The organism is Corallococcus exercitus (assembly GCF_042231735.1).
Lineage (GTDB): Bacteria > Myxococcota > Myxococcia > Myxococcales > Myxococcaceae > Corallococcus > Corallococcus exercitus_B.
In genome coordinates, this window is record NZ_CP102577.1 from 4,976,052 (window position 1) to 5,033,722 (window position 57,671).

Consider the following 57,671-nt stretch of genomic DNA (forward strand, 5'->3'; position numbering starts at 1 on the left):
CAGCGACACGAACGCGTAGACGAACAGCCCCACGCCGGACAGCACGTTCACCGCGCGCCACGGCAGGAAGCGCTGCGTGGACACCAGGAACTGCGCGTCCGCGGGCTTGAGCAGCACGAAGTCCAGCGTGCCCTTGCGGATGTGCTCCACCATGCCCGTGAGGCTGGGGCTGATGGCGCCCTCCAGCACGCCCTGCAAGAGCGTGAACCAGCCCACCACCAGCAGCGACTCCTGGAACGTCCACCCCTCGATGCTGGGCCGCGCGTTGAAGACGACGAACAGCGGCGCCAGCGCGGTGAACGTCCACGCCAGCGACGTGAGCCCTTCCGCCAGGAAGTCCGCGCGGTACTGCAAGGCCAGCAGCCCGGAAGCCTTCAGCTGCACGCCCAGCAGGCGCAGGTAGCGCTTCACGTTCACCGCCCTACCCTCCGAACGCCGCGAAGCGCGCCAGGCCCCGCCGCCAGACGGCCATGGACACCACGCCCAGGCCCGCCACCCACGCCCACTGCGCCCCGAGCAACGCCCACGCCTCCTTCGCCGCGTGCGCCCCCGTCATCAGCTCCACCGGCAGCCCCATCTGGTAGCGGAACGGCAGCCACTCGATGACCGTGCGCACGCCGGCGGGGAAGAACTCCACCGGGAACATGTACCCGGAGCAGACGAAGAACAGCACCATGTAGACTTCCATCAGCTTCTGGCTGCTCTCCAGGTACAGGCTCAGCGTGCCCAAGAGCACGTTCAGATAGAACGTGATGAGCCACGCGCCCGTGATGCCCAGCGCGAACAGCCCCCAGCCCCCCAGCGACGTGGGAATCGCCCGCTCGGCGCCCGCCGCCCACAGGCTGATGCCCAGGACGGGCAGGACGATGGCGACGCGCAGCGGGATGCCCGCCAGCACCTCCGTCGCGTACGCGAGCAGCGGGGAGATGGGCCGCAGGAGCCGCATCGCCAGCGTGCCCTGCTTCACCTCGTAGCTGAGCAGCCACGCCACCCAGGAGCTGGTCATCTGCCGCACGCAGAAGGCCGCGAGGAAGTAGCCCGTGAACTCCGCCTGGCCAAAGCGCCCCACCGCCCCGCCGCGCGCCACCGCCGACCACAGGGCCAGCATGATGAGCGGCATGGTGGTGGCCAGCACCCAGATGATCATCTCCGCGCGGTAGGCCACCGCCTCGGAGAAGCCGATGCGCAGCATCGTGGGCAGCGCCTTGAGGGACGTGCGCAGGCTCATGCGGGCACCGCCGCCTCCCGGGCGGCCTCCGCCCGGCGCGCCTTGCCCTCCTGGAACAGCTCGCTCATCACCTCTTCCAAAGGCGCGTTCTCCACCGTCAGGTCCGTCACCGGCAGCGTGGAAAGCGCCCGGCCCACCGTGGCGTTCACCGCGTCCTGCTGGACCTGGAGCACCGCCGAGCCCGGCTCGTGCGACACCACCTTGCCCAGCGGCGTCAGCAGGGACTCGTCCACCGGCTGGCCCAGCCGCAGCACCACGCGCTTCTCCGGGCGCACGCGCTGCACCAGCGCGTCCAGGCTGCCGTCGTAGGACAGCTGCCCCTTGTCGATGACGATGACGCGCGGGCAGAGCGCCGCCACGTCGTCCATGTAGTGGCTGGTCAGGATGAGCGTGGCGCCCGTCTGCTCGTTGTAGGCCTTGATGAACGCGCGCATCGTCACCTGCATGGACACGTCCAGGCCGATGGTGGGCTCGTCCAGGAAGAGCACCCGGGGGCGGTGGATGAGGGCCGCGGCCAGCTCGCACTTCATCCGCTCCCCCAGGCTGAGCTGCCGGGTGGGCTTGCCGATGAGGTCCTCCAGCTCCAGGAGCGACACCAGCTCCTCCAGCGTCTGCTTGTACTGGAGGCGGGGCACGTCGTAGATGGCGCGGTTGAGTTCGAACGTCTCCGACGGGGGCAGGTCCCACAGGAGCTGCTGCTTCTGCCCCATCACCAGCATGATCTTCTTGAGGAACGCTTCCTCACGCAGCCGGGGCACGTGGCCGTCCACGGTGACTTCACCCTCGGACGGGTGGAGCAGGCCGGCGAGCACCTTGAGCGTCGTCGTCTTGCCCGCGCCGTTGGGGCCCAGGAAGCCCACGCGCTCCCCGGGCTGGATGTCGAAGGTGATGCCGTCCACGGCCTTGACGGCCGTGTAGTCACGGTGGACGAGCGAGCGCAGGGCCGCCTTCAGGCCAGGCGGGCGTTTGTGGACCTGATAGTGCTTGCGCAGTCCGCGGACGGAAATCATGGCGGGATGGGTTTAACGCGGTCGCCTCCGGGTGGCGACCCCTGATGTGAAGGCAACGATGAGCAACGCATACAGCAAGGACCTGGAGCGATGGCTGCCCCGGCTCATCTCCGTGTGGCGCGCGTCCCGGGGCCGGGAGGGCCCGGAAGGCCGCCTCACGCCGCAGGAGGTCAAGGAGGTGGGCGCGGGCGTGAAGCAGCTGTCGCTCGGCCTCACGCGGGAGCGGCAGCTGGCCGGCGCCCGCTACATGGACGACCCGCGCCTCCTGGGCGCGTACCTCCTCTTCTACTGGCCGGTGTCCTACGCCCAGGCGCGCCAGGTGCTGGGCGAGCTGCCGAACCGCCCGCGCCACGTGCTGGACCTGGGCAGCGGTCCCGGCCCGGTGGCCTTCGCGGCCATGGACGCGGGCGCCAGCGAGGTGACGGCCGCGGACCGCAGCAAGCCCGCGCTGAACCTGGCGCGCGAGCTGGCCACGGAGGCCGGCGAGGCCCTGGCCACGCGCGAGTGGGATCCGCTGAAGAAGAACGCCACCCTGCCGGAAGGCCAGTACGACCTCATCACGATGGGGCACGTGGTCAATGAACTCTACGGCGCGACGGATGAGGCGCTGAAGCCGCGCGCGGCGCTCCTGGAGTCGGTGCTCACGAAGGTGAAGAAGGGCGGCAGCCTGCTGGTGATGGAGCCCGCGCTGCGCGAGACGAGCCGCAACCTGCTCAAGGTGCGCGACCTCTTGGTGGAGCGCGGCTACGCCATCCGCGCGCCGTGCATGTACCGGGGCGCGTGCCCCGCGCTGGTGAAGGAGACGGACTGGTGCCACGCGGAGCGCGCGTGGCCCATGCCCAAGGTGGTGGAGGAGCTGGCGCGCGTGGCGGGCTTCCACAAGGAGTCGCTCAAGATGAGCTACCTGGTGGTGGCGCCCAAGGGCGAGGCCTGGCCGGAGCCGCCGCCGGGCCGGCTGTTCCGCATCGTCAGCGAGTCGCTGGAGGGCAAGGGCCGCCAGCGCTACATCGGCTGCGGGCCGGAGGGGCGCGTGGGCCTGGCGATGCAGGAGCGCCACCGCTCGGAGAAGAACGAGAAGTTCTTCCACCTCCAGCGCGGCGACGTCATCGAGGCGACGGACCTGGAGACGAAGGGCGACGGCTACGCGCTCGGGGAGAACGCCGAGGTGCGCATGGTGGCCCAGGCCGGACGCGGCGTGCCGCCCGCGCCGAAGCCGCCGGAACCTCCGCGCGAGCCCGCGGCGCCCGTCCCGCCCGCGAAGCCCTGAGCGGACACGACCAGGGCGAGGTGCCCGCTCCGTAGGAAGGGCAGTCCTTCCCCCGGAGGCACCGTGCCCCGCAGTCCCCTCGCGTTTCCCACCGCCCTCTTCCTCTTCGCCCTCGCCTCCACCGTCGCCCGCGCGGAGGAAACGCCGTCGCTCCAGGGGCCCTGGGTGGGCGTGACGCTGTCCACCAGCTCCGCCTTCGACGCGGGCATCCGCGAGCCCGGGCTCAACCAGTCCACGGTGGAGTACGGCGGCAGCGTGGGCCTGGGCGTGCGCGCGGGCTACGACTTCCTGTCGTTCGCGGGCGCGTACGCGGAGCTCCAGGCGGACATCCACTACACGTCCTTCGGTGGCGGCCTGCGGCTGATGACGCCCACGCGCACCCTGCGCGCGGGCCTGACCGCGGGCCTGCGCTTCCTCCCCGAAAATCCGACGTTGCCCTTCTTCACCGCCGGGCTCCTGGCCGAGGTCCGCCCCTGGGAACACCTGGGCTTCGGCCTGGAGGTGGGCAGGGCCTGGCCGCTGAAGGACGAGGTGACGCGCGACCAGCAGGGGTCCACGCCCCAGCGGACCCTCACGCTGGATGAAGGACCGCTGCGCGTCCTCGCCGGGCTGACCTGGTACTTCTGACCCTCTGCGCCAAGGCCTTCACCGTGTCCCGCCCTTCGCTGCCCGCCGCCCTCCTGCTCTTCCTCCTCGCCTCCACCGTCGCCCGCGCGGACGACGCGGCGCCCCTGCATGGGCCGTGGTTCGGCGTGTCGCTCATGCGCAGCTCCGGGTTCGACACCACGGTGCGCGACCCCGCGCCCATCTATCTCCAGACGGTCCGCTACGACGACGGCGTGGGCCTGGGCGTGCGCGCGGGCTATGACTTCCAGGCGCTCGTGGGCGCGTACCTCGCCGCGGAGCTGCTCACCGGCCGCGAGGACATCTTCTTCACGTCCCTGGGCGGCGGCCTGCGGGTGCTCACGCCCACCGCGCCGTTCCGCGTGGGCTTCAGCGCGGGCGTGCGCTTCATCGACTCGGATCCCTCCCTGCCCTTCTTCACCACGGGGCTGATGGGCGAGGCACGGCCCTGGCGGCACGTGGGCATCGGGCTGGAGGTGGACAAGGCCTGGCCGCTCCGGCGCGAAATCATCCAGGAGCGCAATGGCGGCACGCACCAGCGCAGCACCACCGTCGAGGGAGGACCGTGGCGACTCGTTCTCGGGCTGACGTGGTACTTCTGAACGGCTCGCCCCGGGGGCGCCACCTGTTGTTAGGTTGCGCCGCACCTCATTCCCAAGGAAGGAATCCCGTGCCCGCACCCACGCCGCTGCGTACGCTCTATCCCCCGCTCGAGCCCTACCGCACCGGCCAGTTGAAGGTCACCGGCGGCCACTCGCTGTACTTCGAGGAGAGCGGCAACCCGAAGGGCAAGCCCGTGGTGTTCGTGCACGGCGGCCCGGGCGGCGGCACCGACCCGAAGCAGCGCCGCTTCTTCGACCCCGGCGTGTACCGCATCATCCTGTTTGATCAGCGCGGCTGTGGCCGCAGCACCCCGCACGCCAGCCTGGAACAGAACACCACCTGGGACCTGGTGGCGGACATGGAGCGGCTGCGCGAGCACCTGGGCCTGGAGCGCTGGATGCTCTTCGGCGGCTCCTGGGGCAGCACCCTGTCGCTCGCGTACGCGGAGGCGCACCCGGAGCGCGTCACGGAGCTGGTGCTGCGCGGCATCTTCCTGTTGCGCAAGCAGGAGATCGACTGGTTCTACCAGCGCGGCGCGAGCGCCATGTTCCCGGACGCGTGGGAGCACTACCTCGCGCCCATTCCGGAGGAGGAGCGCGGCGACCTGCTCCACGCGTACGCCAGGCGGCTGATGGGCGACGACAAGCACACGCAGCAGGAGGCCGCGAGGGCGTGGAGCGTGTGGGAGGGCCGCACGAGCTGCCTGTACCCCAACGCGGAGCTCGTCGCGCGCAACGCGGGGGACGACTTCGCCATCGCCTTCGCGCGCATTGAGTGCCACTACTTCGTCAACAAGGGCTTCCTGCGCAGCGACACCCAGCTCCTGGACGACGTGCACCGCATCCGCCACATCCCCGCCGTCATCGTGCAGGGCCGCTACGACGTCGTCTGCCCGCCGGAGAGCGCGTGGGCCCTGCACCGCGCGTGGCCGGAGGCGCAGTTCGTGCTGGTGCCGGACGCGGGCCACTCCGCCAACGAGCCCGGCAACACGTCCGCCCTCATCGAGGCCACGGACCGCTTCCGCGGCCTGTAGCCCCCGCGAGCCCCTCCGCGCTCAGCCGCGAGGGGTCAGCGACTTCGCCAGCTCCTCGTACAGGTGGATGGCGGAGCGGATGGCCTTCTCCCAGTCGCCCAGGTGCAGGCTCTCGTTCTCCGAGTGGGCGTACGTGTACGGATCCTCCACGCCGATGAGCAGCGCGGGCACGCCGCCCAGCTCCTTGGCGAACGGCTCCACGAACGGGATGGAGCCACCGCAGCCGATGGTGACGGGCTTCTTCGCGTAGCCCTTCTCCAGCGCACGGAACGCCGCCTGGAAGGCCGGGTGCGACGAGTCCGTGTACCACCAGCCGGACGCCTGGTCCTCGCGGATCTCCAGCTCCAGGCCCCACGGGCACACCTTCTTCAGGTGCGCCACCAGCCGGCGCTGCACGTCCTCCGGATCCATGTCCGGCACCACGCGGATGCCCACGCGCGCCCACGCGGACTCCACGATGATGTTGCGCGCGTCCTTGCGGCTGCTGGCCTGGATGGCGTTGATGGCCAGGCTCGGCTGGCGCCAGTTCGTCTCCCAGGGGTGACGGCCGCCGCCCAACAGCTGCACGCCCTCGCGGATGCCCGCCTGCTCGCGGAAGGTGGCCTCGTCCCCGGGCAGCGCCTGGATGCTCTGGCGCTCCGCGGGCGTCAGCGGCTTCACCTGCTCCATCACGCCCTCAATCGCGATGGAGCCGTCCGCGTGCGTCAGCGACGCCAGCATCCGGCACAGCGCCATCGCCGGATCCGGAATGGGCCCGCCCCACATGCCCGAGTGCACCGCCTGCTGCAGCCCCCGCACCTCCACGTCCACCGTCACCAGCCCGCGCAGCGCCGTGGTGATGGACGGCAGCCCCGTGTCGAAGTTCGTCGTGTCCGTCAACACGATGGCGTCCGCCGCCACCAGCTTCGCGTGCTTCTGGAGAAATGCACCCAGGTGGTCACTGCCGGCCTCCTCCTCCCCCTCGATGATGACCTTCACGTTGAGTGGGAGTTGGCCGGTGCTCTTCAGCCACGCGTCCACGGCGGAGGTGTGCACGACGATGCCCGCCTTGTCGTCCGCCGCGCCGCGGCCGTACAGGCGGCCGTCGCGCTCTTCCGGCTCGAAGGGCGGGCTCTTCCACGCGGCCTCGTCTCCCGCGGGCTGCACGTCGTGGTGCGCGTAGAGGAGGAGCGTGGGACGGCCCGGCGCCTTGAGCACCTCGCCATAGACATACGGATGCGCGCCCTCGATTTCGAGCAGCTGCACGTTTTCAAAACCACGGTCCTTCAACAGGGCCGCGGTGGCCTCCGCGCTCTTGCGCACGAGGGCGGCGTCGAACCCGGGAAAGGACACACTGGGTATGCGTACGAGGGCCTTGAGGTCCTCCAGGTACGCGGCCTTGTGGGACTCGAAATGGGACAGCGCGGGGTCGGTGGACATGCCCACCCCTTAACCCAAAAGCCGAGCAGGCACGTGGGATGCGCGCGCCCAAACGTCGCGCGTCTTATGTATCCTGCCGCCCATGCCTGGACTACCTACCCTGCTGTTGGTGGATGACGACAGCTTCGTGCGTCGCATCCTCAAGGACGTCATCGCGGACACGGGCATCGACCTGCGGCTGTTGGAAGCAGCGGACGGGGAGGAAGGACTGGCGCTGGCGGAGAAGGAGCAGCCGGCGGTGATGTTCCTGGACCTCTTCATGCCGAAGAAGAGCGGGCTGGAGGTGCTGGGCGCCATCAAGAGCGTGTCGCCGGAAACGCGCGTGCTGGTCATCAGCAGCATGGACGCGGAGCCGGTGGTGGAGCAGGCCATCGCCGCGGGGGCCATGGGCTTCGTGGGCAAGCCCTTCCATCCGCTGGAGATCGCCGCCGCCGTGCGCCAGGCACTGGCGTCCTGATTCCTCGAGGTCCCCGTGTCGTCATCCGCTGTCGGTTACTGGGTGGGAGATTCGCTCGGCCGAGTGCTGGGCCCCCTCCAGCTGCAAGCATTCCGAGACCTCATCGCCTCCGGCCGCCTGAAGACGGCCGTGCGCGCGTCGCGCGACGGAACGAACTGGATCGCGCTCCAGGACCTCCCGGAGGTGCGCGACCTGTTCACCACCGCGGCGCCCACGGCCTCCATCGAGACCCAGCAGGCCGAGCGCCTGCGCAACCAGCTGCGCGGCCTCCTGCACCTGCCGCCGCACGAGGTGTTCGGGCTCAAGCCGCAGGCGTCGCTCGACGAGTTCCGCCTCGCCTTCTTCCGCATGGCGAAGCGCTTCTCACCGGAGCACCTGTCGCCGGACCTGCACCCGGAGCTGCGCAAGGTCTCCGTGGAGATCTTCGACTTCCTCTCGCGGCGGATCCGCGAGGCGGAGACGCTCTTCCTGCAGGGCGCGATGCATCCGCCCGCGCCCCCGCCGCCCCGGCTGGACATGGGCGGCACGCCGCCGGCCTCGCCGCTGCCGTTGAGTGGATCCGCGCCCCACGCGCGCCCGCCGCCGGTCGTCCCCCCGCAGGCCGCGCGTCCGCCGCCCGTCGTCATTCCGCCGACGCCGGTGCCGGGCACGATGACGCGCCCCGCGGCCGCCTCCATTCCACCGACGCCGGTGCCGGGCTCCCTCACGCGTCCGGCCGCCGCCTCCCTTCCGCCAACGCCCGTGCCGGGTTCAATGACACGGCCCGTGCCGCCGCCCGCGCCGCCCCGGCCTCCGCCGGTGATGACGCCCACGACGCGGCCGGTGACGCCGCCTCCGCCGGCGCCTGCTCCCACGCCGCCTCCGCCCGCGCCCGTCCGGCGCCCCGTGGCCGCCCCCGCGCCCTCGTATTCGAGCGCCGAGTTCGTGGGCCTGGAGCGCCGCTCGGACGACCGGCTGCACGCGGACGTGCGGGTGACGATGAAGAACACGGGCATCTTCACCGACCACCGCATCATCAACCTGTCGTCGGGCGGCCTGTTCATCGGCACGGACCGGCCGCTGCGGCTGGGCACGCAGGTGGAGCTGACGCTGCGCTTCGATGATCCGGAGCGGGTGATGACCCTGCGCAGCTCCGTCATCTGGGAGAACTCCCTGGATGACGGCAAGAACCCCCGGGGCTACGGCTTGCGCCTGAGCGCGTTGCGCGCGGAGGAGCGGGACTTCATCCAGCAGTACGTCCGCCGCACCAAGAAGCCCTGATGGGTTCCAGCCTTCCCGGGCGCGGCGGTGCTTCCCTTCCGCCCGGGGGCCTAGAGCAACTGGCCCAGGAAGACCGCGCCCATCGCCACGAAGGCCACCCACACGGCCAAGACGGACTTCAACTCCAGGTCCCTGCGGTCCAACTCGTTCGCGAAGTTCATGGTGCCTCTCCAGTGATCAACGCCTTCCCCCTTCCTTACGGCGCACCCGCCCGGCGATTGCCTCCGGGCCCCGGCCCCGCTGACGGCACCGGGCCTCCGGCCGGAGGAGCGGACGTCCCCGGGCCGGTGCGGCGATGAGCGACCGCGACCCGCCGGGCACGCTGGACGGCCTGCTGCCCGCGCTGCCGGTGCCCCTGTTCGTCGTCCGGGGTGACCGGCTGGTGTTCGCCAACACCGCGCTGCGCACGCTGCTGGGCCTGAGCGAGGACGTGCTGCCGTCGCTGCTGGAGCTCACCGCCCGCTTCGGGCCGGAGGAGCACGCGTGGGTGGAGCCCCTGCGCCAGGCGCTGACACGTGGCGAGCAGCCCGCGCCGGTGCAGCTCGCGTTCGTGCGCATGCGGGGCGCGGACGGACGCCAGCACCTGCTCTCCCCGCTCACCGCGCCGGGCCGCGTGCCGGAGGAGCAGCTCGTGATGCTGCTGGACGCGGAGGGCGGGGACGCGGTGCGCAAGCTGTCCACCGTGCTGGTGTCCACCGCGGCGGAGCTGCTGCGCTGCCGTGACGAGGCGCAGGTGCTGGAGCTGGCGGTGGAGGCCGTGCACCGGCAGGGCTTCTACGTCTCCGTGATGCTGCTGGAGGGCGACTTCCTGCGCCACGGGCCCCTGCGCCAGGAGCCGGAGAGCCTGGCCGCCGCGGAGCAGCTCTACGGGCAGAGCGTGCACGCGGTGCGCTTTCCCCGCTCCGGGATGCCGCACCTGGCGGAGGTGCTCACGAGCCGCCGGGCGGCGTTCCATCCGGACGCGTTCAGCATGGCGCGGCGGCTGCACACGAAGGAGGTGGCGGACCACATCCAGCGCATCTACCCGCCGGGCTCGCGCGCGCTGGACGCGCCCATCTTCGTGGGGGACGAGCCCTTCGGCGTGCTGGCGGTGCAGTCCACCACGCTGACGCCCGCGAACGCGGGGGCGCTGGAGCTGTTCGCGCAGCTCATTGGCGGTGCGCTGGAGAACGTGCGGCACCACCGGGCGGCGGAGGCGCGGCTCGCGGAGGTGTCCCGCCTGCAGAACGAGCTCATCGCCAGCGAGCGGCTGACGGTGCTGGGTGAAGCCGCCGGCGTCGTGGCCCACGAGGTGCGCAATCCCCTGGGCGCCATCCTCAACACGGTGGCGGTGCTCAAGCGCGAATCGCGCCTGGGCCCCGCGGGCGCCTCCGCGGTGGAGATGCTGGAGGAGGAGGCCATCCGGCTGGAGGACATCGTGCGCGACCTGCTGGACACGGTGCGCCCGCTGGAGCCCCGGCCGCGCCCCGTCTCGCTGGGCGAATTGGTGCACCGCGCGTTGGGGCAGCTGGTCCACGGCCGCGAGGAGCTGCCCGCGCCGCGCGTGCTGTTCGACGAGGCGCCGGACGTGCCGGACCTCCCCGGCGACGAGACGCTGCTCCAGCTGGCCATCACGCACCTGATGCGCAACGCCATCCAGGCCTCGCCGCGCGGGGGCACGGTGCGCGTGGCGGTGCGCCGCGTGCCGGAGGGCGTGTCGCTGGGCGTGGAGGACGAGGGCCCGGGCATCGCGGGGTTGGATCCGCAGCGCGTCTTCGAGCCCTTCTTCCTCACGCGCGCCAACGGCCGCGGCCTGGGGCTGGCCATCGTGCGGCGCGTGGTGCTGGCGCACGGGGGCAAGGTGAGCGCGGGCGCCAGGCCCGAGGGCGGCGCCCGCTTCGAGCTGGTGCTGCCGCTCTAACCTGCCTGCTGCCACCCAGGGCATTCCCTGGCGGCGTCAGCGCTGTGTGCGGCGAGAGCCTGGCGGGCCTGGGCGGCGAATTTCTCAGGCTCTGCTGCCCGTACATCGTTCGCTGCCGATAGGATGACCCAGGCTCCAAAATACCGTGGAAGGGCGGCGCAGAGCAGGGCTGCGTCGTGGGTCTTGAGTCCCAGCGTCGTGAGCGCGACGCCCAGGTTGTTCTGCGTTATGGCCCAGTCCAGCGGCACCCGCTCGCGCGTTCCCTCCTCCAGCGCCGCCCGGAAGGCCACCACCGCCTCCTCGAGGCGCTCCGTCCCCAACTTCCGCTTCCCGAGACTCATGAGCGCGACGCCCAGGTTGTTCTGCGTCGCGGCCCAGTCCAGCGGCACCCGCTCGCGCGTTCTCTCCTCCAGCGCCGCCCGGTAGGCCACCACCGCCTCCTCAAGGCGCTCCGTCCCCGGCTCCCGCTCCCCGAGCTTCGTGAGCGCGGTGCCCAGGTTGTTCTGCGTCAGGGCCCACTCCAGCGGCACCCGCCCGCGCGTTCCCTCCTCCAGCGCCGCCCGGAAGGCCACCACCGCCTCCTCAAGGCGTTCCGTCCCCGGTTCCCGCTCCCCGAGACTCATGAGCGCGATGCCCAGGTTGTTCTGCATCGCGGCCCAGCCCAGCGGCACCCGCTCACGCGTTGTCTCCTCCAGCGCCGCCCGGTAGGCCACCACCGCCTCCTCAAGGCGCTCCGTCCCCGGCTCCCTCTCCCCGAGACTGGTGAGCGCGTTGCCCAGGTTGTTCTGCGTCGCGGCCCAGTCCCGCGGCACCCGCTCGCGCGTTTTCTCCTCCAGCGCCGCCCGGAAGGCCACCACCGCCTCCTCAAGGCGCTCCGTCCCCGACTCCCGCTTCCCGAGCCTCGTGAGCACGATGCCCAGGTTGTTCTGGGTCCCAGCCCACTCCAGCGGCACCCGCTCGCGCGTTCTCTCCTTCAGCGCCGCCCGGAAGGCCACCACCGCCTCCTCAAGGCGCTCCGTCCCCGACTCCCGCTCCCCGAGCACCGTGAGCGTTTTGCCCAGGTTGTTCTGCGTCAGGGCCCATTGCACGGGCGAGTCGCGTCGCGTCCACGTCTTCAGGCATTCCTCGTAGAGGGCGATGGATTCTCGGAGGGGTTCATCCTGCCCATTCTGCAAGCCCAGGACATAGAGAGCCTCGGCGAGGACACCTTCCGTGGAGGCCCGATCCCGCGCATCCCAGGAGGCGCCGCGCGTACGAAGGAGATACCGGACCTTGTCGGTAAAGCCCGGGAGCTTGTCGGCGAGGTAGCGCCCCTCGTCTGAGAATTCGCTCGAGGCCTGCGTGAGGACAGCCAGACGCAGCACGGTCGACAGGTCGTTCCAGAACAACTCCGGAAGACGCTGCGCCCGCTCCCGCTCGTAGCTCTTGGGAACAGCCGCCTCCCGCTTCATCTCCCGCGGACTGTCCGCCCATGTCAGGTAGAGCTGCGGGACTGCCTCCGGGCCGCTCCCCATGACGCTGCCCCAGATGAGGACATCCGCGTGCATTCTGCGGAGGTACCTCCGTGCGGCCTCGTGGCCAGCCGCCTCGCTGCCTTCGGCGATGGTGAAGCCCACGGGCGTCACCTCGAGATACGGCTCCTCCTTCAGGTTGCCCTGAATGACGTGCCAGAGTTCGTTGTCGGCATCCCGCTCCAACCTGGCCACCGCGACCCTGAAGGCCCTGGGAGCCGGAGGAGCCGGAGGAGCCTCGTCGACTCGCACCTTCGCGACGAGCTCCATCCCCCACTGCACCGCGGGCAGCTTGACGATGTCCTCCCACTGCCACACCACGAGCGAGGCGAGGCCCACCACCACGAGCAGGAGGCGGAGGGCCTTGAGGCGCGGGGGGCGCCGCCTGCCCCACCGCGGCGACCAAAGGGCTCTCCATAGAGCGTCCCACGGGCCCGAGGGGACGTGTTCTTCGTCAGACGAGGTTGCGTCAGGGGAGACGCGGGGCGCCCGGTCGTCCGGCTTCTGTGATTTCGGCGGGGTGCGAGACATGACAGCTCACGGTGCCCTCCTCTCCTCCCCACCACAGCCCTGGGTTGTGTCGGGAGGGCTCAATGAACGGTAGTCACGGCGCCCCTCCTGGAACCTGTTCGTGGCAGGGCGGCGCGGTGGAGGGCACCATGCGGTGCTCGACGTCACTTGGGCCCAGGCTGCCCACGGTGCGTTCCATCAGCGGGTGGCACTCCTCGCCGCCGAGCAGGTGCTCCACGGTGAGGATGAGCGGGTTGCCGGTGTCCGGCTCCTCGTCGGGGTTCGGGAGGATGCGCATCGCGGAGGCCTCCTGAAGGCGCACGCTAGGACGGGCCGGCCAGCAACAACAGACAACGCAGGCCGCCGTTCTTCACGTTGAGCTGCCGCGCGCCCTTCAGCCCCAGCGCCGCCACCAGCTTGGGCTCCTCGGGGACGATGAGCGCCTTGCGCCACTCGCGGAACGCGCCGTTCAGCGTCGCGCCCAGCGCGCGGTAGAGCTCCGGCAGGTCTTCCGTCTCGCCCACGCGCTTGCCGTAGGGCGGGTTGGCCACCACCAGCCCGGGGGCGTCCGGAGGCGCCTTCAGCGTGCGCAGGTCGTGCCGCTCCAGCGCCAGCGTCACGCCCGCGCGCTTCGCGTTGCGCCGCGCCGTGCCCAGCGCGCCCGCGTTGAGGTCATACCCGCGCATGGGCGCGCGAGGCTCCGCCAGCGAGTCCGCTTCCGCTTCCGCGCGCAGGCGCGCCCAGGCCTGCGAATCGAAGGAGGGGAAGGACTGGAACGCGAACGTGCGCAGCATGCCCGGCGCGCGGCGCTGGGACAGCCACGCGCCCTCCACCAGGAACGTGCCCGAGCCGCACATCGGATCCACCAGCGGCACGTCGCCCGCGTAGCCCGCGAGCTTGAGGATGCCCGCGGCCAGCGTCTCGCGCAGGGGCGCGCGCCCCACCTCCTGCCGGTAGCCGCGCTGGTACAGGGGCGCTCCGGACGTGTCCGCGCTCACCGTCCAGCGCTCCCCGTCACCGCGCACCAGCAGCGTGAGCCCCGGCCCTCCGTCCTCGTCGTCCAGGTGGCCCGCGGCCGCCACCTCGCGCTGGTTCCAGGCCACGGCCGCGGACTCCAGCACCACGGCCGGCCCCGGGGCCACGGAGCGGTGCAGCGTCACCGACATCCGCAGCGGCACCTTCCCGTCCCAGACGTCCGCCATGGGCAGCGCTTCCAGCCCGTGCACCAGCGCGTCCGCGGTGGGCGCCGTGAAGGTGCCCAGGCGCAGGAGCACGCGGCTGGCGGTGCGCAGGTGCAGGTTCGCCGTCTGGTGCAGGCCGGGCGGGCCCTCGCACTCGATGCCGCCCTCCGCGCGCCGGAACGGCAGGCCGCGCTCGCGCGCCTCCGCCTCCAGCGCGGGCTCCAGCCCGGGCAGCGTGGACACATAGACCGTTTCGCCCGTCCGGGCCCGCGCGTCCGTCACGCGGGCCTCGTCCTCGCGACCGGGGCGGCGCCCAGGGCGATCTGCTCCAGCGCGCGCTCCATCTGGTTCAGGTCATACGGCTTGGGCAGCAGCACCACGTGCGCCAGCGCCTTGCTGTCCTCACCCGACACCGCGCGCGAGTCCCCGGACGCGATGATGATGCGCAGGGCCGGATACCGCCGCACGGCCTCGCGCGCCAGCGCCACGCCGGACATGCCCGGCAGCGTCACGTCCGTGAAGAGCAGGTCGAAGGGCTCCTTCGCCAGCGCCTCGCTCGCCGCCTCCGCGCTCGCCACCGCGCGCACGGTGTGCCCGATGTCCGTCATCAGCTCGCACGCGGACTCGCGGATGTCCGCGTCGTCCTCCACCAGGAGGATGCGCAGCGTCCCCTTGCCTCCCGGCTCCGGCGCGGCGGGCACGGGCTCGCGGTACTGCTTCGCCGTCAGCCGCTGTTCGCGGCCCTTCAGCATCGCGCGGATCTTCCGCGCCAGGTCCTCGCGCCGGTACGGCTTGGACAGCAGGCTCACGCCGGGGTCCAGCCGGCCGCCGTGCACGATGGCGTTCTCCGTGTAGCCGGACGTGAAGAGCACCTCCAGGTCCGGCAGGAGCGCCTTCGCCTGCCGCGCCAGCTCCGGGCTGCGCACCGGCCCCGGCATCACCACGTCCGTGAAGAGCAGGTCCACCGGCAGGCCGCTCTGGATGACCGCGAGCGCGCTCTGGCCGTCGTGCGCCTTGAGCACGCGGTAGCCCAGCTCCGTGAGCACCTCCACCACCGTGGCCCGCACCGCCGCGTCGTCCTCCACCACGAGGATGGTCTCCGTGCCGCCCTCCACCTGCCCCGTGCCGGTGTCCGCCGGCTGCACCGCCGCCTGGAAGGTGCGCGGCAGGTAGATCTTGATGGACGTGCCGTGCCCGACCTCGCTGTAGATCTTCACGTGGCCGCCGGACTGCTTCACGAAGCCGTACACCATGCTCAGCCCCAGGCCCGTGCCGCGCCCCTCCGGCTTCGTGGTGAAGAACGGCTCGAACGCGCGCTCCAGCACCTCCGGCGTCATGCCGGAGCCCGTGTCGGAGATGGCCAGGAGCACGTACTGCCCCGCCGTCACCTCCGGGTGCAGCATCGCGTAGTGGTCATCCAGCATCGCGTTGCCCGCCTCGATGGTCAGCTTGCCCCGGCCGTCCATGGCGTCGCGCGCGTTGATGGCCAGGTTGAGGATGACGTTCTCCAGCTGGTTGCGGTCCACGGACGTGTTCCACAGCCCGCCCGCGATGACCGTCTCCACCTCCACGTCCTCGCCCAGCGCGCGGCGCAAGAGGTCGTCCATGTCGCGCACCAGCCGGCCCAGGTTGAGCGCCGTGGGCGCCAGCGGCTGCCGGCGGGCGAACGCGAGCAGCTGCGAGGCCAGCCGCGCCCCGCGCTCCACCGCGCCCAGCGCCGTCTCCAGGCGCCGCTGCGTGCGCGTGTCACCCACCGCGTCACGCTGGAGCAATTGGAGATTCCCGCTCACCACCTGGAGCAGGTTGTTGAAGTCATGCGCCACGCCGCCCGTGAGCTTGCCCACGGCCTCCATCTTCTGCGCCTGGAGCAGCGCGGCCTCCGCCTGGCGGCGCTCCGCCTCGCTCGCCTCCAGCGCCCGCGTGCGCTCGCGGACCAGCTCCTCCAGGTGGTCGCGGTGGCGCGCCAGCTCGTCCTCCGCCAGCTTCTGCGCCGTCATGTCGTGGCCCTGGACGAAGATGCCGGAGACGCGCCCGTCCGCCTCCACCACGGGCTGGTAGACGAAGTCCACGAAGACATCCGCCAGCGGCGCTCCGGGCTCGCGCTGAAGCTGCAGCGCCACGTTGTGCCCGACGAAGGGCTCGCCCGTCTTGAACACCCGGTCCAGCAGGTCGATGAAGCCCTGTCCGGCCACCTCCGGCAGCGCCTCCCGGACGGACTTGCCCAGCAGGTCCCGGCGGCCCACGAGCTGGAGGTAGGAGCGGTTGGCCAGCTCGAACACGTGCTCCGGCCCCTTCAGCGAGCACATGAAGCCCGGGGCCTGCTCGAAGATGCGCCGCAGGTGGCGGCGCTCGTCGTCCAGCGTGCGGTTGACCTCCTGTACCGCCTGCGCGCGCGCGAACACCCCGCCCATCAGCTGGGTCCGCTGCGGGCCCTCCTCCAGTGACGCCTCCGCGTCGCGCACGGCCTGCTTGAGCTGCTGCAGCTCCGTCACGTCCATCGTGTGCTGGAGGATGAAGGCCACCTCGCCCCGCGCATCCAGCAGGGGCGTGTGCGTGGCGCTCCAGTAGCGCTCCTCCACCACGGCGCCCGCCTCCGTCTGGCGGGGCACCCGGTAGGGGATGAGCGCCAGCGTGTCCAGCGTCCGCTCCGTCAGCACGCGGGAGAACGAGTCGCGCAGCATCCGCGTGCTGGCATTGGCCGGATCGTCCGGGTCATTGGGGAACGCCTCGAAGACGGTGCGCCCGACCAGGTCCTCCAGCCGGCTGGCGGTCACCCGCAGGTAGGCCGCGTTCGCGGTCACGTACCGCAGCTCCCGGTCCAGCAGCATGTAGGGATTGGGCGACAGCTCGAAGAGCGTGCGGAAGTCGAAGGGTGCCTGCATCCATTCACCGGGGAGGTCTGGAACCTCGCCGCCTTTCCTGGGGGGCCGCCGCGAGACGCGGGAAAGGAAGTACCCGTCCAGTGTACGGAGAACACCCCCAACGCACCGGCCAAAAGGCCCGGGCGCCCTGTCTTCCCGTGCGCCAGCCCCCCTGGAAGGTCGCCTTCTGGGCACCACTCAACACCTGCCTGGCCCCGGTCCCCAGGGGCCTTCCCTATCCGTCCTGGCTGTAAGACTGGGCGGGCATTCCAGACCTACTGATTCCCATGATATGAGATTATTACCGCCAAGGCGGTGTAATCCCACATGAACCGGGGTGTGCGGCAGGGGGTTCGCCTTGGATGGGAGAGGAAGCCACCTCCCGGCCCTCCGCCAGAGCGCTCGTGCCCGGCAGGAGGTCTGTCCCCAGATGCTCGCCGTTCCAGAACCGTTGTCGCTGGATGACTCGGAAGCGGTCACCTCCCGCGCGTTCGACCGCCGGTCGTTGAACGCGGTGGTGAGGGAGCTGTCGGTGGTGGCCAACGCGCGCGGCCTGTGGGCGGTGACGCGCCAATGGCTCATGATCGCGCTGTCGGTGGCGTTCGTGGTGCAGGTGGACCGGTGGTGGGCGTGGGTGCTGGCCGCGGTGGTCATCTCCACGCGGCAGCACGCGCTCCTGAGCCTGGTGCACGAGGCCGCGCACTACCACCTGTTCACGAACCGGAAGCTCAACGACGCGGTGGCGGACCTGCTGTGCGCGTTCCCCACGAACATCACCACGGCGGGCTACCGCAAGGAGCACGCGGAGCACCACCGCTACGTCAACACGGACAAGGACCCGTACTGGCGCACGGCGCAGCGCGACCACGCCTGGATGTTCCCGCGCACGCGCCGGGGCGCGGTGCTGGTGCTGCTGGGGGACCTGGTGGGCTTCTTCTCCCTCTCCCACCTGCGCATCGTCATCCCCTGGTCCTATACGGGCCGCTCCATGGGCAAGGGCGGCCCGCCCATCTCCCGCGCCGAGCACATCCGCTACGCGCTCTGGCTGACGGGCCTCATCACCTTCCTCACACTCACGGGCGGCTGGCTCTACTACCTGCTGCTGTGGTCGCTGCCGTCACTGACGCTGATGATGATGGCGTTCCGCATCCGCGCGGTGGTGGAGCACCCCTTCACCCCCGCCACCCCGGACGAGACGCACGAGACGCGGGACGTGGAGGCCGCCACATGGTTCGAGCGCTTCTTCATTGCGCCCTTCAACGCGAGCTACCACCTGTCCCATCACCTCTTCCCGTCCGTGCCCTACTACCACCTGCCCGCGCTGCACGAGCGGCTCAAGCAGACGGAGCTGTACCGCCCCGGGGAGAACCATTTCCAGACGTACCTGGGCGGTGAGAAGAGCGCGTGGAACTTCCTCACGTCCGCTGGCCGGAAGTGAGCCTGTGATTCATTGCATGTGAAGGATTGAAGCCGGACGTATCACAGCGTGGAAGCCTTTCCCCTGGAGGCGCCCCCGTGGCGCCTCCAGGCGTGGGAAGGGCCCGCCCGTCCCCGCCGTCACCAGGCGCCTTTCCCTCTGAAGCCAGACGCCCGCCGCGCCGCTGACACAGCGGCCTGGCGTCCTGGCGACGTGCCGAAATACCCCACCCCATGGCTTGAACGCTGACGACGGATCGCGGTGTTTCTCTGCCTGCGATTTGCCAGGTCCCCCTTTGCACGCACGCCAATCCAGGCGCGGCGACAGGGCGACCGGGGGACCTCCGCCGCGCGCCGCGAGCGGGGGAACGCGGCACCCCCGGCCCCGCCTTTTTCACCTGGCCGTAGGAGCGAACTTTGAGAAGGCAGCTCATTGGGTTCCTCGTGGCGTTGGGCGCGATGCACACCGGCTGTGGTGGTGCGCCGGACTTCACCTCCACCGCGGGCGACGAGGACTCGCTGTTGACCACCGGGGACGCGCTCGCGAGCGCGACCACGATGTATGACGACGCGCTCGGCTCGGGCTGGCAGGACTGGTCCTGGGCGACGCACAGCCTCACCGCGACGAAGCCCGTGTACGCGGGCACCCGTTCCATCTCCGCGACGTTCGGCCCCTGGAAGGGCCTGTACTTCCACCACACGGGCGTGCCCACCACGGGCTATGGCTTCGTGGAGCTGCGGGTGAACCCGGGCGCGACGGCCAACCCGGCGCTCGCGCTCTACGCGAGCGTGGGCGGCGTGGCGAAGTCCCCCGTGGCGCTCAATCCCACCTGCGCCGGCGGCACGCTGAAGGCCAATGCGTGGACGCTGTGCCGCATGCCCCTGTCCACCCTGGGCGCGGCGAACGCGACCCTGGACGGGCTGGTGGTGATGGAGAACGCGGGCCGCACGCTGCCCGTGATGTACTTCGACAACGTGCGCCTGGCGGCGAGCACCACCGCCCCTTCCGCGCCCACGGCCCTGAAGGCCACGGGCTCCGCGACGGACGTCGCCCTCGGCTGGGGCACGGTGACGGGCGCCACGGGCTACCACGTCTACCGCGCCACGGCGCAGACGGGCACGTACACGCGGCTCACCTCCTCGGCGCTCACCGCCGCGTCCTACAAGGACACCAGCGCCGCGGTGGGCACGACGTACTGGTACGCCGTCACCGCGCTGAACGCGGCCGGTGAGAGCGCGAAGTCCACGGCGGTGTCCGGCAAGCGGACCTCCACCACGGGCGTGAGCGTCAGCATCACCCCCGCCACCGTGACGCTGTCGCGGGGCGGCGTGCAGACCTTCACCGCGATGGTGACGGGCAGCAGCAACCTGGCCGTGACCTGGAGCGTCCAGGAGGGCGCCGCGGGCGGCACCGTGACCTCCAGCGGCACGTACACCGCGCCCCAGACGGCGGGCACGTACCACGTCGTCGCGACGAGCAACGCGGACGCGACGAAGAAGGCCACGGCGGACGTCGTGGTGACGGGCCCGGTGGGCACCACGAACAAGTGGGTGTCCGGCTACTACACGGGCTGGAACGCGGACGAGTACCCGCCGGAGAAGGTGGACTTCAGCGCGATGACGCACATCATCGTGGGCCGCGTGACGCCGAACGCGGACGGCACGGTGAACGCCGTCTTCGACAACTCGAACGGCTCCGCCATGGCGAAGACGCTCTCCACCCGCGCGCACGCCGCGGGGCGCAAGGCCATCATCATGGTGGGCGGCGCGGGCGAGCACGCCGGCTGGGTGGGCGCGGCCACCTCCGCGAACCGCGAGAAGTTCGTCCAGAACCTGCTCAAGGTGATGGACGACCACGGCTATGACGGGCTCGACATCGACTGGGAGCCGGTGGAGGAGGCGGACAAGCCGAACCTGCTGGCGCTGGTGCAGCGGCTGCGTCAGCTGCGGCCCAACATGCTGCTCACCTTCCCCATTGGCTGGGTGAACAACAACTTCAGCTCCGACGCGTCGCTCAAGTGGTACGCGCAGCTGGCCCAGCACCTGGACCAGGTGAACATCATGTCCTACGAGATGATTGGCGTCTGGGACGGCTGGGATTCGTGGTTCACGTCCGCGCTCAAGGGCGAGTCCGGCACCCACCCGACCTCCATCGAGTCCAGCCTCAATGCCTGGGTGAACGCGGGCATCCCCAAGCAGAAGCTGGGCATGGGCATCCCGTTCTACGGCCTCGCGTGGCGCAACATCACCGGCCCGCGCCAGCCCTTCACCAACTGGTCCGACTACGTGGGCGGGGACAACTCCTTCACGTACAAGAAGATCCTCGCGCTCTCCAAGACGGGCACGCTCAAGTGGGACTCGGCGGCGCAGGCCAACTACGTCACCTTCAGCACGCCGGTGGAGGACGGCACCGTGCGCTGGATTTCGTACGACGGCCCGGAGGCCATCCAGGCCAAGGGCCAGTACGCGAAGGCGAACGGCTACGGCGGCACCATCATCTGGACCATCAACCAGGGCTGCATCGACCCCGCGACGGGCGCCAACCCGCTCCTCACCGAGGTCAAGAAGGCGTTCCTCCAGTAATCGCTATCGGCTTGAAGCCGGACGGCCGCGTGGGCACCCGCCCGCGCGGCCGTTTTCATTGGCGGGGGCGCGCGGGCCGCTACGCGGAGGGCGGCGCGGCGGAGGACGGGGCCGTGGGAGCGACCGGAGCCGGCCCCCCGGCGTAGACGCCCTGGTAGGCCGGCGGCAGCAGCGCGGCCACCCGGCGCATCATCGCGTCCACCAGCGCCTGGCGCGCGTCGGGCGCGCCCGCCACCTCCGGCTCCAGGTCCTCCATGCGGAAGGCGGGCCCGAAGGTCACGGTGACGTCCGCGTGGAAGAGCCGCTCGCCGCCCATGTCGGAGTCGTTGATGGGCATGAGCTTCTCCGTGCCCGTCAGCGCCACCGGGACGATGGGCACCCCCGCGCGCTTGGCGATGAGGCCCACGCCCTTCTTCGCCTGCAGCAGGCCGGCGGAGCGGCTGCGCCCCCCTTCGGGGAAGATGAGGACGGACTGGCCGCCCTTGAGCAGCTCCACGCAGCGGCGCAGCGCTTCGATGTCCGGCGAGTTGGGCGTGATGTCGATGGTGTCCATCGTCTCCGCCGCCAGCCGCGTCATCACGGTGCCGTGCAGCTTCACGCCCGCGAGGAAGACGACCCGCCTTGGGCGCAGCGCGCGGTAGAGCGTGAAGCCGTCCGCGTTGGACAGGTGGTTGCAGATGAAGAGGCAGGGGCCGGCCGGCAGGTCCTTCAGGCCGTACACCCTCGCGTGGGACAGCCGGCCCCACACGCCGTGCATCAGCCCGCGCACGACGTGGCGGCGGAGCCCGTAAGGCAGCAACGACATCAAGGCGAAGAGAACTCGAAGCACGGGCCGGCCCACGTCCCTTCCGGAAAGCCCCTGGACCCAGGGGATGTGATGACGGACGTCCTCCTGGAAGATGTAGTCCCGCCCGGTGGGGTGGGTCAGCGGTCCTCCGGGAGCGCCAGGCCGCCCGCCTGCCCTTCCGTCATCCAGCCAACGATGCGCCTGCCCTGCGGGCCTGGCGTGAGGAGCGGGAGGCGGCGTGCCGGTCCGCGCGGCCCCGCACCCCGCGTGTTATGGGGAGCCACATGAGCGCTGAAGCCACGCCCTCCCGAGCGAAGCGGCCCGTCGAGTACGAGGCCACCGTCACCGAAGTGCGGATGGAGACGCACGACACGGCGACGCTGCTGCTGGAGCTGGATTCAGGGGCGGGGCCGCTCGACTACAAGGCAGGCCAGTTCCTCAACATCGACCCGCACCAGTTCCGGGCCATTGCCCACCAGTGCGCGTACCTGCAGGAGCAGAAGGGGCGCAAGGAGCCGCCGCGCTCGTACTCGCTCGCCTCCGCGCCGCATGAGCGGCACGTGGCCATCACGGTGAAGGACGAGGAGTTCATCCCGGGCGTCACGCGCTACCCGCCGCTGCTGTCGCCCCTGCTGGTGCATGGCAGGCTGGTGGGGGCGAAGCTGAAGGTGACGGGCTTCATGGGGCCGTACGTGCTGCCGGACGACGTGACGGAGCGCACGGACCACGTGCTGCACGTGGTGGCGGGCTCCGGCGCGGTGCCGAACTTCGCCATCGTGAAGGACGCGCTGCACCGGGGGCTGAAGCTGCGGCACACGTTCCTCGCGTCCAACAAGACCTGGGGGGACATCCTCTACCGGGAGGAGCTGGCCGCGCTGGAGCGCGCCGCGCCGGACCGCGTGCGGGTGGTGCACACGCTCACGCGCGAGACGGATGAGACGAAGTACGGCCCCCGGGTGCGCAAGGGCCGCGTCGCGGAGGCGCTGCTGCACGAGCTGCTTCCGGACCGCGACACCTGCCTCGTGTACGTGTGCGGGCCCGCCATCACCCCGTGGGACCGGCGCAAGGCGCTGGAGACGCGCACGCCCGCCACGCCGCGCTTCATGGAGGCCGTGCTCGGCCACCTGCACGCGCTGGAGGTTCCGGACAAGCGCATCAAGCGCGAGGCCTACGGCTGACAGGCCTCAGGGCTCGGACGCGGCGGCGTCCACGGGCGGCAGCTGTTCGAGGAACGCCAGCACGCGGTCGGCCGTCTCGCGCGGCCGCTCCATCGGGAACAGGTGCGAGGCGAGCGGGAGCGTGTCCACCCGCGTGCGCTGCATCTCGCTCTCCGCCCGCGCCAGCGCGTCGGGCAGGAGCGTGTCGGAGCGCTCACCCCGCAGCACCAGCGTGGGTGCCGCGTTCGCGCGGATGAGCCTCCAAGGGTCCGCGGGGAAGGTCTCGAAGATGCGGGCCTCCCACTCGCGCGGGAAGCGCAGCCGGAAGTCGCCGGCCTCCGTGGGCACCAGCCCGTGCGTGATGTAGTCGCTGAAGCAGTCCGCGTCCCAGTCCTGGAACAGCTTGCGCTGGCGGTACGCGGTGGCCGCCTCCTCGCGCGTCGTCCAGCGGTCCCGCCGCCGCAGCGCGCCCCGCACGATGGCGGTGCGGTCCATGCGGCCCAGCAGCTTCATCAGGCGCAGCGCCCACAGCCGGGGGCCGGCGATGAGCACCGGATCCAACGCCACCACCGCGCGGAACAGCCCCGGGTTCGCGGCGGCCGCCATCAGCGTGCTCGTGCCGCCCACGCTGTGCCCCACGCCCAGCACGCCGGAGCGCCCGCGCGCCTTCAGCTCGCGCGCCAGGTCCTCGCCCAGCTCCTCCCAGGTCGTGAGCGCCTTCGGGTCCTGGTCCGGCATCAGCGGCCGCGTGCGCAGCGACACCACGTGGTAGCGCGTCGCCAGCCGCGTGAAGAGCTTCCGGTACGTCTCCGGAGGGAAACCGTTCGCGCAGGCGAAGTGCAGGAGCGGCCCGCTCCCGCCCCAGTCATCCAGCTCCAAGGCCATGCCCCTTCTCATCGACCCTCCCCACCGCGTCACGGTGGAGGAACTTCACGGCTCGCCCCGCGCTCCTCCGGTGCCATGACGGCCACCCGAGCCGGCCCCACTCCGGGACGAGACTCCGCACCCCTGCATTCAGACACCGCGCCCACCGCCCCGGGTTCCTCCGCCGCACGCGACCTGCGGCAGCGACGTCATCCTGACGGGGCCCCCTGACGTGCCCACGTCCACCGACACCCGCGGCGGCCCTCCCTCAAGGGATTCAGCCACCTGGAGTGTCGTCCCGTGCGCAGCCCACGGCCGCCCGTCATGTAACGCCTGCCCGGCCGCCTCGCACGGCCGGGCGGCGGCCTCCCCGGTACGGGGGACACGCGTCCCCCACCCGTGAAGTCGCCTGCCCCGCCCTACGGTCCAGGGGCGGTCCGCTTGCGTTCAGGATTCCGAGGGTGATGCGGGCGCCGCGTCCGGCGTGGCTTCCGCCTCCGCCGGGGGCTCCGCGTCCGGTGCCAGCTCCGACGCCGCGCCGCCCGTCGCGCCCGCGGGCGTGATGCCCAGCAGCCGCGTCAGCCGGGGCTGCACGCCCGTCTCCGCCAGCAGCGCCTGGAGCTGGAGCCGCGCGCGCCGGTTGTCCCGGTGCACCCGCCGCCCGAGGATGAGCTCGTTCTTCAGCGAGTGCTCCCACCCGGTCAGCTCCGTCACCGTCACCTGGTAGCCGAACGCCTCCAGCGTCAGCGCGCGGATGACGTTCGTCAGGTGCGAGCCGAACTCGCGCCGGTGCCACGGGTGCTGGAAGAGCAGCGGCATGGAGCCGGCCGCCTTCGCCTTCTTCTCCTTCAGCTGCGCGGCCACCTCCGCCTGGCAGCACGGCACCACCGCCACGTGGTCCGCGCCGTGCTTGATGGCCGCCACCAGCGCGTCGTCCGTGGCCGTGTCGCACGCGTGCAGCGCCATCAGCACGTGGATGCGCTCCGGGTACTGCGCCGCGTCGATGTGCGCCGTCTGGAAGCGCATCCGGTCGAAGTGCAGTCGCTCGGCGCGGCCCTTCGCGCGCTCCGTCAGGTCCGGCCGCCCTTCGATGGACAACAGCTCCCCGCCCGCGGCGTCCTTGAGGAACAGCTCGTAGACGACGAAGCCCAGGTACGCGTTGCCGCTGCCCGCGTCCACCACCACGGGGTTCGCGTGGCGCGTCTGCACGTCCTCCATCGCGGGGCGCAAGAGGCCCACCAGGTGGTTCACCTGCTTGAGCTTGCGCAGCGCGTCCGCGTTGAGGTGCCCCTCGCGCGTGAGCAGGTGCAGCTCACGCAGGAGGGCCTGGGACTGGTCCGGCAAGAGCTCCTTGCGGACCTGCGGCGCCTTGACGTTCCGCCTCAGACGGACACCACTTCGGTGACCTCCGGGATCATCTCCCGGAGCCGGCCTTCGATGCCCATCTTCAGCGTCGCCGTGGACGACGGGCAGCCCGCGCACGAACCCTTCATGTGCAGGTACACGATGCCGTCCTCGAAGCGGTCCAGCGTGATGTCACCGCCGTCCTGCGCCACGGCCGGGCGGATCTCCTCGTCCAGGATGAACTGGATGCGCTGCTCCACCGTGCCGTCCGCGCTCGTCGCCTGGCGCGCCGCCGCGACCGCCGCCTCGTCCACCACCGGCAGGCCTTCGGACAGGTGCGTGTCCAGCGTGGACATCACGGAGTCGTTGAGCTCGTCCCACTCGCCCGCCTCGCCCTTCGTCACGGTGACGAAGTTCGTGCCGAGCATCACCGCCGTCACGCCCTGGATGTCCATGAGCCGGAGCGCCAGGGGCGACTTGGCCTGCGCGTCGTCCCGGTTGGTGAAGTTCACCGCGCCACCGCCCAGCAGCTTGCGGTCCACCACGTACTTCAACGTGCTGGGGTTGGGGGTCCACTCGAGCTGGATGTTCACTGACATGTGTTCTCCCTACGAAAGTCCGCTTCCTCTAAAGGGCGCCGGGCCCCATAGCAACCTGTCCGGCTGTCAGGCAAACGCCCCGCGCCGTTCATTCACTCCGGATGGAGCAAAGGCCCGTCACCGATGTAAGACAGGGCCCCATGCCCTTCCCGCCACGTCTCGCCCACCTCGCCACCAAGGCCGTGGTGGTGGCCAAGCTGGGCCCCACCTACGCGGACGCCCACCGCGTGGACTCCGAGGAGGCCGCCCAGCGCCTCTCCACCGCCCTCTCCGGGCGCCTGCTGACCTCCCTTCTGGAGGCCACCTGGACGCAGATGCTCGGGAGCACGAAACGTCTCAAGGAAGAAGGCCTTTTGGAGAAGGTGGCCGCCACCCTGAGCGACCGGCCACAGCGGCCGGGCAAGGTCGCCACCGTGACGCCCGGCTGGAGCGCCTTCCTCATCCTGGTGGACCTGGAGGTGGGCACCGCCAGCGACGCCGCCCGCCGCGTCATGGAGTCCGACGAGGGCCGCAAGCGCGCCGCCGCGGGGCTCACGGAAGTGGCCGGGTTCCTCGCCCAGGAGCTCACGCGCGGGAAGTAGCGGACGCCCGGCCAGCCGTGGCGGCAGCCGCCACCCGCCGTTATAGGCTGGCGTTCGCCACGTCCATGTCCGCCCCGCTCCCCACCACGCTGCGCCTGCTCACGTCCATCACCGACGTTCCCCCGTCGGCGTGGGACGCGCTCGTGGACCCGGAGTCGGTGCCCTTCCTGGAGTGGGGCTTCCTCGCCGCCCTGGAGGAGAGCGGCAGCGTGGTGCCCGAGCGCGGCTGGCACCCGCGCCACCTCACCCTGTGGCGGGGCTCGCGCCTCGTCGCCGCGGCGCCCGCGTACCTCAAGGACGACAGCCACGGCGAGTTCGTCTTCGACGCCGCCTGGGCCACCCTCGCCGAGCGCGCGGGCCTGCGCTACTACCCCAAGCTCGTCCTGGGCGTGCCCTTCACCCCCGCCACCGGCCGCCGCGTGCTGGTGGCCCCCGGCGAGCACGCCCCCTCCCGCGAGTCGGAGTTGTACAACGCCGCGCTGGAGTACGCGCGCGCGGAGGGGCTCTCCAGCGTCCACGTCCTCTTCCCCACCCCGGAGGAGCTGCCGGTGCTGGAGGCGCAGGGCTACGCGCTGCGCCTGGGCGTGCAGTACCTCTGGCGCAACGCGGGCTACCGGACGTTCGAGGACTTCCTCGGCCGCTTCCGCTCCAAGCGGCGGCATCAGATTCAGCACGAGCGGCGCGCACTGGAGGCCCAGGGCATCACCGTGCGCACGCTTCGCGGCGACGCGCTGGAAGAGGTGGACGCGGCCTGGGCCCACCAGCTCTACAGCTCCACCGTGGACCGCTACCCGTGGGGCGTGCGCTCGCTGACCGGGGACTTCTTCGCCCGCCTGCTCGCCGGCTTCCGCCACCGGTGCGAGTTCGTGGAGGCCCGCCGGGAAGGCCACAGGGTGGCCGGCGCGTTCAACTTCACCGGGCCGAGCACGCTGTACGGCCGTTATTGGGGAGCGCTGGAGGAGCATCCGTTCCTGCACTTCAACGTGTGCCTCTACCACCCGGTGGAGGACTGCATCGCGCGGGGCCGCCAGCGCTTCGAGCCCGGAGCGGGCGGCGAGCACAAGCTCACCCGGGGATTCGAGCCGCACCTCACGTACAGTGCGCATCTGTTCCTCCACCCCGGCCTGGACCGGGCGGTGCGCGGCTTCCTGGCGCACGAGCGGGCAGCCGTCGAAAGCGGCCTGCCGCTGTGGTGGGCGGAGACGGGTTTCAAGGAGCGGGTCTGAGCGGTTTCAGACAGGCCCGCCAAAGGGAAAGCGCAGCGAAGGCAAGGGAGTCCGCAAGCCCATGGCTCAGAAGCACCAACACGATGACGGCCAGGTCGTCACGGAGACCGTCCCCAAGCAGAAGCTGAAGAGGCCGACGCTCTACAAGGTCCTCCTGCACAACGACAACTACACCACGCGTGAGTTCGTCGTGGCCGTGCTCAAGGAGATCTTCCACAAGTCGGAGACGGATGCCGTGCAGATCATGATGCACGTTCATTACAACGGCATCGGTGTGGCGGGCGTTTATACCTACGACGTCGCCGAGACGAAGCTCAAGACAGTGGAGGCCGCGGCGAGGGACAACGGGTTCCCCCTGCGGCTGTCCATGGAACCCGAGGAAGGCTGAACCGTGGCAGGACCATCGATTGCCAAAGAATTGCAGGCCAGCTTCCGCACCGCGCTCGACGAGGCGCGGAAGATGCGTCACGAGTACCTGACCCTGGAGCACCTGCTCCTGGCCCTCACCCGTGAGTCGCGCACCCGCGAGGTGCTCAAGGGCTGCGGCGCGAACGTCAAGCGCCTGCAGGAGAACCTGACCTCCTTCCTGGAGGAGACGGTCGAGCGCCTGCCCGACGACGTGGACGCCGAGCCGCAGCAGACCATCGGCGTGGAGCGCGTGCTCCACCGCGCCGCCATGCACGCCTTGTCCGCGGAGCAGAAGTACATCGACGGCGGAGACGTGCTGGTCGCCATGTTCCGCGAAGAGGAGAGCCACGCGCTCTACCTCCTGCAGCAGGAGGGCGTCACCCGCCTGGACCTGCTCAACTTCATCTCCCACGGCGTCAGCAAGGACGGCGAGTCGGAGGGCGAGTCGCGCCCCACGCCCGCCGGGGACGACGAGGACGGCGAGTCCCAGAAGAAGAGCCCGCTGGAAGCGTACGCCGTGCAGCTCAACGTGGAGGCGAAGGCGGGCCGCATCGACCCGCTCATCGGCCGCGACAAGGAGCTGGAGCGCACCATCCAGGTGCTCTGCCGCCGCCGCAAGAACAACCCGCTCTACGTGGGTGAGGCCGGCGTGGGCAAGACGGCCATCGCGGAAGGGCTCGCGCTCCACATCACCGAGGGCCGCGTGCCGGAGGCGCTGAAGAACGCGGTCGTCTACTCGCTGGACATGGGCGCGCTCTTGGCGGGCACCAAGTTCCGCGGCCAGTTCGAGGAGCGCCTCAAGGGCGTGCTCAAGGCGCTGCAGGAGCTGCCGGACGCCATCCTCTTCATCGATGAAATCCACACCATCGTCGGTGCCGGGGCCACGAGCGGCGGGTCCATGGACGCGTCCAACCTGCTCAAGCCTGCGCTGGCGTCGGGCCGGCTGCGCTGCATCGGCTCCACGACGTTCCAGGAGTTCAAGGCGTCCTTCGAGCGCGACCGCGCGCTGTCCCGCCGCTTCCAGAAGATTGAGGTGGACGAGCCCAGCGTGGAGGACACCGTCAAGGTGCTGGAGGGCCTGCGCAGCCGCTACGAGGAGCACCACCACGTGAAGTACGGCGAGGGTGCGCTCCAGGCGGCGGCGGAGCTGGCGGCCAAGCACATCAACGACCGGTTCCTGCCGGACAAGGCCATCGACGTCATCGACGAGGCCGGCGCCGCCGAGCGGCTCAAGCCCGAGGGCGTGCGCACGGGCATCGTCTCCGCGCAGGACGTGGAGCAGGTCGTCTCCAAGATGGCCAAGATTCCGGCCAAGAGCGTGTCCGCGAGCGAGGGCGTCCAGATCCAGAACCTGGACAAGGAGCTCAAGGGCGTCATCTACGGGCAGGACAAGGCCATTGAAGAGATGGTGGGCGCCATCAAGCTGTCGCGCTCCGGCCTGCGCGCGCCGGAGAAGCCCATTGGCAGCTTCCTCTTCTCCGGCCCCACGGGCGTGGGCAAGACGGAGCTGGCGAAGCAGCTGGCGCAGAGCCTGGGCGTGGAGTTCCTGCGCTTCGACATGAGCGAGTACTCGGAGAAGCACACGGTGAGCCGGCTCATCGGCGCGCCTCCGGGCTACGTGGGCTTCGACCAGGGCGGCCTGCTCACGGACGCCGTGCGCAAGCACCCGTACGCGGTGCTGGTGCTGGATGAGATTGAGAAGGCCCACCCGGACCTCTTCAACATCCTGCTCCAGGTGATGGACCACGCGACGCTCACGGACAACAACGGCCGCAAGGCGGACTTCCGCAACATCATCCTCATCCTGACCACCAACGCGGGTGCGCAGGAGATGAGCACCAAGGCCATGGGCTTCGGGGACCCCAGCGTGGTGGTGGACGGCTCGCGGGCGAAGAAGGCCATCGAGCGCACCTTCACGCCGGAGTTCCGCAACCGGCTGGACGGCTGGATTCTGTTCTCCGGCCTGCCCCCCGAGGTCATCCTCAAGGTCGTGGACAAGGAAGTGCGCCTGCTCCAGAAGGTGCTCGACGAGAAGAAGGTCAAGCTGGAGCTCACGCCCGCCGCCCGCGCGTGGCTGGCCGAGCACGGCTACGACCCGGCCTTCGGCGCGCGCCCCATGGCGCGGCTCGTGGACAACACCCTCAAGAAGCCGCTCGCGGAGGCGCTGCTGTTCGGCTCCCTCAAGAACGGGGGCGTGGCCCGCTTCGACGTCGTGGACGACGCCGTGAAGCTCCAGGCGGAAGCCACCGAGGCCGTGCCGGCGTGAAGCCCCGGCTCTTGAGCCCCTGAAACACCTCGAGGCCCCGGGCCCCCTTCATGGGGACTCGGGGCCTTCGTGTCTCCTACTCCGGCTTGGACGCGACCTTGTACGCGCCCACGGCGCTGGAGAGCTGCTCGGAGATGATCTGCAGCGTGGTGGCCGCCTCACCGGTGGACCCGATGCGGGCCACGGTGTCGTCCATCATCTTGGACAAATCGTTCACCGCCAGGGTGATCTGATTGATGCCCACGTTCTGCTGGTTCACCGCGGCGGCGATCTGCCGCACGGCGGCGGCGTTGTCCTGGACGATGGAGGACAGCTCGCGCAGGTTCTGCCCGCTGTTGCGCACCTGCGCCAGGCCCGCCTCCATCCGCTCCGCGCCGCGCTCGGTGATGCGCACCGCGGCGGTGACGGAGTTGGCGATGTCGTCCAGCAGCTCCCGCACCCGCGTGGTCGCCTGGATGGACTGGTCCGCCAGCGCGCGGATTTCACGCGCCACCACGCTGAAGCCCTTGCCGTGCTCGCCGGAGCGCACCGCCTCGATGGCCGCGTTGAGCGCGAGCATGTTGGACTGGTCCGCCAGGTCCTTCACCGTCTGGGTGATGCCGCCAATCTGGCGCGTGCGCTCACCCAGCTCCAGAATCTTGTCGGCGATCTCCCCCACCTGCGCGCGGATGTCGTTGAGGCCCGCCATCGTCTGCTCGATGGAGGCCTCGCCCGCCCGGGCCAGGGTGTCCGCGCGCTCGGCGACGCTGAGCACGCTCTCCGCCTTCTGCGCGGCCAGCGTGGAGGTCTGCTTGATCTCCTGCGCCGTCACCTGCGTCTCCTGGAGCGCGGCGGCCTGTCGGGAGATGGTCTGCGCCTGCTCGGTGGAGGACGCGTTGAGGTGGTCCGTGGACTGGGTGAGCGCGGTGGCGGCGTGCTGGAGGTTGAGCGTCACCTCACGCAGCTTGCCCACCATCTGGGAGAAGGAGTTGGACAGCCGCCCCACCTCGTCGTTGCCCCGCGTCTGGATGGGGCGGGTGAGGTCGCCGGACGCCACGATGTGGCCCGCCACGGACGTGAGCTCCGCCAGGGGCCGCACGATGCTCCGGCCGAACAGCGCCGCCAGCACCACGCCGCCCGCCACCAGCAGGAGCGCGAACCCCAGCATCTCCCAGCGCAGCGCATCCACCCTCGCGTCGATGAACTCGCGCGCCATGCCCACGTGCACGGTGCCCAGCCGGCCCTTCTCCGCCACGGCCGCCGCGACGTCCAGCGCGCGCAGCGTCCTGCCGCCGCGCACCAGCCGGACCTCCGGCACCACGCGGGTGCGGCCCTGGCCCACGGCGGGCTGCGCGTCGATGGCGGCCTTCAGGCTCTCCGGGAAGGCGCCCTGGAAGGAATGCACCAGCACGAAGCCGGTGGGGTCCTGGATGAAGATGTAGGCCAGGTCCTCGCGCTCGCGGAACGTCTCCAGCAGCGGCTGGAGCGAGCCCATGCCCGCGGACACGCCCTGCTCCGCCGCGATGGCCAGGCTCAGCGCCACGGCCTCGCCCTCGCTGGCGTGGCGCTCCTCCAGGTTGGCCGCCAGCTGGCGCGTGGCGATGAGGGTGAGGATGAGGGCCACGGTGGCGCTGATGACCGCCGTGACGAGCACGAACTTCGGGGCAAGCCCGAGCCCACGCAGGAAGGAGACAGGGAGCGCGGTAGAGGGCTTCAAGGGAACACTCCCGGGGTGGCGTCCTCGGGCGGCCGACCGTCAGCCACCCGACGCCAGGGACAACGCAGGCGACTGCGATTTGTTGGTGGGAAACCGCTCACCGGGGCCCCCCCTCCGGGCCGCGAGCAGGACGGAACGACGGACGCTGACAGCTCTGCAGGATGAGGTCCGCCACCAGGGCCAGGGGCGTGCCCCCGTCGGTGGCCTTCAGCTCCACGGCGGCGCGCGGCATGCCGTAGACGACGCTGGACGCCTCGTCCTGGGCCAGGGTGACGCCGCCCGCCTGACGGATGGCCAGCAGGCCCCGCGCGCCGTCCTCGCCCATGCCGGTGAGGACGCCGCCGCCGCTGCGCCGGCCGTACGCCATGGCCAGCGAGTTGAGCAGCACGTCCCCGTTGGGGCACGGCCCGCCGTGGCTGCGCTGCAGGCGGGCCAGCCCGATGCTGTCCACCAGCAGGTCATGCCCATCCAGCGGGAAGTACACGCGGCCCGGCTCCAGCCGCTCGCCGTCGCGCGCCACGCCCACCTGCAACTCGCACACCTGGGACAGCCAGCGCACCATCCCCTGCGTGAAGCCCACGGTGATGTGCTGCGCCACGAGCATGGGCACCGGCAGGTCGCGGGGCAGCTTGGACAGCACCTCCGCCAGCGCGGGCGGGCCGCCCGTGGAGGCGACCAGGCCGAACACGTCCACCCGCGCCCCGCTGGGCACGGGCGGCGGCGCCACGGTGCGCGGACGGCGGGAGATGACGGGCACCTCCGCCATCAGGCACACGGAGTGGGCCAGCTCCCGGCCCCAGCGGCGCAGCTCCTCCGCGTTGGTGACGTTGGGCTTGCCGATGAGCTCCAGCGCCCCGGCGCTCATCGCCTGGAAGCCCAGGTCCACGCCGCGCTGCTCCGCCACCGCGCTCACCACCAGGATGCGCGCGGGCGCCTGGGACATGATGTGCCCGATGGCCGCCGGGCCATCCAGGCCGGGCAGGAGCAGGTCCATGGTGATGACGTCCGGGCGCAGCAGGCGCGCCAGCTGCACGGCGCGGTTGCCATCCCCCGCACGGCCCACGACTTCAATCCGCGGCTCCTCCGTGAGGAGCGCGGTGAGGGTGTTGGCCATGGTGGGCGAGTCGTCCACCACGAGCACGCGAATGGACTTCTTCGAGCTCACGCGCGGCTCCCCCGGCGGCTCATCACGTCCAGCACCTCCGCGAGCAGCCGGCCCGCGGCGCACTCGCGCTTGCTGAGGAAGCCGTCCGCTCCGGACGCCAGGCCCCGCTCGCGCGCCACGACGGTGTCGTGCGCGGAGACCAGGATGACCGGCAGCGTGCGCGTGTCCTTGCGCTCGCGCAGCCGTGCGATGAGTTCAATGCCGTCCATCTCTTCCATGTCCAGGTCGCAGATGACGACGTCGTAGGTGTCCGCCTGCAGCCGCTCCAGCGCCCGCGCCCCGCTGGCCGCCAGGTGCACCTGGAAGCCGCCCGCCTCCAGCATCGCCCGGTGCAGCGCGCGCGCGGTGAGCGAGTCATCCACCACCAGCGCCCGCCGGCTCACCGCCGACACCGTGACCTTCTCCGAATCCGACACCACCCAGTCCGGCCGGAGGATGAGCAGCAGCTCGCCCCGGCTGAGCGTCGCCGCGCCCTGCCAGGCCGCCACGTCGCGCACCTCCGACGGCAGCGGGCGGATGACCAGGTCCCGGTCCCCCACCACCGCGTCCACGCCCAGCGCCACGCGCTTGCCGCCGCTCTGCACGATGAGCAGCGGCTGGCCCTCCGCGGGAGGAGACGACGCACGCAGCCCCAGCCGCGCGCCCAGGTCCACCACCGGCAACAGCTGCCCCTGGTGCTCCATGTGCGCCCGGCGCTTGCCCAGGCGCAGCAGGTCCGCGCGCGCCAGCTGCGTGGACTCCACCGCCAGCATGGGCAGGCCCACGAACTGCTCCAGCGCGCGCACCATCAGCACCGGAGAGCTGCCCAGGTCCACCGGCAGGGTCAGCACGAAGCGCGTGCCCTGCCCGCGCGTGCTCGCGACCTCGATGCGGCCCTGCAGCGACTCCACCGTGGCGCGCACCGCGTCCAGGCCCACGCCGCGCCCGGAGGTGTCCGTCACGTCCGAGCGCGTGCTGAAGCCCGCGCTGAAGATGAGGTCGCGCACCTGGTTGTCGTTGAGCCGCGCCGCCTCTTCGGCGGTGACGAGCCCGCGCTTCTCCGCGGCCTTGCGCACCTGCTGCAGGTCGATGCCGCGCCCGTCGTCGCTCGCCTCCAGGTACAGGAGGTTGCCCTGCTGCTCCACGCGCAGCGTGAGCGCGCCCTCGTGGTGCTTGCCGGCCTTCTCGCGCTCCGCGGGCATCTCCAGGCCGTGGTCCACGGCGTTGCGCAGGATGTGCACGAGCGCGCCCTGGAGCTTCTCCAGCAGGCGCCGGTCCAGCGACACCTCCGCGCCCACCACCGACAGCCGCGCCTCCTTGCCCAGCTGGCGCGACAGGTCGCGCACCATGCGCTGCAGGGGGTCCAGGATGGTGCGCGTGGGGCGCGTGGTGATGGCCTTGAGGCCCTCCTCCAGCGCGTCCACGACGTCGCTCGTCTCCTCGCCGTCGGTGCGCAGCGAGCGGCCCGTGCCGGACAGCAGCGTGCGCGCCTCCGCGGTCTCCGCCAGCAGGCCCTGCTTCGCGAGCAGCGTGGACACCCGCTCCAGCTCGCGGCTTCGCTCCTCCACCCGCAGGCGCACCTCGCGCAGGCGCTCCACCTCGCGCATCAGCGACGTCACCTGGTTGGCGCTCACCCGCCACCCGGCGTCCGCCGACTCGCCCGAGGGCTCCAGCCCGGCGGCCGCTTCGCCCAGGGGGCTGGCCGGAGCGCTGGCGGCCGCGGACGGCGCGCTGGCCACCGCGGCGGGCTCGGCGGGCTCGGCGGACGTCGCCTGCGCGAAGCCTCCGCCCGGCAGCACGGCGGACTCCTCCGGCGGCGGCGCGGCGGCGACCAACTGGGCCAGCGCGGCGGCGGGGTCCGGCAGGTAGTCACCCCGGCCGTCCGCGTGCGCCTGGGCGCGCAGCATGAAGAGGTCCAGCCCGTGCAGCAGCACGTCCACCACCGGGCGCGGCATCTTCTGCGTGTGCGCCTTGAGCGGCGCCAGCGCGTCCTCCAGCCTGTGGGCGATGTCGCCCAGGTCCTGGAGGCCCAGCGACGCGGCGCTGCCCTTCAGCGTGTGCAGGTGCCGGCCCAGCCGGATGTAGATCTTCGCGAGCGCGTCGTTCTCCAGCCCCTCGCGCTCCAGCTCCAGCAGGTCCATGGTGACCTTCTGGATGACCTCCTGGGCCTCCACCGCGAAGCCCGCGACCAGCGGCTGCAGCATCGGATCAACGGGCATGGCGCACTCCCACGTCGGAGCGGAGGAACAGGCGCCGCGGGTCGATGAGGTGGATGAGCTGCCGGTCCTGGGTGAAGACCTCCACCACCGGCCCCTCCGCCCGGGCGCGCGCGGCCTCCACGGACGCGAGCGGCAGCGTGGTGGGGCGCGGGATGGCCTCGCAGTCGAGCGCGCACAGCTCGCCGTCCCCCCGGTCCACCACCAGCAGCACGGCCGGGTCCTGCCGCCACCCGTGGCCGCCCAGCAGCGACGCCAGGCTCAGCGCGGACAGCACCTGCCCCTGGAAGCGCAGCACGCCAATCACGGCGGGCGCGGACAGCGGCACCGGCGTCACCATGCGCAGGGGCAGCGCCGCGCGCAGCGACTCCAGCGGCAGCGCGTAGCGCTCCTCGCCCAGCGGGAACTCGGCGATCCAGTGGACCGCCTCCTCCACGGTCGACTCGCCCTGCTCGCGCAGGCGCGCGGCACGGCGCGCGAGCAACTCCCGCGTCTCATCCTCCAGGGCCTCGTCCACCACGCGCGGCGTCCCCTTCATTCCAGCGCCCCCAGATTCAGGTAGGCGTCAGCGGACGCCAGATAGAAGCGCGCGGGCAGCGCCTCCGGTCCATCCACCAGCGCGTCCGGCGGCAGCTGCCCCGCCCGCGTGCGCAGGGCGCGCATCAGCGGGAAGGCCGCGTCCCGGGCGCCCGCGCGCTCACGCAACAGCGCCAGCTCCAGCAGGCCCGGCAGGTAGTCCGGCGCCTGCTTCACGAGCAGCTCCAGCACCGCCGTGGCCCCGGCCACGTTGCCCTCTTCAATCCGCTCCAGCGCCTGCAGGTGCATCCTCGCGGGCGAGGGCGGAGGGGACGGCGGCGGCGTGGGCGAAGCCGGCATGGGCGCGGACAGCCGCCGGGGCGTGGGCGTCACGCGCTGCGGGGTCACCGGCTGCGCCACGGGCAGCTGCGCGAAGGTGCGCTCCTCCGGGCGGGGCTTGCGGAAGGCCTGCAGCTCCGGCGGCCCCTCGCGCGTGAGCCCCGGCGGCGTGCGGTCCACCTCCACCGTGCCCAGGAACAGGAGGCCCCCCGGCGCCAGCGCCCGCGCCAGGTGGACGACGGCCGCGTCGCGCGCGGACGGAGAGAAGTACGTGAGCACGTTGCGGCAGAGGATGAAGTCGAAGTGCCCGAAGCGCTCCGGCAGCGGCGCCAGCAGGTTCGCCGGAGCGAAGCGCGTCACCTTGCGCACCTCCGGGAGGATGGAGACCTGCCGCCCGTTGAGCAGCTCGTAGACGGGGTGCAGCGCGGGGGCGGACTCGCGCCGGGACCACGCGCCGTAGGTGCCGCGCCGCGCGGCCTCCAGGCTGGCCTCGTGCAGGTCCGTGCCCACCACCTCCACGGGCATCCCCGGGGGCGCGCACGCCAGCAGGCACGCGGCCAGCGAATAGGCCTCCTCGCCGGTGGCGCACCCGGCGCTCCAGCCGCGCAGGTGCATGGCGCCGTGGCGCAGCGCGGACGGGATGCCCTCCTGCGAGATGTAGCGGAAGTGCTCCGGCTGGCGGAAGAAGTACGTCTCCCCCACCAGCACCGCGCGCACCAGCGTGTAGGCCAGGGGCGAGCCCAGCTGCTGCAGCTCGCTCAGGACCTCCGTGGGCACGCGTCCCCGGGCCAGCTCCGCGCGCAGCACGCGCTCCACCGCCTCCTGGGCGATGGCGTCGTCGCGGAAGCCGGTGGTGTCCGCCACCACCTCCCGGGCACGGGCCAGAAGCCTCGGGTCGAGCCCCGCACTCATGCGCTCCGCTCTTCCTCCACCGGCGCGAGCAGCGCGGGCAGGTCGCGCAAAAGTCCCCGCGCGATGAAGACCTTCGGATCCAGGATGGGCAGCGCGCGGCCTCCGGTGCGCAGCATGCCCACGAGCCCTTCCTGGAGCAGGCCGTGCTCGGCGCCGCCCACCTTCTCGCGCCGGTCGATGTCGCCCGCCTGGAACTCCTCCGGGTCCTTCACCGTGTCCACGGTGAGCGCCAGCGACACGCCCTCCGCCTCGATGACCACCAGCATCCGCTCCGCGATGGGCACCCGGTGCTCCACGCCCAGCCGCAGCGCCACGTCCAGCACGCACACCGCCTGGCCGCGCAGCTCCACGTACTCGCGCAGGTATGAAGGGCCGGTGGGCAAGGGCCGCGTCAGGGGCTGGAGCAGGACCTCCTTCACGGAGTCCAGCGGCACGGCGAACTCGCGCTCGCCCACGTTGAGCCGCAGCAGCAGCATGGCCCCGGAGCGCGAGCGCCTGCGCGCGTTCTCCAGCGCCTCGCCCACGCGGGCCAGCAGCTCGTCCGCGCGGAAGGGCTTGGGCAGGAACGCCTCCGCGCCAAAGCCCAGGCACGCCTCCGCGCGCTGCTTCTCCGAGGAGATGATGATGACCGGGATGTCCGCCGTGCCCGCGTCCGCCTTCATCCGCTGGAGGACTTCATCCCCGTCCATCTCCGGCATGGACAGGTCCAGCAGCACCGCCGCCGGATGCAGCCGCCCCACCTTGTCCAGCGCCTCACGGCCGTTGCTGGCCGTGTGGATGGTGTAGTGCCCGGAGAGGATGGCCCGCTCCAGCGCCAGGATGGCGTCGCTGTCATCCACCAGCAGCAGCGTCGGCAGGCTCACGGTGCTCAGCCCCCGGTCAGGAACTGACGCACCGTCTTGGTCAGCTCGTCGTGGGACACCGGTTTCTGGATGAAGGCGTTGGCTCCCGCCTCCGAACCGCGCTGGCGCAGGTCATTGCCCTTCTCCGCCGTCAGCAGGATGACCGGCACCTTCTTCACCTGCGCCTGCGCGCTCGCGCGGACCTCCTTCACGAAGGTGATGCCGTCCATCACCGGCATGTTGATGTCCGCGATCACCACGCTCACCGGCACCAGCCGCAAGAGCTGCAGCGCGCGCTGCGCGTCCTCCGCCTCGACGATGCTGACCTTGAGGTTCATCAGGTAGATCTTGAGGATGTTGCGGACGGTGGGGCTGTCGTCCACCAGCAAGACGTTGGTGCTCACTGTGCCAAGGCTCCTCGCACAGGCTCCGCGACGTGCGGAGATGTCCTGCGCTGCATGAGTGATCCTACCGTGAGCGCTCCGACGGGCGGAAGCGGGGGGCTTCCGTCCGCCGGTAAGCCTGGCAGGTGAATGTCTGGACTTTCCGACAAGGTTGGATGGCCTCAGCCGTCCTTGGGCGTGGGGTTCGCGGGGACCCCTTCTGCCGGTGTCTCCACCGTCTCCACTGGGGGTGCGCCCACCGCGTGGTAGCCGCCGTCCACGTGAATCATCTCGCCCGTGGTGGACGACAGCCAATCAGACAGGAGGGCACAGGCCGTCTTGGCCACGTGGTCGTGGCTGTCCTTGTCGCTCCAGCCCAGCGGCGCCTGCTTGCCCCAGTACTGCGCCAGCGCCTTGAAGCCCGGGATGCCCTTGGCCGCGACGGTGGCCAGGGGGCCCGCCGCGAGCGCGTTCACGCGGATGCCCTTGGGGCCCAGGTCGCGCGCCAGGTAGCGCACGGTGGCCTCCATGGCCGCCTTGCACACACCCATCCAGTCATAGATGGGCCACGCCTGCCGGTTGTCGAAGTCCAGCGCCACGATGGAGCCGCCATTCGTCATCAGCGGCGCGCACGCCACCGCCAGCTCCTTCACGGAGAAGGTGGAGATGCGGAACGCCGTCTGCGCGCTCTCCCAGGGGGTGTTGAGGAAGTTGCCGCCCAGGGCGTCCTCGGGCGCGAACGCGATGGCGTGCAGCACGCCGTCCACGCGGCCCCATTTCTGACGCAGCGCCTCCGTCAGCGCCGGAAAGTGCGCCGGGTTCGTCACGTCCAGCTCCAGCACCTCCGTGCCGGGCTTGAGCCGCTTCGCGCTGCGCTCGGTCAGGGACTTCGCCCGGCCAAAGCCGGTGAGGATGACCTCGGCGCCCTGCGCGATCGCGTGCTCCGCGACGCCAAAGGCCAACGACTGCGGGGTGAGCACGCCGGTGATGAGCAGCTTCTTGCCCTGGAGGAGCATGTCGGTACGTTCTCGGTGAGGGAGGAAAGGGGGCGTGTGCTTACCACTCCTGAACGTTGGAGGGAGGCCCCGTCCCCCCGTTATCCCATCCGCCTCGGATGTACGTCTGTTCAGCATGCCAGGGGGGCTGGCGCCTCCTTTGAGCCCCTCCCAGACGCGGGAATCCGGCCTTCGGTGAAGCTCTGCTCACTTGGAGCATGACTCCAGCTGCACTCTTGAGCGAAGACAGGCAGCCGGGCGTGACGCGGTTCAACAAACCTGAGGCGAAAACCCCCCAACGCGGCGCCCATCCAGTAAAAGACCCCCGCCATGGCGAATTTCCAGGACAGCTTCCTCTCTGGTGCCAACATCGACTTCATCGAGGGGCTCTATGCCCGCTTCCTCGATGACCCCGGCAGCGTGGACGCGAGCTGGCGTGAGGTGTTCGAGCGCAACAACGGCACGGGCCGCCCCATCTTCAACGCGAAGCAGCTGGAGGCTCCCGCCCCGGCCGCTCCGGAAGGCAAGGGCAAGGGCAAGGCGAACGGTGCCGCCGCGCAGGGCCCGGCCGCCGCCGCGCCGCAGGCCCCGGCCGCGCCGGCGCAGGACATCGGGCTGCAGTCGAAGGTGGACCAGGCCATCACCGCCTTCCGGCTGCGCGGCCACCTGCGCGCGAAGCTGGATCCGCTCGCCCGTCCGCGCCCGCAGCTGGGGCACGTGGCGGACGTGGCGCTGATGGATGAGAACCACTTCTCCGCGAAGGAGCTGGAGCAGTCGGTGGAGTGCAACAACGTCTTCCCGCAGCAGCGCGTGCGGCTTTCGGACCTCGTCACGCGCCTGCGCCGCACGTACTCCGACCACATCGGCGTGGAGTTCATGCAGATGCTCGACAGCGAGCGTCGCCGCTGGCTCATGAAGCGCATGGAGCACAGCGACAACCGCACGCCGTTCTCCGTGGAGGACCAGCGGCACATCCTCACGAAGCTGTCGTACGCGGAGGGCTTCGAGAACTTCCTGCACACGAAGTACGTGGGCGCCAAGCGCTTCAGCCTGGACGGCGGCGAGGCCCTCATCCCCATGCTGGACGCGCTGCTGGAAGTGGGCAGCGGCATGGGCCTGAAGGAGCTGGTCATCGGCATGGCCCACCGCGGCCGCCTCAACGTGCTGACCAACATCCTGGGCAAGAAGCCGGATCAGATCTTCAGCGAGTTCGACGGCCCCAAGGACCCCAAGGCGTACCTGGGCCGCGGCGACGTGAAGTACCACATGGGTTTCTCGTCGGACCACACCACGCGCGCCGGCACGAAGGTGCACCTGTCCCTGGCCTTCAACCCCAGCCACCTGGAGTGCGTGGGGCCCGTGGTGGAGGGCCGCGTGCGCGCCAAGCAGGACCGCGGCGGAGACGCGGAGCGCACCGGCGTGGTGCCGCTGCTCATCCACGGTGACGCGGCCTTCATCGGCCAGGGCATCACGTCGGAGACGCTCAACTTCTCCGGCCTCAAGGGCTACACGACGGGCGGCACCATCCACATCGTCATCAACAACCAGGTGGGCTTCACCACCGACCCGTCGGACTCGCGCTCCAGCATCTACTCCACCGCCATCGCGCAGATGCTGGACATCCCGGTGTTCCACGTGAACGGGGATGACCCCGAGGCGTGCGTCCACGCGGCGCGGCTGGCGGCGGAGTACCGCCAGACGTTCAAGAGCGACGTGGTCATCGACCTCATCTGCTACCGCCGCTACGGCCACAACGAGGGCGACGACCCGTCCTTCACCCAGCCGGCGATGTACGACCTCATCCGCAAGCACCCGCCGGTGCGCGCGCTGTACGCGAAGGCGCTGGCGGAGGCCGGCCGCATCAGCGCGGAGGAGTCGGACGCGCTCAAGCAGCGCTGCTTCCAGGACTTCGACGCGGCGCTCACCCGCGCCCGCCAGGAGAGCCAGTTCAAGGAGCCCAACGCGCTGGAGGGCCTGTGGAAGCCCTACAAGGGCGGCCTCTTGAAGAACGCGCCCCAGGTGCCCACCGCGGTGGCCAAGGCCACGCTGCGCGACGCGCTCCAGAAGCTGGCCACGGCGCCGGAGGGCTTCAACGTCCACCGCGACGTGGAGCGCACGGTGCTCAAGAAGCGCCAGGGCATGCTGGAGAGCGAGGAGCTCCAGTGGAGCGAGGGCGAGTCGCTGGCGTACGCGACGCTCCTGTCGGAGGGCTACACCATCCGCCTGTCCGGCCAGGACAGCGAGCGCGGCACCTTCAGCCACCGCCACGCGGTGCTGCACGACACGCAGACGGGCGAGGAGTTCACGCCCCTGCGCCAGTTCGCCACGGGCAAGGCGACGTTCAACGTCTGGAACAGCCCGCTGTCGGAGATGGGCGTGCTGGGCTTCGACTACGGCTACAGCCTGGACGTGCCGGACGGCCTCACCGCGTGGGAGGCCCAGTTCGGTGACTTCGCCAACGGCGCGCAGATCATCATCGACCAGTTCATCGCCGCGGCGGAGAGCAAGTGGCGCCGGCTCTCCGGCATCACGCTGCTGCTCCCGCACGGCTACGAAGGCCAGGGCCCGGAGCACTCCAGCGCGCGCCTGGAGCGCTTCCTGGACCTGTGCGCCGAGGACAACCTCCAGGTCTGCTACCCCACGACGCCCGCGCAGATCTTCCACCTGCTGCGCCGCCAGGTGCTGCGCCCGGTGCGCAAGCCGCTGGTCATCATGTCGCCCAAGAGCCTGCTGCGCCGTCCGGAGGCGACCAGCCGCATGGACGACCTGGCCACGGGCGCGTTCCAGGAAGTGATTCCGGACGCGAAGGCGGACGCCGCGAAGGTGAAGCGGCTGCTCCTGTGCAGCGGCAAGGTGTACTACGACCTGGCCAAGGCCCGGGACGAGCGCAAGGACGACTCCATCGCCATCGTGCGCGTGGAGCAGCTCTACCCGTTCCCGCAGGACGAGCTGTCCCACCTGGTGGCGAAGCTGCCGGCGCTCCAGGAGCTGTACTGGGTGCAGGAGGAGCCGCGCAACGCGGGCGGGTGGCACTTCATGTTCCCGCGCCTGCACGACCTGTTGTCCCAGCGCGCGCAGCAGACGGTGAAGCTGGGCTACATCGGGCGCGCCGAGGCCGCCAGCCCCGCCACCGGTTTCACGAAGACGCACGACTACGAGCAGCAGCTCATCATCGAAGAAGCCATCCTCCGAGGACCCCAGAATGGCCGTTGAACTGAAAGTCCCTCCGCTCGGCGAATCCATCACCGAGGCCGTCGTCGGCAAGTGGAACAAGAAGCAGGGTGAGTCTGTCTCAGCGGACGAGCCGCTCGTCGTGCTGGAGACCGACAAGGTCACCATCGACGTGCCCTCTCCCGCCGCCGGCAGCATCGCGTCCATCGCCTTCAAGGAGGGCGACAAGGTCCGCGTGGGCGACGTGCTGGGCACCATCGAGGCCGGTGCTGGCGCCGCTGCCTCTCCGGCCGCCGCGGCCGCCACGCCCGCGCCCGCCCAGGCTGCGGCGCCGGTGGCGTCCGCCCCGGCCCAGGCCGGAAGCGACGCGCGCATCACCCCCACCGCGAAGAAGATGGCGGAGGAGAACCGGGTGGACGTGGGCCAGCTGAAGGGCTCCGGCACCGGCGGCCGCATCATGAAGGAGGACGTGCAGGGTCAGCTCAACCGCCCCGCCGCCGCTCCGTCCGCGCCCCCGGCCCCCGCCGCGCCGTCCGGCCCGCGCCCCAACGCCGCGCGCGAGGAGCGCGTGCGCATGACGCCCCTGCGCAAGCGCGTGGCCGAGCGCCTGCTCCAGGCCCAGTCCAACGCCGCCCTGCTCACCACCTTCAACGAGGTGGACATGGGCGAGGTGATGGCGCTCCGCAAGAAGTACAACGACAAGTTCCAGGCGAAGCACGGGGTGAAGCTCGGGTTCATGAGCTTCTTCATCCGCGCGTCCGTGGAGGCCCTCAAGGCGTTCCCGCAGATCAACGCGGAGATCGACGGCGAGGACGTCATCTTCAAGCACTACTACGACATCGGCGTGGCCGTGAGCGGCAGCCGTGGCCTGGTGGTGCCGGTGGTGCGTGACGCGGACAAGCTGTCGCTCGCGGACCTGGAGAAGACGGTCGGTGACTACGGCGGCCGTGCGCGCAACGACAAGCTGACGATGTCGGACCTCACGGGCGGCACGTTCACCATCACCAACGGCGGCATCTTCGGCTCCATGCTGTCCACGCCCATCCTGAACCCGCCGCAGACGGGCATCCTGGGCATGCACAACATCGTGGAGCGCCCCGTGGCCCGCGACGGCCAGGTGGTCATCCGGCCCATCATGTACATCGCCCTCACGTACGACCATCGCCTGGTGGACGGTCGGGAAGCGGTGCAGTTCCTCGTGCGCGTGAAGGAGTGCATCGAGGACCCCGAGCGCCTGCTGCTCGACATCTGACCTACTCCCCCGCACATGACACCGCGGGGGTGGAAGACGGGCATTCCCGGTGGGCCGGCTGGACTTCCAGTCGGCCCTTTCACTACAAATAGACCTGTCTCCCCGGTCGTCGGGCAGAACGGGCGGCCTTCCCCACGGCAGCCCTGCAAACGCAAGGAAGCGCAATGGCAACTGGTACCGTGAAGTGGTTCAACGACGCGAAGGGCTTCGGCTTCATCACCCAGGACGGCGGCGGCGAGGACGTGTTCTGCCACCACACCGCCATCAACATGGATGGGTTCCGCACGCTGGCCGAGGGCCAGAAGGTGGAGTTCGAAGTCACCAAGGGCCCGAAGGGCCTGCAGGCGCAGAACGTCCGCGCGGCGTGAAGTGACGCGTCTCAGCCATTCCTCACGGACTGGTTGAAGCAACAGAGGCCCGGCCCCCGAAAGGGAACCGGGCCTCTGCCTTTTCCAGGGGCTGGGTGCGCCTGCGCCTACTTCTTCAGGTTCTGCTCGAAGTGGGCGATGACGCGCTCGTACTGGCGCTCGGTGACGACCGGGTCCGGCACCATGTGCGTGAGGCCGGACAGGGGCAGCAGCTGGTGCGGCTTGCCCGCGCGGAACAGCGCGTCCGACAGCTTCAGCGTGTGGAAGAAGTAGACGTTGTCGTCCGCGGTGCCGTGGATGAGCAGCAGCGCGCCAATGGGGCTGTCCTTCTTCGCGTACGTCAGCAGGCTGCTGACCTCATAGGCCTGGGGGCTCTCTTCCGGCAGGCCCAGGTAGCGCTCGGTGTAGTGCGTGTCGTAGTCGCGCCAGTCCACCACCGGGGCGCCGGACACCGCGGCCTTGAAGAAGTCCGGGCGCTTCAGCGCGGCCAGCGCGGCCATGTAGCCACCGAAGCTCCAACCCGTGATGCCCACGCGGCTCAGGTCCATCTCCGGCACTTCCTTCGCCAGCGCCTGCACCGCTTCAATCTGATCATCCAGGGTGATGGTGGCGAAGTCGTTCTTCACCGCGCGGTTCCACTCCGCGGTGCGCAGCGGCGTGCCGCGCCCGTCCACCTTCACCACGAGGAAGCCGTGGTCCGCGAACCACTGGCTGAGCAGGTGCGCGGCCATGGACTGGTGCACCACGGTGACCGTGGGGCCCGCGTAGACCTCCACGATGACGGGCAGCTTGGTGCCGGGCTTGAAGTTCCGGGGCTTCACCAGCGAGGTCCAGAACTTCTTCGGGCCCACCTGGCGGATCTCGAAGTTCGGCGTGAAGGACGGCTCCTGCGCGACCTCCGGCAGCTCGCCCAGCTTCGTGCCGTCGCCCTTGAGGACCACGGTGCGCGGCATGGCCTTGGGCCCCTGCGTGTTGAGGACGATGAGGCCGCCGTTCTTGGAGACGAGCCCGCCCTCCACGGCCGGCCCCGTGGTGCCGGTGGCCACCTTCTCCGGAGCGCCGCCGGCCTTCACTCGCCACAGGTGGCTCTCCGTGGGGTTCGGGCCGCCGGTGAAGAACAGCGTCTTGTCCGCCTGCACGAAGCGCGAGAGGTTGCGGTAGCCCGCGTCCGGCTTCACGACGGAGCGGTCCAGCTCCCCGCTCGCCTTGCGCAGCTCCACCTCCGGGCCGCCGTTGCGCTCGGTGTACCAGAGGAAGCCGGAGCCATCCTCCAGCCACAGCGGGAAGTCCTGGGCCAGCTCCACCCACGCGTTGTCCTTCTCCGTGAGGAGGACGCGCGTCTTGCCCGTGGCGGGGTCCACCGCCAGCACCTGCTCCTCCGTCTGGAGGCGGTTCTGCACCACGAGGGTCAGCGGCCCGCCCTTGTCCCACTTCACCGTGGCCAGGTACGGGTACTTCTGCGCGTCCCACTGCGCCCACACCGTCTTGCCGCCGGTGACGGGCGTGACGCCCAGGCGCACCTTCGCGTTCGCCTTGCCGGGGCGGGGGTACGGGAAGATCTCCCCGCCCTTCTCCGGGTGCATCACGTCCACGATGGTGAGCTTCTCCACGTCGGACGTGTCGGACTCCGTGTACGCGATGGACTTCGCGTCCGGGCTCCACCAGTAGCCGGAGAAGCGGCTCATCTCCTCCTGGGCCACGAACTCCGCCAGGCCGTGCGTCTTCTGCGCGGTGCCGCCCTGCGTGACGCGCTTCTCCTGGTTGGAGGCCAGGTCCACCCGATACACGTCGTGCTCACGCACGTACGCCACCTGCTTGCCGTCCGGCGACAGGCGCGGGTCGATGACGCCGGGGCCCGTCTTCACCTCCGTGGACTTCCCCGTCGTGCGGTCCACGACGTAGAGGCGGCCGGAGAGGGGCACCAGCAGCTGGGTGCCGTCCTCGGAGAGGTTGTAGGAGGTGAAGCCCCGGGCGCTCACGCGCATGCGCTCGCGGCGGGCCTTCTCCTCGGGGGACAGCGTCTCCTCCGCGCCCTTGAGCAGGGCTTCGGGCGTGAGCAGCTCACGCGCCTGGCCGTTGGCCACGTCGAACGCGTAGAGCATCTGCACGTTGGACGTGGGGGACGTGCGCAGGAAGAGGACGGACTTCTCGTCCGGGGTGATGCGCGTGCCCACGGGGCGGCCGCTCTGGAAGCGGCGCGTCTCGGCGTACTGGCGCAGGAAGGTGTCCGGCTGCTTTTGCGAAGGGGCCATGGCGGAGGGTTTGCGCTCCTGGGCGATGGAGGGTGCGCTGCTCATGAGGAGAAGCGCGGCGGCGGTGAGGACCTGACGCATGCGTAGCTGAATCCCCGCGCGGGGCGGGGCTCCTTTCGCGGGAAGGTGCGGGCAAGCCTACACTCCGGCCGCCGCGCGGCCCTCCCAACGTCCAGCCGGGGAGCGGATTCCCACCCGGAAGCGGACAACGCCCCGCGGCACCCGGGGCCTCCCGCTACTTCAGGTTCTGCTGGAAGTGGGCGATGACGCGCTCGTACTGACGCTCCATGACGAGCGGGTCCGGCACCATGTGCGTGAGGCCGGCCAGGGGCAGCAGCTGGTGCGGCTTGCCCGCGCGGAAGAGGGCATCCGACAGCTTCAGCGCGTGGAAGAAGTAGACGTTGTCGTGAAGCCCCGGCTGCGCTCGCGGAGGGCCTTCTCCTGGGCCAGGGCGGGCATCCCCAGCAGGAGCAGCGCGACGGTGACGAATGGACGCATGCGTGATTGAACCCCGCAGGACGGGGCTCCTTTCGCGGCAAGATGGGACACGTCTCCAACGCCGGAGCCCGGAGGGGATTTCCTCCCGCATGAATTCGAAAGATGACGACGCCCTGCGCCACCTGCGCCTCGCGGGCGTGGTGCGGTTGGGATTGGGCGGAGGCCGTGGCCCGACGGATGCCTACGTGTTCGACCCGCACCGGCTCGCACTGCCGGCCTGGGCCTGTGCGCTGGGCGATGCGGGGCCCCCTGCCCTGCTCGTCACGCTGGACCGGCACCTGGACATCGTCGTGCCCGAGCGACCCGCCGACATGCCGGACCGCTCCGCCGGATTGCGCGCGCTGGACGAGCACGCGCGGTGGCACCTGGACGTGCGCAACTACGACCACATCGTCGCGGCCATGGAGGCGAACCTCGTGGGCGACGCGCTGATCATCGCGCGCACCCGGCCCCGGGGCTCCTTCCCCGGGGACACCTACGTGGACACCCGGGGCCGCTCGCATCGGTTCGTGACGGTGACGACCGTGGACCGCGCGGCGGAGGCGTACCTGCACCCCGGCCCCACGGACGCGGTGCGTGACGTGCTCGAGGCCGCGTCCGCCGTGCTGCTGGACGTGGACCTGGACTGCTTCACCAGCCTGAGCGACGCGGACCCCACCACCGTGCTGCCGTGGCCGAAGTCCGTCATCCGCGAGTTCCTCCTGCCGCCCGACTCGGAGCCGTTCTGGGACGCGGTGCTGGGCAAGTCCGTGGCGCTGACGCTGGCGCGGGAGCCGCATCACTGCGGCGGGCTGCTCGCGTCCGGGGAGCTGTTCCGCGACGTGGCGGAGGTCCTCTTCCGCGAGCTGCTGCGCGTCGAGCCGCCCTGAGGTGTCACCGGGCCGTCAGGGCGAGTCGAGGAACGTGGGCCGGTAGTCCGTCACCTGCCCGCTGCTCAGCGACAGGCGGCTGCCCACGGGAGGACGGTCGCCGTTGAGCACGTAGCCGAAGTCGATGCGGAACGGGAACACGTTGAACTGGGGGAACAGCAGCCGCAGGCCCACGCCCACGGTGGTCACCATCTCCGGCCGCTTGTTGAAGGCGCTGCCGGAGTCGAGGAAGAACACGCCGCCCAGGTGCACCGTGCGCACGACGAGCGGCGCGGTGCGGTACTCCAGGTTCACCAAGAGCAGCCGCTTGCCGGAGTACGCATCCACCGCCGAGCCCCGCAGGCCGTTGCTGCCGCCCAGCAGGCTCACGCGCTCGGACAGGTCGTCGATGTTCACGTCCAGCAGGCCTCGCGCCACGAAGCGCCCTCCGAGCACGCGCGGCGACACCTGCACCAGCTCCGCGGCCCAGCGGCGGTTCGTCCAGCCCTCCTTCGCGCCGGGCGTCTGGGCGCTGAACTGCTGGCGGATGGACGCGGCGGCGGACGCGGTGGTGAGCGCGTCCCCCCAGTGCACGCGGTAGCGCAGGGACAGGCCCCCTTCCGCGAAGTGCGCCGCGGACGGGAACACCGGCGGCGCGTAGCGCAGCGTGGCCAGCACCGAGTGCCCCAGCTGGAAGTCCTCCGACAGCGTGTACGAGTCCACGTTGCGCAGGACGTCGTAGCGGGCCTCGAAGGCGCTCAGGGAGAAGTTCGCGTACCCCGCGTCCTCCGCGCGCGGCAGGTAGTTGCGGCGGAACCAGTCCGCCTGCGCGTCACTCAACTGTGAGGCCAGAGGCGCGGCGTAGGCGTAGTGGTAGGCACCCGCGCCCATGCCCACGTTCCACTTGTAGCGCTGGCCGTAGGAGCGCGTGTACGTGGCGCCCGCGGCCACCTCGCGCGTGTTGTAGACGTACGGCACGGGGTCGCCGTCCGGGAACGGAAGCTGCCAGATGTCCGCGCCCCGGAACTGCCGCGCGGTCTCCACGTTCCACGCCACGGACGTGCTCAGGCTCCACGGCGTGGCCAGCGAATACAGCGGCCGGCTGACGACGAGGCTTCCGCGCGAGCCCTCCGCGCGGCCCGTGTCGCGGTTGATCAACACCGCGGCGGACTCCGTCAGCGACCACCGGCTGCCCAGCACGCGCCGGTCCGTGTAGCTCTGGCCGAAGCTGAACGTGTCCAGGCGCATGATGAAGTCCAGCGCCACCTTCTTGCCGCGCCCCAGGAAGTTCTGCTCCGTGCCCTGGAGGCGCAGGTAGAGCAGCAGCGAGCCCACGGCGGAGAACTCGTTGTTGAGCCGCAGCGACCACAGGTCCTTCGTCACCAGCAGCAGCGCGACCTTGTCCGGCGCGCTCCCCTTCACCGGCACCGCGCGCACGACGGAGAACAGGCCCAGCTTGCGCAGGTTGCGCACCGACTCCGCGACGAGCGCCTCCGAGTACGGCTGCCCCGGAGCGATGAGCACCTCCTGGCGGACGATTTCGTCGCGGGTGCGGACGTGGAAGATGTTGAGCAGCGATGGATACGGATCCATCGGCGCGACCACCTCCTCCGCGGTGACGAGCACCTCCTCCAGCACCTTGCCCTGGGGCGCGGGCTCCACCTGGCGCTCGACCTCGCCCAGGCCCCAGGCGATGAGCGCTTCCTCGTAGTTCTTCGTGCTCGCTTCGTCCTTGGAGAGCGCGGGCACCTGCGTGCCCTCCGGCCCCACCGGGACCTGCTCCGCGCGCGGCGGCGCGGCGACCTCCGTGTTCGACACGCCCGAGGGTTCAACGTCCGGCGACCGCACCGGCGCATCCGACGGCGCGACGTCCTGGGGCTTGCCCGAACCTTCAGGCGCGGTCTGTCCGCCTGTCGCGGCGAGCACGGTGACCAGCAGGACGGACAGGGAGAGCGGCACGCGCGCATCCTGTCATGCGCCGTGCCTGCCGCCAGCCTCCGCTCACGTCAGCGCGGTGCGCAGGTCCCCCGGCCGGGCCATGGGCAGCTTCTCCCCCTTCGCGATGGCCGCCACGATGCGGGCCAGCTGCTCCACCCCGTCGGACAGCGCCGCCGGCCCCGGCTGGAGGATGTAGGAGCTCCTCACTTCGTAGAGCTGATCATCCAGCACGGCCCGCACGCCCGCCCAGCCCGGCCGGGAGGCGATCTTCTCGCGCTTCGCCTTGCGCCCGCACCAGCTCGCGATGACGCCCTCCGGGTCGCGCCTCGCCACCTCCTCCGGGTCGAAGATGCGGCCCTTCGCGCCCTGCGACGCGCGCGACTCCTGGCACACGTCCACCCCACCCACCACCTCCACCAGCTCCGAACACCAGCGGATGCCGGAGATGAGCGGCTCGTGCCACTCCTCGAAGAAGATGCGCGGCCGCTTCGGCAGCGACTGCGCCGCGTCCGAGTGACGCTCCAGGTTCTTCTCCAGCTCCAGCGCGAGCGCCTCCGCGGGTTCTGCCCGTCCCACCAGCGCCCCCGTCAGCCGCACCGCCTGCAATATCTCCGCGAGCGAGCGCTGGTTGAACAGGTACACCGGCACCCCGCGCTTGCAGAGCTCCCGGCCGATGTCCGCCTGCAGGTCGCTGAAGCCCAGCACCAGGTCCGGCTTGAGCTCCAAAATCCGCTCGAAGTTCGCGTCCAGGAACGAGCTGACCCGGGGCTTCTTGCGCGCCTCCGGCGGCCGCACCGTGAACCCCGACACGCCGACGACCAGGTCCCCCGCCCCGATGCGGTAGAGCACCTCCGTCGTCTCCTCCGTCAGGCACACCACCCGCCGCGGATGGCGCGGCGCCGACGACAACAGCGCGGACAGCTGGGCATTCATGCGGGAAACCCTAACCCGCCCCCGCCTCCTCCATCCCGGATGACGCGACGCACCAGTGCCCGGGGACTGTGCGGCAACGGACGCTGATTTCCGCGATTTTCGACGCCCCCGGGGGAACGGGCAGCACGGGAAGTGCGGGAGTGCGAGCGCGCGGCGCGGGCCGGAAACTCGGGGCCCGGGCGCGGCGATGATAGCGGCACGTCTCTTGGGCGGTTTTCCAAGGCGGTGCTAGGCTCCGCCGGGTCCGAAACGACGTATGCGGTCCTTCTCTACGCCTTGGGGGAACACATGATCGAAAGCGACGCCCCCCGGAAGGGCGCGCCCGCCGACGTGCCGGATCCCCTGCTCGGGCGGATCCTCAACGAGCGCTTCCGCATCCTGGAGACGCTTGGCGCCGGAGGCATGGGCCGCGTCTACAAGGCCATGCAGGCCCCGCTGGACCGGCTGGTGGCGCTCAAGGTCCTCAACCCGCAGTACAGCGGCGAGGGCAAGGACCCGGGCTTCCAGAAGCGCTTCTTCCTGGAGGCCAGCGTCACCGCGAAGCTGCGCCATCCGAACACCGTCACCGTCATCGACTACGGCAAGACGGAAGACGGCATCTACTACATCGCCATGGAGTACCTGGAGGGGCTGACGCTGTCGCAGCTGCTCACCCAGGAAGGCCCGCTGCCGTGGGAGCGCGCGCTCGCCATTGGCCAGCAGGTGGCCCGCTCGCTGCGCGAGGCGCACAAGGTCGGCCTCATCCACCGCGACCTCAAGCCCGCCAACGTGATGATCCTCAACCAGGAGGCGGACCACGACGTGGTGAAGGTCCTGGACTTCGGCCTGGTGAAGTCCTTCTCGGGCGATGCCTCCATGAAGGAGGACACCACCCTCACGCAGGCGGGCGTCATCCTGGGCTCGCCGCAGTACATGGCGCCGGAGCAGGCGCGCAACATCGCGGATCCGCGCAGCGACGTGTACAGCCTGGGCGTGGTGCTCTACCAGGTGCTGATGGGCCGGCCGCCCTTCCAGGCGGCGCAGAGCATTGACGTCATCGTCAAGCACATCAACGACCCGCCGCCGCCCTTCCACACCATCTGGCCGGACCACAACGTGCCCGCGGAGGTGGAGGCGCTGGTGATGAAGTGCCTGGCCAAGCGCCCCGTGGACCGCTACGCGTCCATGGACGCCGTGCTCCAGGGCATGCGCACCGCGGCCTCCGCGTCCGGCGTCAGCGGCGTCTTCGCCACGCGCACCGGCCTCAACGCGGTGGGCTCCGGCCCCCACAGCGGTCCGCACAGCGGCATCCACTCCGGCGCCCACTCCGCGCTGGGCTCCGGCCCCACCCCCGCGCCCAACACCATGGCGCTGGACATCTCCGTGGACGAGGCCGGCGGCCTCCCACAGAAGAAGTCCAACAAGGGGCTGGGCATCGCCCTGTTCGGGGGGTCCCTGCTCCTGGGCCTGGTCGCCGCGGGCCTCATCGTGCTGCGCGGCACCCAGACGCCCCCCGTGGAGCCGGCCGTCACGGCTCCCGTGGCGCGCGCCCCCGTCGCGCCACAGCCGCCCGCTCGCGAGCCCGCCGCCGTCGAGGAGGCCCCGGCGCCGCCGCCCCCGGCCGTTCCCCGCACGGTCCGCCTGGACATGGAGAGCGATCCCCCCGGCGCGGAGATCACGCTCGACGGCGCGGTGCGCGGCACCACGCCTCGGGTCATCAGCTATACGCCCACGGTCATCACCCAGACCGAGGGCAGCCCGGATACCGCGACCGTGAAGGTGACGTTCGCGCTGGATGGCTACCAGAGCGTGAGCAAGACCTACTCGGGCGAGCTGGGCTCCACCGTCAACGTCTCCGTCAAGCTGCCCCGCATCAAGAAGCAGGGACCGAAGCCCGCCAAGGCTCCGGGTTCCGCGTACAAGGACGATCCGTACCAGTGAATCCCCCGACAGCCTTCCGACGTGGAGCGCTCCTCGCGCTGTGTCTTTGCGCGACCGAGGCCCTGGCGGACGCGCGCCTCGAAGCGCGCCGCCACTTCCGCAATGGCATGAACCTCATCGAGCAGAAGCAGTTCGATGAGGGCATCGCCGAGCTGGAGGAGGCCTACAACATCAAGCCGCACCCCAGCGTCCTCTACAACATCGCCCGGGCGTACCAGGACGCGGGCCGGTTCGACGAAGCGCTGGACCGCTACAAGCGCTACCTCGCCACCAACCCGCCGGACGCCGCCAACGTGCAGGCCCAGGTGACGCGCCTGGAGGCCACGCGACAGGCGGCCCAGGCGGAGGCCCCCGCCCCCGGCGCCGAACCCGGCACGTCGGGCACGGGCTCCACCACCGGGCTGCCCATGCCCCCGCCGCCCCCCACGAGCATCCAGGCCCAGCAGCAGCTGGCCACGCTCATGGAGCGGCTGGAGAAGGCCGTCAACCGCGCGGAGTCGCTCACCGCCCAGCCCCAGGCGCCGCAGCCGCCCGCGGCCACGCCCGGCCCCACCGGCGCCTCCAGCGGCAGCGCCGAGTCCGGTGACACCTCCGGCGACGAGGGTCTGGTGCCCTACGAGGAGCGCGTGGTGACGGCGAGCCGCCGCGCCCAGTCCTCGCTGGAAGCGCCCAACGCCACCACGGTCATCACCGCGGAGGACATCCGCCTGTCCGGCGCCACCACGCTGCCGGAGCTCTTGCGCCGCGTGCCCGGCGCGGACGTGATGGCCATGGGCGTGGGCAGCGCCAACGTCAGCCTGCGCGGCTTCAACCAGCGCCTGGCCAACAAGGTGCTGGTGCTGGTGGACGGCCGCACCGAGTACCAGGACTTCCTCGGCCTCACGGTGTGGGCGGGGCTGCCCATCGGCCTGGAGGAGATTGACCGCATCGAGGTCATCCGCGGTCCGGGCAGCGCGCTGTACGGCGCCAACGCGATGCTGGGCGTCATCAACATCATCACCCAGGCCCCCGGCACCGGCCGGCGCGCGCGCTTCGGCGCCATGGCGGGTGGCGGCAACACCGTGCAGGGCTCCTTCGTCAGCCACGGCCAGAACGGCGCCCTGCGCTACCGCGCGTCCGCCGCCTACCGGCAGGAGGACAAGTGGAGCCGTGACTACGAGAGCGGCCGCCCGGACTTCGCGCTCCAGGGCCCGGCGGATCCGGACCTGGGCCAGCGCGGGGCTCGCGCCAACCTGTCCACCGTCTACTCCTTCGAGGAGGGGCGCGCGATTGGCGTCTCCGGCGGCGTGCACCGCTACCTCACGGAGATCTACCCGCTGGGCCTCCTGCGCAACTACTACATCGACGGCCTGGGCGCGTACGCCAAGGCCGACGTGGAGCTGGGCGCGGTGAAGCTCAAGGCGTTCTGGAACCACCTGTCCGGCGACGCGGGCCCGCAGTACGAGGCCATCGGGCAGCGCTCGCTGGGCATCCAGGTCGAGTCCAACGTGTTCAACGGCGAGGCGCTGTACGCGCGCAGCTTCGAATTGGCCGGTGAGCACCAGGTGAACATCGGCGTGGAGGGGCGCCTCAAGCGCGTGGCCTTCACCTACCTGGACGGCCTGCGCGAGGAGTTCCACGCGGCGGCCTTCGTCCAGGACGAGTGGCGCATCGTGCAGCCCCTGCGCCTCATCGTCAGCTACCGCGTGGACCGCCACCCGCTGCTCGACAAGGGCAACCCGGGCATCGCGCAGTCGCCGCGCCTGTCCGCGGTGTTCCAGCCCATGGAAGGGCACGCCTTCCGCGCGTCCGTGGCCACCGCCTTCCGCGAGCCCACGTTCCTGGAGAGCTACACCCGGCTGCCCGTGCCCGTGCCGGGCGTCAACGGCGTGAGCCTGCTGACCACCGGCAACCGGACGCTGCGCCCGGAGCGCCTCAACGCGCTGGAATTGGGCTGGCGCGGTGAGTCCCCGCGCCTGGGCCTGGACTGGGACGTGGCCCTCTACCAGAACACGGTGAAGGACCTCATCGCCCTGTCGCCCGTGCAGCCGCTGCCCGCGGGCGAGTCCTACGACAGCGGCTCCGGCAGCTACCTCCTGGGCCGCTCGCTGTTCACCAACGAGGCCGCCATCTACACCGCGCGCGGCGTCGAGGCGGGCATCAACGTGTCCCCCATTGACGGCCTGGGCGTGAAGGCGAGCGCCGCGTACCAGCACATCAGCTCCGACCTGCCGGACGAGGGCCAGTGCGGCACGTGCAGCCAGACGCCGGCGTTCCGGCTCTTCGGCGGCGTCACCTACCGCACGCGCACGGACCTGGAGTTCGGCATCGAAGCGGCGTTCACGTCCTCCACCACCTGGGTGGAGCGCGAGCCCTCCGCGTCCGACCCGACGCGCGTGGACCTGACCGCCAACAACCTCCCCGCGTACACCGTCGTCAACGCCCGCGTGGGCTACACCGTGGTGAAGGACTTCGTCTCCGTGGCGCTGCAGGGCAGCCAGCTCGGCGGCGGCCACTCGGAGCACCCCTTCGGCAACCGCATCGAGCGGCGCGTGTTCGCCAACCTCACGGTGACCCCATGAAGCGCCCCCTCTCCTTCCTCGCCTTCGCGCTCGCGTCGCTCTTGTCGGGCGGCTGTGATTCCCCGGACGTGGTGCCCACGGCGGACGGCCGCCAGAACACGCGCTCGGCCCGCATCGAGGGCAGCCTCGTGGTGCAGTCGCGCGCGCGCGGCAACGCCATCGTGTTCCTCTATGACGCGGCCAACCCGCCGCCGCCCGCGGGCTCCGGCCGCCCGCTGGCCTTCACCGTCGTCACCGCCGCGGAGCTGTTCGGCGCGTCCCTGGGGGACAGCTCCACGGGGCCGTTCACCGCGCCGTTCTCGCTGAGCCTCGTGGAGCCGGGCAGATACCTGCTGCGCGGCTTCATTGACGCGGACACCTGCCGCAACGTGCCGCAGCCCTGCCACGTGTCCGACTTCAATCCCTGGTACGGCGTCACCTCCGAGCCCAACGCGGGCGACGTGGGCGGCGGCGCCGTGGACCCGGCCACCAGCGCCACGCGCATCCTGGAGGTGACGACGGACGCGGACGGCTGGCCCCAGCCGCTCACCGGCGTCTCCGTGTCCTTCGCGGACTCGGCCACCGTGCCCTTCGACCGGCCGGCCTTCCAGACCGCGGACGCGCGCGAGTTCAACCCCGCCACGTCCACGAAGCTGCTGACGCTCACGCCGCAGGTGCTCACCGGCGCGGTGGACCAGCGTCCTCCGGGCTTCTGGGTGCAGCTCGTGGACGCCAACAAGGACGGCGTCCCGGACGACGCCAACGCCGACGGCGTGCCGGACTTCTGGCCGCGCGTCATCGTGCGCAAGCTGGCGGACGGCGTGACGGGCTACGTGGACGACACCGACGCGAACCAAGACGGCAAGCCGGACGCGGTGGTGCTGGCGGCCGGCCTGGTGCCCGACCCCCTGCTCGCCGCGCTGATTGACGGGGAGGGCAAGCCCCGCCCGCAGCCCGTCTTCGTCCCGCAGCTCATGGTGGCCATCCGTCCGCAGGCGGTGGACGTGCGCGACCCCGCCGCGCCCGCGCCGCTGGCGGCCGTGCCCCCGGGCCGCTACAGCGTCACCCTGCTGCAGTCCACGGGGCAGACATGGCGGCTGCCCAACGAGCTGGACCCGGCGCTCGCCGAGGCCGTGGGGCTGCCGGGCGTGCAGTCCCAGGCCTTCGTGCTGGAGGTCCGCTGAGGTCGGTTCCGCCCTCCTGAAATCGCGGCGTGGCGCCCTGGGTTGCTTTGACTTCGCAGGGCCCATCCGCGACCATGGGGTGGAGCTGCTGGAGGCGTCCCCCCTCCGTGAGGTTTTGATTCCGATGAAGGCCGGCCCTCTCTCCGCCCCCGAATCCGCGCCCTCCCGCCCCACGGGGAGCACGCCCACGGTCCGCCCGGCCGGGAGCACTGGTCCGCAGCGCGTGCTGCTGGTGGACGACAGCCGCTCCATCCGGACGCTGCTGAAGATCTACCTCATGGCCCGCAGCTTCGAGTTCCTGGAGGCCGAGTCCGCCGAGGAGGGCCTCAAGGTCGCCGAGGCGGAGCACGTGGACCTCATCCTCACCGACTTCCACATGGACGGGATGAACGGCGCGGACTTCGCCGGGCAGATCCGCGCCAGCACCAACGCCAGGCTGTCCAAGGTCCCCATCCTGATGATGACGGGCGACCCGAACGTGGCGGAGGTGCGCGCCCTGGGCCAGAAGGCCGGCATCAGCGCCTTCGTGCGCAAGCCGGTGAGCTGCGCGCAGCTGATGACGCTGGTGGACACCATCCTCCCGCTGCCCCGCGCCGCCACGAAGTAGCGCGCGTGTCTCAGGCCGGGCGCTGCTGCGCGAGCGCCCGCCGCTTGCGCACGGCCTCTCCCACGCGCACGGCGAAGAGCAGCGCCAGGACGGCCCCGTAGAGCACCGGCTCCGTGACGTCCTTCTTCACCCGCCACACGAAGTGCACCACGCCCAGCACCGCGGCCACGTAGGCCAGCCGGTGCAGGCGCTGCCACGCGGGAAAGCCCAGCCGCCGCACCCACGTGTTCGTGGACGTGACGGCCAGCGGCGCCAGCAGCATGAGCGCGGTGAAGCCCACGGTGATGAAGGGCCGGGTGAAGACGTCCTCCGCCATGGCGCGCACGTCCAGGCCCTGATCCAGCACGGCGTACGTGAGGAAGTGCGCCGCCGCGTAGGTGAAGGCCAAGAGGCCCAGCGTGCGGCGGATGCGCGCGGGCCACGTCCAGCCCGTCACCAGCCTCAACGGCGTGCACGCCAGCGACGCAATCAGCACCGCCAGCGCGAAGAGGCCCGTCTGGTTGAGGGCGAACTCGATGCCGTTGGCCCCCAGCTCGCCCCGGGCCCCCAGCACCGCGAGCTGCACGAGCGGCGCCAGGCCTCCGACGGCGATGGCGGGGTTCAGCCAGGGGAGCTTGGAGGAGGCCATGGTTTTAGAAGTCCCGCTTCAGGTCCATGCCGCGGTAGAGGCCGGCCACCGCGTCCGCGTAGCCGTTGAAGGGCAGCGTGGGCCGGCGCGAGCCTTCGCCGATGCGGCGCTCCGACGCCTGGCTCCAGCGCGGGTGGTCCACCGCCGGGTTCACGTTGGCGTAGAAGCCGTACTCGCGCTTGTTGGCGATGCTCCACGTCGTGGGCGGCTGCTCGCGCGTGAGCGTGATGCGGACGATGGACTTGATGCCCTTGAAGCCGTACTTCCACGGCACCACCAGCCGCAGCGGGGCGCCGTTCTGCGGCGGCAGCTGCTTGCCGTACAGGCCCGTGGCCAGCAGCGTCAGCGGGTGCTGGGCCTCATCCAGCCGCAGGCCTTCCACGTAGGGCCAGTC

General features: G+C 71.0%; 47 protein-coding genes (2 of these 47 cut by a window edge). 22 read left to right on the top strand and 25 right to left on the bottom strand.

Features of this window, described 5'->3' with window-relative positions:
* The 3 genes in view from NR792_RS19355 to NR792_RS19365 are tightly spaced (at most 4 nt apart) and all read right to left on the bottom strand, a layout consistent with a single transcriptional unit that may run on beyond the window.
* Positions 1-417 carry the 5' portion of an ABC transporter permease gene (locus NR792_RS19355; protein WP_375761489.1) on the bottom strand. It extends 378 nt beyond the left edge of the window, so only the first 417 of its 795 coding nucleotides appear in the window; the start codon lies at positions 415-417; its stop codon lies off the left edge, out of view.
* A 4-nt stretch (positions 418-421) separates the two neighbouring features.
* On the bottom strand, positions 422-1,228 hold the full coding sequence (locus NR792_RS19360; protein WP_375761490.1) for an ABC transporter permease: 807 nt from the start codon (positions 1,226-1,228) through the stop codon (positions 422-424).
* Positions 1,225-2,238 (bottom strand): ATP-binding cassette domain-containing protein, encoded by a 1,014-nt coding sequence (locus NR792_RS19365; RefSeq protein WP_375761491.1) that lies wholly within the window; start codon positions 2,236-2,238, stop codon positions 1,225-1,227. The genes NR792_RS19360 and NR792_RS19365 overlap by 4 nt, the downstream gene beginning before the upstream one ends.
* Positions 2,239-2,296: 58 nt before the next feature.
* On the opposite strand from NR792_RS19365, the gene NR792_RS19370 reads away from it, so the two are divergent.
* The 4 genes from NR792_RS19370 (at position 2,297) to pip (ending at position 5,765) form a co-directional block, all read left to right on the top strand.
* Positions 2,297-3,505 carry a small ribosomal subunit Rsm22 family protein gene (locus tag NR792_RS19370; protein WP_375761492.1) on the top strand — a complete coding sequence of 403 codons (1,209 nt, stop codon included), beginning with the start codon at positions 2,297-2,299 and terminating at the stop codon, positions 3,503-3,505.
* 63 nt (positions 3,506-3,568) lie between these two features.
* On the top strand, positions 3,569-4,132 hold the full coding sequence (locus NR792_RS19375; protein ID WP_375761493.1) for a hypothetical protein: 564 nt from the start codon (positions 3,569-3,571) through the stop codon (positions 4,130-4,132).
* Positions 4,133-4,155: 23 nt separating this feature from the next.
* Positions 4,156-4,731, top strand: coding sequence for a hypothetical protein (locus tag NR792_RS19380; RefSeq protein WP_375761494.1), 576 nt, complete (start codon positions 4,156-4,158; stop codon positions 4,729-4,731).
* Between the two features lie 68 nt (positions 4,732-4,799).
* The gene (gene pip / locus NR792_RS19385) at positions 4,800-5,765 is read left to right on the top strand and encodes a prolyl aminopeptidase (RefSeq protein WP_375761495.1); all 966 of its coding nucleotides are present in this window, start codon (positions 4,800-4,802) and stop codon (positions 5,763-5,765) included.
* Between the two features lie 21 nt (positions 5,766-5,786).
* On the opposite strand, the gene NR792_RS19390 is transcribed toward pip, so the two are convergent.
* Positions 5,787-7,184: a M20/M25/M40 family metallo-hydrolase gene (locus NR792_RS19390; protein ID WP_375761496.1), complete on the bottom strand. Its 1,398-nt coding sequence runs from the start codon at positions 7,182-7,184 to the stop codon at positions 5,787-5,789.
* A gap of 82 nt (positions 7,185-7,266) precedes the next feature.
* Between NR792_RS19390 and NR792_RS19395 the strand changes: the two genes are divergently transcribed.
* The 3 genes from NR792_RS19395 (at position 7,267) to NR792_RS19405 (ending at position 10,801) form a co-directional block, all read left to right on the top strand.
* Complete coding sequence (locus NR792_RS19395; protein WP_014399331.1) at positions 7,267-7,641, top strand: response regulator; 375 nt, start codon at positions 7,267-7,269, stop codon at positions 7,639-7,641.
* A gap of 15 nt (positions 7,642-7,656) precedes the next feature.
* A complete protein-coding gene (locus NR792_RS19400) occupies positions 7,657-8,901 on the top strand; it encodes a TIGR02266 family protein (RefSeq protein WP_375761497.1) in 1,245 nt (414 codons plus the stop codon).
* Positions 8,902-9,196: 295 nt separating this feature from the next.
* On the top strand, positions 9,197-10,801 hold the full coding sequence (locus tag NR792_RS19405; RefSeq protein WP_375761498.1) for an ATP-binding protein: 1,605 nt from the start codon (positions 9,197-9,199) through the stop codon (positions 10,799-10,801).
* On the opposite strand, the gene NR792_RS19410 is transcribed toward NR792_RS19405, so the two are convergent.
* The 4 genes from NR792_RS19410 to NR792_RS19425 form a co-directional block, all read right to left on the bottom strand.
* A complete protein-coding gene (locus tag NR792_RS19410) occupies positions 10,798-12,657 on the bottom strand; it encodes a tetratricopeptide repeat protein (protein WP_375761499.1) in 1,860 nt (619 codons plus the stop codon). The genes NR792_RS19405 and NR792_RS19410 overlap by 4 nt on opposite strands.
* A 259-nt stretch (positions 12,658-12,916) precedes the next feature.
* On the bottom strand, positions 12,917-13,120 hold the full coding sequence (locus NR792_RS19415) for a hypothetical protein (RefSeq protein ID WP_375761500.1): 204 nt from the start codon (positions 13,118-13,120) through the stop codon (positions 12,917-12,919).
* Between the two features lie 25 nt (positions 13,121-13,145).
* Entirely contained in the window at positions 13,146-14,285 is a 1,140-nt protein-coding gene (locus tag NR792_RS19420) for a class I SAM-dependent RNA methyltransferase (RefSeq protein WP_375761501.1), read from the bottom strand.
* Complete coding sequence (locus tag NR792_RS19425; protein ID WP_375761502.1) at positions 14,282-16,885, bottom strand: response regulator; 2,604 nt, start codon at positions 16,883-16,885, stop codon at positions 14,282-14,284. The genes NR792_RS19420 and NR792_RS19425 overlap by 4 nt, the downstream gene beginning before the upstream one ends.
* A 409-nt stretch (positions 16,886-17,294) precedes the next feature.
* On the opposite strand from NR792_RS19425, the gene NR792_RS19430 reads away from it, so the two are divergent.
* Together NR792_RS19430 and NR792_RS19435 are read left to right on the top strand one after the other, a co-directional pair.
* Positions 17,295-18,302: a fatty acid desaturase family protein gene (locus NR792_RS19430; protein WP_375761503.1), complete on the top strand. Its 1,008-nt coding sequence runs from the start codon at positions 17,295-17,297 to the stop codon at positions 18,300-18,302.
* Positions 18,303-18,697: 395 nt separating this feature from the next.
* Positions 18,698-20,863, top strand: a complete 2,166-nt coding sequence (locus NR792_RS19435; protein WP_375761504.1) for a glycosyl hydrolase family 18 protein — start codon at positions 18,698-18,700, stop codon at positions 20,861-20,863.
* 79 nt (positions 20,864-20,942) lie between these two features.
* On the opposite strand, the gene NR792_RS19440 is transcribed toward NR792_RS19435, so the two are convergent.
* Positions 20,943-21,692 carry a lysophospholipid acyltransferase family protein gene (locus tag NR792_RS19440; RefSeq protein ID WP_375761505.1) on the bottom strand — a complete coding sequence of 250 codons (750 nt, stop codon included), beginning with the start codon at positions 21,690-21,692 and terminating at the stop codon, positions 20,943-20,945.
* A 242-nt stretch (positions 21,693-21,934) separates the two neighbouring features.
* Between NR792_RS19440 and NR792_RS19445 the strand changes: the two genes are divergently transcribed.
* On the top strand, positions 21,935-22,828 hold the full coding sequence (locus tag NR792_RS19445; RefSeq protein ID WP_375761506.1) for an oxidoreductase: 894 nt from the start codon (positions 21,935-21,937) through the stop codon (positions 22,826-22,828).
* A gap of 6 nt (positions 22,829-22,834) precedes the next feature.
* On the opposite strand, the gene NR792_RS19450 is transcribed toward NR792_RS19445, so the two are convergent.
* The 3 genes from NR792_RS19450 to NR792_RS19460 form a co-directional block, all read right to left on the bottom strand.
* Positions 22,835-23,692, bottom strand: a complete 858-nt coding sequence (locus NR792_RS19450; protein ID WP_375761507.1) for an alpha/beta fold hydrolase — start codon at positions 23,690-23,692, stop codon at positions 22,835-22,837.
* Positions 23,693-24,118: 426 nt separating this feature from the next.
* Positions 24,119-24,889 (bottom strand): SAM-dependent methyltransferase, encoded by a 771-nt coding sequence (locus NR792_RS19455; protein WP_375761649.1) that lies wholly within the window; start codon positions 24,887-24,889, stop codon positions 24,119-24,121.
* 164 nt (positions 24,890-25,053) lie between these two features.
* Positions 25,054-25,614, bottom strand: a complete 561-nt coding sequence (locus tag NR792_RS19460) for a NifU family protein (RefSeq protein ID WP_375761508.1) — start codon at positions 25,612-25,614, stop codon at positions 25,054-25,056.
* Between the two features lie 140 nt (positions 25,615-25,754).
* Here NR792_RS19460 and NR792_RS19465 point away from each other — a divergent pair, with 140 nt between their 5' ends.
* The 4 genes from NR792_RS19465 (at position 25,755) to clpA (ending at position 30,095) form a co-directional block, all read left to right on the top strand.
* On the top strand, positions 25,755-26,195 hold the full coding sequence (locus NR792_RS19465; RefSeq protein ID WP_375761509.1) for a hypothetical protein: 441 nt from the start codon (positions 25,755-25,757) through the stop codon (positions 26,193-26,195).
* A gap of 65 nt (positions 26,196-26,260) precedes the next feature.
* Positions 26,261-27,421 (top strand): GNAT family N-acetyltransferase, encoded by a 1,161-nt coding sequence (locus tag NR792_RS19470; RefSeq protein WP_375761510.1) that lies wholly within the window; start codon positions 26,261-26,263, stop codon positions 27,419-27,421.
* A 61-nt stretch (positions 27,422-27,482) separates the two neighbouring features.
* Positions 27,483-27,809: an ATP-dependent Clp protease adaptor ClpS gene (locus tag NR792_RS19475; RefSeq protein WP_171413745.1), complete on the top strand. Its 327-nt coding sequence runs from the start codon at positions 27,483-27,485 to the stop codon at positions 27,807-27,809.
* Positions 27,810-27,812: 3 nt separating this feature from the next.
* Entirely contained in the window at positions 27,813-30,095 is a 2,283-nt protein-coding gene (gene clpA / locus NR792_RS19480; RefSeq protein WP_375761511.1) for an ATP-dependent Clp protease ATP-binding subunit ClpA, read from the top strand.
* Between the two features lie 76 nt (positions 30,096-30,171).
* Here the strand turns inward: clpA and NR792_RS19485 are convergent, their stop codons facing one another.
* The 8 genes from NR792_RS19485 to fabI all read right to left on the bottom strand — a co-directional run bounded on the left by NR792_RS19485 (position 30,172) and on the right by fabI (position 39,159).
* Positions 30,172-31,791, bottom strand: coding sequence for a methyl-accepting chemotaxis protein (locus tag NR792_RS19485; RefSeq protein ID WP_375761512.1), 1,620 nt, complete (start codon positions 31,789-31,791; stop codon positions 30,172-30,174).
* Between the two features lie 97 nt (positions 31,792-31,888).
* Positions 31,889-32,956: a chemotaxis protein CheB gene (locus NR792_RS19490; protein WP_375761513.1), complete on the bottom strand. Its 1,068-nt coding sequence runs from the start codon at positions 32,954-32,956 to the stop codon at positions 31,889-31,891.
* Positions 32,953-35,154, bottom strand: coding sequence for a response regulator (locus tag NR792_RS19495; protein ID WP_375761514.1), 2,202 nt, complete (start codon positions 35,152-35,154; stop codon positions 32,953-32,955). Before NR792_RS19495 ends, NR792_RS19490 begins: the two co-directional genes overlap by 4 nt.
* Entirely contained in the window at positions 35,144-35,689 is a 546-nt protein-coding gene (locus tag NR792_RS19500; RefSeq protein ID WP_375761515.1) for a chemotaxis protein CheW, read from the bottom strand. Before NR792_RS19500 ends, NR792_RS19495 begins: the two co-directional genes overlap by 11 nt.
* On the bottom strand, positions 35,686-36,918 hold the full coding sequence (locus tag NR792_RS19505; RefSeq protein WP_375761516.1) for a CheR family methyltransferase: 1,233 nt from the start codon (positions 36,916-36,918) through the stop codon (positions 35,686-35,688). Before NR792_RS19505 ends, NR792_RS19500 begins: the two co-directional genes overlap by 4 nt.
* Positions 36,915-37,781: a response regulator gene (locus NR792_RS19510; protein WP_375761517.1), complete on the bottom strand. Its 867-nt coding sequence runs from the start codon at positions 37,779-37,781 to the stop codon at positions 36,915-36,917. Before NR792_RS19510 ends, NR792_RS19505 begins: the two co-directional genes overlap by 4 nt.
* Positions 37,782-37,786: 5 nt before the next feature.
* On the bottom strand, positions 37,787-38,164 hold the full coding sequence (locus NR792_RS19515; protein ID WP_207058135.1) for a response regulator: 378 nt from the start codon (positions 38,162-38,164) through the stop codon (positions 37,787-37,789).
* Between the two features lie 161 nt (positions 38,165-38,325).
* Positions 38,326-39,159, bottom strand: coding sequence for an enoyl-ACP reductase FabI (fabI, locus tag NR792_RS19520; protein WP_375761518.1), 834 nt, complete (start codon positions 39,157-39,159; stop codon positions 38,326-38,328).
* A gap of 309 nt (positions 39,160-39,468) precedes the next feature.
* Between fabI and NR792_RS19525 the strand changes: the two genes are divergently transcribed.
* The 3 genes from NR792_RS19525 to NR792_RS19535 all read left to right on the top strand — a co-directional run bounded on the left by NR792_RS19525 (position 39,469) and on the right by NR792_RS19535 (position 43,929).
* Positions 39,469-42,351 carry a 2-oxoglutarate dehydrogenase E1 component gene (locus tag NR792_RS19525; RefSeq protein WP_375761519.1) on the top strand — a complete coding sequence of 961 codons (2,883 nt, stop codon included), beginning with the start codon at positions 39,469-39,471 and terminating at the stop codon, positions 42,349-42,351.
* Positions 42,341-43,561, top strand: coding sequence for a 2-oxoglutarate dehydrogenase complex dihydrolipoyllysine-residue succinyltransferase (gene odhB, locus NR792_RS19530; protein ID WP_375761520.1), 1,221 nt, complete (start codon positions 42,341-42,343; stop codon positions 43,559-43,561). The genes NR792_RS19525 and odhB overlap by 11 nt, the downstream gene beginning before the upstream one ends.
* A gap of 164 nt (positions 43,562-43,725) precedes the next feature.
* Positions 43,726-43,929, top strand: coding sequence for a cold-shock protein (locus NR792_RS19535; protein ID WP_014397260.1), 204 nt, complete (start codon positions 43,726-43,728; stop codon positions 43,927-43,929).
* A gap of 107 nt (positions 43,930-44,036) precedes the next feature.
* Here NR792_RS19535 and NR792_RS19540 read toward each other — a convergent pair whose 3' ends face one another.
* Positions 44,037-46,262 carry a DPP IV N-terminal domain-containing protein gene (locus NR792_RS19540; RefSeq protein WP_375761521.1) on the bottom strand — a complete coding sequence of 742 codons (2,226 nt, stop codon included), beginning with the start codon at positions 46,260-46,262 and terminating at the stop codon, positions 44,037-44,039.
* Positions 46,263-46,768: 506 nt separating this feature from the next.
* Between NR792_RS19540 and NR792_RS19545 the strand changes: the two genes are divergently transcribed.
* Positions 46,769-47,548: a hypothetical protein gene (locus NR792_RS19545; protein WP_375761522.1), complete on the top strand. Its 780-nt coding sequence runs from the start codon at positions 46,769-46,771 to the stop codon at positions 47,546-47,548.
* A 15-nt stretch (positions 47,549-47,563) separates the two neighbouring features.
* On the opposite strand, the gene NR792_RS19550 is transcribed toward NR792_RS19545, so the two are convergent.
* Positions 47,564-49,486: a BamA/TamA family outer membrane protein gene (locus NR792_RS19550; protein WP_375761523.1), complete on the bottom strand. Its 1,923-nt coding sequence runs from the start codon at positions 49,484-49,486 to the stop codon at positions 47,564-47,566.
* 42 nt (positions 49,487-49,528) lie between these two features.
* Positions 49,529-50,398 carry a cobalamin-binding protein gene (locus NR792_RS19555; protein WP_375761524.1) on the bottom strand — a complete coding sequence of 290 codons (870 nt, stop codon included), beginning with the start codon at positions 50,396-50,398 and terminating at the stop codon, positions 49,529-49,531.
* Positions 50,399-50,686: 288 nt separating this feature from the next.
* Here NR792_RS19555 and NR792_RS19560 point away from each other — a divergent pair, with 288 nt between their 5' ends.
* The 4 genes from NR792_RS19560 (at position 50,687) to NR792_RS19575 (ending at position 56,649) form a co-directional block, all read left to right on the top strand.
* Entirely contained in the window at positions 50,687-52,318 is a 1,632-nt protein-coding gene (locus NR792_RS19560; RefSeq protein WP_375761525.1) for a serine/threonine-protein kinase, read from the top strand.
* Positions 52,315-54,879: a TonB-dependent receptor domain-containing protein gene (locus NR792_RS19565; protein ID WP_375761526.1), complete on the top strand. Its 2,565-nt coding sequence runs from the start codon at positions 52,315-52,317 to the stop codon at positions 54,877-54,879. The genes NR792_RS19560 and NR792_RS19565 overlap by 4 nt, the downstream gene beginning before the upstream one ends.
* A complete protein-coding gene (locus NR792_RS19570; protein WP_375761527.1) occupies positions 54,876-56,042 on the top strand; it encodes a hypothetical protein in 1,167 nt (388 codons plus the stop codon). The genes NR792_RS19565 and NR792_RS19570 overlap by 4 nt, the downstream gene beginning before the upstream one ends.
* 124 nt (positions 56,043-56,166) lie before the next feature.
* On the top strand, positions 56,167-56,649 hold the full coding sequence (locus tag NR792_RS19575) for a response regulator (protein ID WP_375761528.1): 483 nt from the start codon (positions 56,167-56,169) through the stop codon (positions 56,647-56,649).
* A 10-nt stretch (positions 56,650-56,659) separates the two neighbouring features.
* Here the strand turns inward: NR792_RS19575 and NR792_RS19580 are convergent, their stop codons facing one another.
* Positions 56,660-57,277 (bottom strand): sulfite oxidase heme-binding subunit YedZ, encoded by a 618-nt coding sequence (locus NR792_RS19580; protein WP_375761529.1) that lies wholly within the window; start codon positions 57,275-57,277, stop codon positions 56,660-56,662.
* A gap of 4 nt (positions 57,278-57,281) precedes the next feature.
* Positions 57,282-57,671: the 3' end of a protein-methionine-sulfoxide reductase catalytic subunit MsrP gene (gene msrP / locus NR792_RS19585; protein ID WP_375761530.1), read on the bottom strand. 600 nt of this gene lie beyond the right edge of the window; only the last 390 of its 990 coding nucleotides appear in the window; the start codon falls outside the window, past its right edge; its stop codon occupies positions 57,282-57,284.

Coding starts and splice junctions, on each gene's coding strand:
- NR792_RS19390 (WP_375761496.1), bottom strand. CDS start 7,184: ATGTCCACCGACCCCGCGCTGTCCCATTTCGAGTCCCACAAGGCCGCG.
- NR792_RS19560 (WP_375761525.1), top strand. CDS start 50,687: ATGATCGAAAGCGACGCCCCCCGGAAGGGCGCGCCCGCCGACGTGCCG.
- NR792_RS19395 (WP_014399331.1), top strand. CDS start 7,267: ATGCCTGGACTACCTACCCTGCTGTTGGTGGATGACGACAGCTTCGTG.
- NR792_RS19360 (WP_375761490.1), bottom strand. CDS start 1,228: ATGAGCCTGCGCACGTCCCTCAAGGCGCTGCCCACGATGCTGCGCATC.
- NR792_RS19580 (WP_375761529.1), bottom strand. CDS start 57,277: ATGGCCTCCTCCAAGCTCCCCTGGCTGAACCCCGCCATCGCCGTCGGA.
- odhB (WP_375761520.1), top strand. CDS start 42,341: ATGGCCGTTGAACTGAAAGTCCCTCCGCTCGGCGAATCCATCACCGAG.
- NR792_RS19460 (WP_375761508.1), bottom strand. CDS start 25,614: ATGTCAGTGAACATCCAGCTCGAGTGGACCCCCAACCCCAGCACGTTG.
- NR792_RS19425 (WP_375761502.1), bottom strand. CDS start 16,885: ATGCAGGCACCCTTCGACTTCCGCACGCTCTTCGAGCTGTCGCCCAAT.
- NR792_RS19500 (WP_375761515.1), bottom strand. CDS start 35,689: ATGAAGGGGACGCCGCGCGTGGTGGACGAGGCCCTGGAGGATGAGACG.
- NR792_RS19465 (WP_375761509.1), top strand. CDS start 25,755: ATGCCCTTCCCGCCACGTCTCGCCCACCTCGCCACCAAGGCCGTGGTG.
- NR792_RS19505 (WP_375761516.1), bottom strand. CDS start 36,918: ATGAGTGCGGGGCTCGACCCGAGGCTTCTGGCCCGTGCCCGGGAGGTG.
- fabI (WP_375761518.1), bottom strand. CDS start 39,159: ATGCTCCTCCAGGGCAAGAAGCTGCTCATCACCGGCGTGCTCACCCCG.
- NR792_RS19445 (WP_375761506.1), top strand. CDS start 21,935: ATGAGCGCTGAAGCCACGCCCTCCCGAGCGAAGCGGCCCGTCGAGTAC.
- NR792_RS19450 (WP_375761507.1), bottom strand. CDS start 23,692: ATGGCCTTGGAGCTGGATGACTGGGGCGGGAGCGGGCCGCTCCTGCAC.
- NR792_RS19455 (WP_375761649.1), bottom strand. CDS start 24,889: ATGGAGGACGTGCAGACGCGCCACGCGAACCCCGTGGTGGTGGACGCG.
- NR792_RS19470 (WP_375761510.1), top strand. CDS start 26,261: ATGTCCGCCCCGCTCCCCACCACGCTGCGCCTGCTCACGTCCATCACC.
- NR792_RS19405 (WP_375761498.1), top strand. CDS start 9,197: ATGAGCGACCGCGACCCGCCGGGCACGCTGGACGGCCTGCTGCCCGCG.
- NR792_RS19575 (WP_375761528.1), top strand. CDS start 56,167: ATGAAGGCCGGCCCTCTCTCCGCCCCCGAATCCGCGCCCTCCCGCCCC.
- NR792_RS19545 (WP_375761522.1), top strand. CDS start 46,769: ATGAATTCGAAAGATGACGACGCCCTGCGCCACCTGCGCCTCGCGGGC.
- NR792_RS19540 (WP_375761521.1), bottom strand. CDS start 46,262: ATGCGTCAGGTCCTCACCGCCGCCGCGCTTCTCCTCATGAGCAGCGCA.
- NR792_RS19495 (WP_375761514.1), bottom strand. CDS start 35,154: ATGCCCGTTGATCCGATGCTGCAGCCGCTGGTCGCGGGCTTCGCGGTG.
- NR792_RS19535 (WP_014397260.1), top strand. CDS start 43,726: ATGGCAACTGGTACCGTGAAGTGGTTCAACGACGCGAAGGGCTTCGGC.
- NR792_RS19415 (WP_375761500.1), bottom strand. CDS start 13,120: ATGCGCATCCTCCCGAACCCCGACGAGGAGCCGGACACCGGCAACCCG.
- NR792_RS19365 (WP_375761491.1), bottom strand. CDS start 2,238: ATGATTTCCGTCCGCGGACTGCGCAAGCACTATCAGGTCCACAAACGC.
- NR792_RS19370 (WP_375761492.1), top strand. CDS start 2,297: ATGAGCAACGCATACAGCAAGGACCTGGAGCGATGGCTGCCCCGGCTC.
- NR792_RS19570 (WP_375761527.1), top strand. CDS start 54,876: ATGAAGCGCCCCCTCTCCTTCCTCGCCTTCGCGCTCGCGTCGCTCTTG.
- NR792_RS19430 (WP_375761503.1), top strand. CDS start 17,295: ATGCTCGCCGTTCCAGAACCGTTGTCGCTGGATGACTCGGAAGCGGTC.
- NR792_RS19525 (WP_375761519.1), top strand. CDS start 39,469: ATGGCGAATTTCCAGGACAGCTTCCTCTCTGGTGCCAACATCGACTTC.
- NR792_RS19555 (WP_375761524.1), bottom strand. CDS start 50,398: ATGAATGCCCAGCTGTCCGCGCTGTTGTCGTCGGCGCCGCGCCATCCG.
- NR792_RS19475 (WP_171413745.1), top strand. CDS start 27,483: ATGGCTCAGAAGCACCAACACGATGACGGCCAGGTCGTCACGGAGACC.